At 71.4% G+C, this 56,269-nt stretch carries 56 protein-coding genes (2 of these 56 only partly in view); 42 read left to right on the top strand and 14 right to left on the bottom strand.

Annotated elements, in window-relative coordinates; genetic code table 11:
* Together DEJ33_RS13195 and DEJ33_RS13190 are read right to left on the bottom strand one after the other, a co-directional pair.
* Positions 1-636, bottom strand: the 5' portion of a protein-coding gene (locus DEJ33_RS13195) for a YihY/virulence factor BrkB family protein (RefSeq protein ID WP_111195201.1). The gene continues 441 nt to the left of window position 1, outside the view; the window shows 636 of its 1,077 coding nt (coding positions 1-636); the start codon lies at positions 634-636; its stop codon lies beyond the left edge, outside the window.
* Positions 637-657: 21 nt separating this feature from the next.
* Positions 658-1,989: an MFS transporter gene (locus DEJ33_RS13190; RefSeq protein WP_111195200.1), complete on the bottom strand. Its 1,332-nt coding sequence runs from the start codon at positions 1,987-1,989 to the stop codon at positions 658-660.
* 69 nt (positions 1,990-2,058) lie between these two features.
* On the opposite strand from DEJ33_RS13190, the gene DEJ33_RS13185 reads away from it, so the two are divergent.
* The 3 genes from DEJ33_RS13185 to DEJ33_RS13175 all read left to right on the top strand — a co-directional run bounded on the left by DEJ33_RS13185 (position 2,059) and on the right by DEJ33_RS13175 (position 5,621).
* On the top strand, positions 2,059-2,430 hold the full coding sequence (locus DEJ33_RS13185) for an FKBP-type peptidyl-prolyl cis-trans isomerase (RefSeq protein ID WP_111045050.1): 372 nt from the start codon (positions 2,059-2,061) through the stop codon (positions 2,428-2,430).
* On the top strand, positions 2,430-3,272 hold the full coding sequence (locus DEJ33_RS13180) for an aldo/keto reductase (RefSeq protein ID WP_111195199.1): 843 nt from the start codon (positions 2,430-2,432) through the stop codon (positions 3,270-3,272). Before DEJ33_RS13185 ends, DEJ33_RS13180 begins: the two co-directional genes overlap by 1 nt.
* Positions 3,273-3,362: 90 nt before the next feature.
* Positions 3,363-5,621 (top strand): ATP-binding domain-containing protein, encoded by a 2,259-nt coding sequence (locus DEJ33_RS13175; protein ID WP_111195198.1) that lies wholly within the window; start codon positions 3,363-3,365, stop codon positions 5,619-5,621.
* 64 nt (positions 5,622-5,685) lie between these two features.
* On the opposite strand, the gene DEJ33_RS13170 is transcribed toward DEJ33_RS13175, so the two are convergent.
* From DEJ33_RS13170 to DEJ33_RS13160, 3 genes are all read right to left on the bottom strand, one after another.
* The gene (locus DEJ33_RS13170; protein ID WP_111195197.1) at positions 5,686-5,970 is read right to left on the bottom strand and encodes a protealysin inhibitor emfourin; all 285 of its coding nucleotides are present in this window, start codon (positions 5,968-5,970) and stop codon (positions 5,686-5,688) included.
* 63 nt (positions 5,971-6,033) lie between these two features.
* The gene (locus DEJ33_RS13165; protein WP_111195196.1) at positions 6,034-7,086 is read right to left on the bottom strand and encodes a M4 family metallopeptidase; all 1,053 of its coding nucleotides are present in this window, start codon (positions 7,084-7,086) and stop codon (positions 6,034-6,036) included.
* Between the two features lie 67 nt (positions 7,087-7,153).
* Positions 7,154-8,176: a glycoside hydrolase family 6 protein gene (locus tag DEJ33_RS13160; RefSeq protein ID WP_111195195.1), complete on the bottom strand. Its 1,023-nt coding sequence runs from the start codon at positions 8,174-8,176 to the stop codon at positions 7,154-7,156.
* Between the two features lie 120 nt (positions 8,177-8,296).
* Here DEJ33_RS13160 and DEJ33_RS13155 point away from each other — a divergent pair, with 120 nt between their 5' ends.
* The 3 genes from DEJ33_RS13155 to DEJ33_RS13145 all read left to right on the top strand — a co-directional run bounded on the left by DEJ33_RS13155 (position 8,297) and on the right by DEJ33_RS13145 (position 9,964).
* A complete protein-coding gene (locus DEJ33_RS13155; RefSeq protein WP_111195194.1) occupies positions 8,297-8,749 on the top strand; it encodes a VanZ family protein in 453 nt (150 codons plus the stop codon).
* A gap of 146 nt (positions 8,750-8,895) precedes the next feature.
* Complete coding sequence (gene rpsO, locus DEJ33_RS13150; RefSeq protein WP_110904777.1) at positions 8,896-9,165, top strand: 30S ribosomal protein S15; 270 nt, start codon at positions 8,896-8,898, stop codon at positions 9,163-9,165.
* Positions 9,166-9,331: 166 nt separating this feature from the next.
* The gene (locus DEJ33_RS13145) at positions 9,332-9,964 is read left to right on the top strand and encodes a CE1759 family FMN reductase (RefSeq protein WP_181432963.1); all 633 of its coding nucleotides are present in this window, start codon (positions 9,332-9,334) and stop codon (positions 9,962-9,964) included.
* A 16-nt stretch (positions 9,965-9,980) separates the two neighbouring features.
* On the opposite strand, the gene DEJ33_RS13140 is transcribed toward DEJ33_RS13145, so the two are convergent.
* A complete protein-coding gene (locus tag DEJ33_RS13140; RefSeq protein ID WP_146242631.1) occupies positions 9,981-11,195 on the bottom strand; it encodes a hypothetical protein in 1,215 nt (404 codons plus the stop codon).
* 281 nt (positions 11,196-11,476) lie between these two features.
* Here DEJ33_RS13140 and DEJ33_RS13135 point away from each other — a divergent pair, with 281 nt between their 5' ends.
* Positions 11,477-13,765 carry a polyribonucleotide nucleotidyltransferase gene (locus DEJ33_RS13135; protein ID WP_110904775.1) on the top strand — a complete coding sequence of 763 codons (2,289 nt, stop codon included), beginning with the start codon at positions 11,477-11,479 and terminating at the stop codon, positions 13,763-13,765.
* Positions 13,766-13,875: 110 nt separating this feature from the next.
* Here the strand turns inward: DEJ33_RS13135 and DEJ33_RS13130 are convergent, their stop codons facing one another.
* Positions 13,876-14,403, bottom strand: a complete 528-nt coding sequence (locus DEJ33_RS13130) for a YbhB/YbcL family Raf kinase inhibitor-like protein (protein ID WP_111195192.1) — start codon at positions 14,401-14,403, stop codon at positions 13,876-13,878.
* A 57-nt stretch (positions 14,404-14,460) separates the two neighbouring features.
* Positions 14,461-15,132: a TetR/AcrR family transcriptional regulator gene (locus tag DEJ33_RS13125; protein WP_110904773.1), complete on the bottom strand. Its 672-nt coding sequence runs from the start codon at positions 15,130-15,132 to the stop codon at positions 14,461-14,463.
* A gap of 248 nt (positions 15,133-15,380) precedes the next feature.
* On the opposite strand from DEJ33_RS13125, the gene DEJ33_RS13120 reads away from it, so the two are divergent.
* Together DEJ33_RS13120 and DEJ33_RS13115 are read left to right on the top strand one after the other, a co-directional pair.
* Entirely contained in the window at positions 15,381-16,715 is a 1,335-nt protein-coding gene (locus tag DEJ33_RS13120; RefSeq protein ID WP_111078934.1) for a pitrilysin family protein, read from the top strand.
* An 8-nt stretch (positions 16,716-16,723) separates the two neighbouring features.
* On the top strand, positions 16,724-17,326 hold the full coding sequence (locus DEJ33_RS13115; RefSeq protein ID WP_111045055.1) for a histidine phosphatase family protein: 603 nt from the start codon (positions 16,724-16,726) through the stop codon (positions 17,324-17,326).
* Positions 17,327-17,396: 70 nt separating this feature from the next.
* Here the strand turns inward: DEJ33_RS13115 and DEJ33_RS13110 are convergent, their stop codons facing one another.
* A complete protein-coding gene (locus DEJ33_RS13110; RefSeq protein WP_111078868.1) occupies positions 17,397-17,888 on the bottom strand; it encodes a GNAT family N-acetyltransferase in 492 nt (163 codons plus the stop codon).
* 22 nt (positions 17,889-17,910) lie between these two features.
* On the opposite strand from DEJ33_RS13110, the gene DEJ33_RS13105 reads away from it, so the two are divergent.
* Complete coding sequence (locus DEJ33_RS13105; protein WP_111195191.1) at positions 17,911-18,657, top strand: 4-hydroxy-tetrahydrodipicolinate reductase; 747 nt, start codon at positions 17,911-17,913, stop codon at positions 18,655-18,657.
* 48 nt (positions 18,658-18,705) lie between these two features.
* Positions 18,706-19,113 carry a tetratricopeptide repeat protein gene (locus DEJ33_RS13100; protein ID WP_111078935.1) on the top strand — a complete coding sequence of 136 codons (408 nt, stop codon included), beginning with the start codon at positions 18,706-18,708 and terminating at the stop codon, positions 19,111-19,113.
* Between the two features lie 10 nt (positions 19,114-19,123).
* On the opposite strand, the gene DEJ33_RS13095 is transcribed toward DEJ33_RS13100, so the two are convergent.
* Positions 19,124-20,026 (bottom strand): TIGR01777 family oxidoreductase, encoded by a 903-nt coding sequence (locus DEJ33_RS13095; RefSeq protein ID WP_111195190.1) that lies wholly within the window; start codon positions 20,024-20,026, stop codon positions 19,124-19,126.
* A gap of 62 nt (positions 20,027-20,088) precedes the next feature.
* Between DEJ33_RS13095 and DEJ33_RS13090 the strand changes: the two genes are divergently transcribed.
* From DEJ33_RS13090 to dapF, 14 genes are all read left to right on the top strand, one after another.
* A complete protein-coding gene (locus DEJ33_RS13090) occupies positions 20,089-20,892 on the top strand; it encodes a thymidylate synthase (protein WP_111195189.1) in 804 nt (267 codons plus the stop codon).
* The gene (locus DEJ33_RS13085; RefSeq protein WP_111195188.1) at positions 20,892-21,392 is read left to right on the top strand and encodes a dihydrofolate reductase; all 501 of its coding nucleotides are present in this window, start codon (positions 20,892-20,894) and stop codon (positions 21,390-21,392) included. The genes DEJ33_RS13090 and DEJ33_RS13085 overlap by 1 nt, the downstream gene beginning before the upstream one ends.
* Before the next feature lie 104 nt (positions 21,393-21,496).
* Positions 21,497-22,474, top strand: a complete 978-nt coding sequence (gene dapA, locus DEJ33_RS13080) for a 4-hydroxy-tetrahydrodipicolinate synthase (RefSeq protein WP_111078873.1) — start codon at positions 21,497-21,499, stop codon at positions 22,472-22,474.
* 47 nt (positions 22,475-22,521) lie between these two features.
* Positions 22,522-24,198, top strand: coding sequence for a ribonuclease J (locus DEJ33_RS13075; protein WP_111195187.1), 1,677 nt, complete (start codon positions 22,522-22,524; stop codon positions 24,196-24,198).
* Between the two features lie 100 nt (positions 24,199-24,298).
* On the top strand, positions 24,299-27,277 hold the full coding sequence (locus DEJ33_RS13070) for a DNA translocase FtsK (RefSeq protein ID WP_111195186.1): 2,979 nt from the start codon (positions 24,299-24,301) through the stop codon (positions 27,275-27,277).
* A gap of 4 nt (positions 27,278-27,281) precedes the next feature.
* Positions 27,282-27,914 (top strand): CDP-diacylglycerol--glycerol-3-phosphate 3-phosphatidyltransferase, encoded by a 633-nt coding sequence (gene pgsA, locus DEJ33_RS13065; RefSeq protein WP_111195185.1) that lies wholly within the window; start codon positions 27,282-27,284, stop codon positions 27,912-27,914.
* A 38-nt stretch (positions 27,915-27,952) separates the two neighbouring features.
* Entirely contained in the window at positions 27,953-28,444 is a 492-nt protein-coding gene (locus DEJ33_RS13060; protein WP_111195204.1) for a CinA family protein, read from the top strand.
* A 154-nt stretch (positions 28,445-28,598) separates the two neighbouring features.
* Positions 28,599-28,907 carry a helix-turn-helix domain-containing protein gene (locus DEJ33_RS13055; RefSeq protein ID WP_110823882.1) on the top strand — a complete coding sequence of 103 codons (309 nt, stop codon included), beginning with the start codon at positions 28,599-28,601 and terminating at the stop codon, positions 28,905-28,907.
* 66 nt (positions 28,908-28,973) lie between these two features.
* Positions 28,974-29,198, top strand: a complete 225-nt coding sequence (locus DEJ33_RS13050; protein ID WP_111078877.1) for a DUF3046 domain-containing protein — start codon at positions 28,974-28,976, stop codon at positions 29,196-29,198.
* A gap of 266 nt (positions 29,199-29,464) precedes the next feature.
* A complete protein-coding gene (recA, locus tag DEJ33_RS13045) occupies positions 29,465-30,517 on the top strand; it encodes a recombinase RecA (RefSeq protein ID WP_110904761.1) in 1,053 nt (350 codons plus the stop codon).
* A gap of 176 nt (positions 30,518-30,693) precedes the next feature.
* Entirely contained in the window at positions 30,694-31,389 is a 696-nt protein-coding gene (locus tag DEJ33_RS13040) for a regulatory protein RecX (RefSeq protein WP_146242630.1), read from the top strand.
* Positions 31,390-31,555: 166 nt separating this feature from the next.
* Positions 31,556-33,064 (top strand): tRNA (N6-isopentenyl adenosine(37)-C2)-methylthiotransferase MiaB, encoded by a 1,509-nt coding sequence (gene miaB, locus DEJ33_RS13035; RefSeq protein ID WP_111195183.1) that lies wholly within the window; start codon positions 31,556-31,558, stop codon positions 33,062-33,064.
* On the top strand, positions 33,051-33,992 hold the full coding sequence (gene miaA, locus DEJ33_RS13030; RefSeq protein ID WP_111195182.1) for a tRNA (adenosine(37)-N6)-dimethylallyltransferase MiaA: 942 nt from the start codon (positions 33,051-33,053) through the stop codon (positions 33,990-33,992). Before miaB ends, miaA begins: the two co-directional genes overlap by 14 nt.
* Complete coding sequence (gene dapF, locus DEJ33_RS13025) at positions 33,989-34,879, top strand: diaminopimelate epimerase (protein ID WP_111195181.1); 891 nt, start codon at positions 33,989-33,991, stop codon at positions 34,877-34,879. The genes miaA and dapF overlap by 4 nt, the downstream gene beginning before the upstream one ends.
* A gap of 232 nt (positions 34,880-35,111) precedes the next feature.
* On the opposite strand, the gene DEJ33_RS13020 is transcribed toward dapF, so the two are convergent.
* Positions 35,112-35,723 (bottom strand): class I SAM-dependent methyltransferase, encoded by a 612-nt coding sequence (locus tag DEJ33_RS13020; protein WP_111195180.1) that lies wholly within the window; start codon positions 35,721-35,723, stop codon positions 35,112-35,114.
* Positions 35,724-35,784: 61 nt separating this feature from the next.
* On the opposite strand from DEJ33_RS13020, the gene hflX reads away from it, so the two are divergent.
* Entirely contained in the window at positions 35,785-37,329 is a 1,545-nt protein-coding gene (gene hflX, locus DEJ33_RS13015; protein WP_111195203.1) for a GTPase HflX, read from the top strand.
* Between the two features lie 152 nt (positions 37,330-37,481).
* On the opposite strand, the gene lexA is transcribed toward hflX, so the two are convergent.
* Positions 37,482-38,126 carry a transcriptional repressor LexA gene (gene lexA, locus DEJ33_RS13010; protein ID WP_110904756.1) on the bottom strand — a complete coding sequence of 215 codons (645 nt, stop codon included), beginning with the start codon at positions 38,124-38,126 and terminating at the stop codon, positions 37,482-37,484.
* Positions 38,127-38,381: 255 nt separating this feature from the next.
* Between lexA and DEJ33_RS13005 the strand changes: the two genes are divergently transcribed.
* The 15 genes from DEJ33_RS13005 to DEJ33_RS12935 all read left to right on the top strand — a co-directional run bounded on the left by DEJ33_RS13005 (position 38,382) and on the right by DEJ33_RS12935 (position 52,770).
* Positions 38,382-38,744 (top strand): LysM peptidoglycan-binding domain-containing protein, encoded by a 363-nt coding sequence (locus DEJ33_RS13005; protein ID WP_110904791.1) that lies wholly within the window; start codon positions 38,382-38,384, stop codon positions 38,742-38,744.
* A gap of 99 nt (positions 38,745-38,843) precedes the next feature.
* Positions 38,844-39,950, top strand: a complete 1,107-nt coding sequence (locus DEJ33_RS13000) for a histidinol-phosphate transaminase (protein ID WP_111078883.1) — start codon at positions 38,844-38,846, stop codon at positions 39,948-39,950.
* Positions 39,947-40,549, top strand: a complete 603-nt coding sequence (gene hisB, locus DEJ33_RS12995; protein WP_110904754.1) for an imidazoleglycerol-phosphate dehydratase HisB — start codon at positions 39,947-39,949, stop codon at positions 40,547-40,549. The genes DEJ33_RS13000 and hisB overlap by 4 nt, the downstream gene beginning before the upstream one ends.
* Positions 40,546-41,184: an imidazole glycerol phosphate synthase subunit HisH gene (hisH, locus tag DEJ33_RS12990; protein ID WP_111078884.1), complete on the top strand. Its 639-nt coding sequence runs from the start codon at positions 40,546-40,548 to the stop codon at positions 41,182-41,184. The genes hisB and hisH overlap by 4 nt, the downstream gene beginning before the upstream one ends.
* Positions 41,185-41,204: 20 nt before the next feature.
* Positions 41,205-41,951 carry a bifunctional 1-(5-phosphoribosyl)-5-((5-phosphoribosylamino)methylideneamino)imidazole-4-carboxamide isomerase/phosphoribosylanthranilate isomerase PriA gene (gene priA, locus DEJ33_RS12985; RefSeq protein WP_111078885.1) on the top strand — a complete coding sequence of 249 codons (747 nt, stop codon included), beginning with the start codon at positions 41,205-41,207 and terminating at the stop codon, positions 41,949-41,951.
* A 4-nt stretch (positions 41,952-41,955) separates the two neighbouring features.
* Positions 41,956-42,786: an SseB family protein gene (locus DEJ33_RS12980; protein ID WP_111078886.1), complete on the top strand. Its 831-nt coding sequence runs from the start codon at positions 41,956-41,958 to the stop codon at positions 42,784-42,786.
* Positions 42,787-42,890: 104 nt separating this feature from the next.
* Positions 42,891-43,769 carry a ParA family protein gene (locus tag DEJ33_RS12975; RefSeq protein ID WP_110904750.1) on the top strand — a complete coding sequence of 293 codons (879 nt, stop codon included), beginning with the start codon at positions 42,891-42,893 and terminating at the stop codon, positions 43,767-43,769.
* Complete coding sequence (locus DEJ33_RS12970; RefSeq protein ID WP_375342151.1) at positions 43,753-44,646, top strand: segregation and condensation protein A; 894 nt, start codon at positions 43,753-43,755, stop codon at positions 44,644-44,646. The genes DEJ33_RS12975 and DEJ33_RS12970 overlap by 17 nt, the downstream gene beginning before the upstream one ends.
* Positions 44,636-45,373, top strand: a complete 738-nt coding sequence (scpB, locus tag DEJ33_RS12965; RefSeq protein ID WP_111078888.1) for an SMC-Scp complex subunit ScpB — start codon at positions 44,636-44,638, stop codon at positions 45,371-45,373. Before DEJ33_RS12970 ends, scpB begins: the two co-directional genes overlap by 11 nt.
* 1,576 nt (positions 45,374-46,949) lie before the next feature.
* The gene (locus DEJ33_RS17630) at positions 46,950-47,702 is read left to right on the top strand and encodes a pseudouridine synthase (protein ID WP_258366311.1); all 753 of its coding nucleotides are present in this window, start codon (positions 46,950-46,952) and stop codon (positions 47,700-47,702) included.
* 124 nt (positions 47,703-47,826) lie between these two features.
* On the top strand, positions 47,827-48,963 hold the full coding sequence (locus tag DEJ33_RS12955) for a prephenate dehydrogenase (protein WP_111078939.1): 1,137 nt from the start codon (positions 47,827-47,829) through the stop codon (positions 48,961-48,963).
* Between the two features lie 164 nt (positions 48,964-49,127).
* On the top strand, positions 49,128-49,823 hold the full coding sequence (cmk, locus tag DEJ33_RS12950; protein WP_111078940.1) for a (d)CMP kinase: 696 nt from the start codon (positions 49,128-49,130) through the stop codon (positions 49,821-49,823).
* A 72-nt stretch (positions 49,824-49,895) separates the two neighbouring features.
* Positions 49,896-51,416 (top strand): ribosome biogenesis GTPase Der, encoded by a 1,521-nt coding sequence (gene der / locus DEJ33_RS12945; protein ID WP_111045071.1) that lies wholly within the window; start codon positions 49,896-49,898, stop codon positions 51,414-51,416.
* A gap of 57 nt (positions 51,417-51,473) precedes the next feature.
* Positions 51,474-52,103, top strand: a complete 630-nt coding sequence (locus DEJ33_RS12940; RefSeq protein ID WP_111078890.1) for a hypothetical protein — start codon at positions 51,474-51,476, stop codon at positions 52,101-52,103.
* A 136-nt stretch (positions 52,104-52,239) separates the two neighbouring features.
* On the top strand, positions 52,240-52,770 hold the full coding sequence (locus DEJ33_RS12935) for a hypothetical protein (protein ID WP_110904745.1): 531 nt from the start codon (positions 52,240-52,242) through the stop codon (positions 52,768-52,770).
* On the opposite strand, the gene DEJ33_RS12930 is transcribed toward DEJ33_RS12935, so the two are convergent.
* Positions 52,733-53,611, bottom strand: coding sequence for a helix-turn-helix domain-containing protein (locus DEJ33_RS12930; protein ID WP_258374808.1), 879 nt, complete (start codon positions 53,609-53,611; stop codon positions 52,733-52,735). The genes DEJ33_RS12935 and DEJ33_RS12930 overlap by 38 nt on opposite strands.
* Positions 53,612-53,715: 104 nt before the next feature.
* Here DEJ33_RS12930 and DEJ33_RS12925 point away from each other — a divergent pair, with 104 nt between their 5' ends.
* A complete protein-coding gene (locus tag DEJ33_RS12925; RefSeq protein ID WP_111195178.1) occupies positions 53,716-54,591 on the top strand; it encodes an oxidoreductase in 876 nt (291 codons plus the stop codon).
* Between the two features lie 90 nt (positions 54,592-54,681).
* Here DEJ33_RS12925 and DEJ33_RS12920 read toward each other — a convergent pair whose 3' ends face one another.
* Positions 54,682-56,269, bottom strand: partial view of an ATP-dependent DNA helicase RecQ gene (locus tag DEJ33_RS12920; RefSeq protein WP_258374809.1) — the 3' portion only. 566 nt of this gene lie beyond the right edge of the window; the window shows 1,588 of its 2,154 coding nt (coding positions 567-2,154); its start codon lies beyond the right edge, outside the window — the gene reads right to left on this strand; the stop codon is at positions 54,682-54,684.

Here is a 56,269-nt window from a genome sequence, read left to right as displayed (position 1 = left end):
CTTGACGTTGGGGGTGGCGGTGTAGAGCACGGCGACCATGACGACCAGGTCCGCGGCGAGCACCGGCCACTTCACCACGTTCCAGACGTCGTCGACCCAGGACGGCCAGCCGACCTGTTGCACGACGGCAGCGGAGATCATCGGGGTGCCGAGCAGGATCACGAGCGCGACGGCACCGCCGACCATGACCAGCAGCGTGACGAGGAGCATCATGCCGCGGAACTTCCAGATCCGCCGGCCCTCCTCGACCTCGTAGGCGGTGTTCATCGCTCGGCCGAACGCGGTCGCGTACCCGGACAGCGACCACAGCGTCAGGACGAGTCCGACGGTCGCGCCGAGCCACGGGTTGTCGAGCGTCAGCAGCTGCCGGAGCGGGGTCTCGAGGTGCTCGGCGGTCTCTGGTCGCAGCAGCACACTGAGGACGCCGACGATGTCCGCCACGCTGTCGCCGCCCTGGTCGACGACCGCGAGGATCGACACCACCGTCAGCGCCGTCGGGAACACGGTGAGCAGGGCGAAGAACGTCAGCGACGCGGCGGAGTCGACGACCCGGTGCCGGATGACCGAGTGGTACGTCCGACGCACCACCGCCCGGACCCCCGAGCGGCGCAGGTCGCGTTCTCGGCTCGGCGGCATGGGTCGACGGTACCGGCTCCGTCAGTTCGCGTTCGGGTGCAGGGCGTCGTACCGGCGGAAGGACGGCACCAGCCGGAGCAGCAGGGCGACCAGCGCGATGATGAGGACGCCGCCGATCACCGGCGGGTAGGCGAACCCGGCCGCGACGACGAGGCCGGCGTACAGGTCGCCGACGCGCGGGCCTCCCGTGACGACGACGATGAAGATCCCCTGCAGTCGTCCGCGCATGCCGTCCGGCGCGGCGGCCTGGAGGATCGTCCCGCGGAACACGCTGCTCACGTTGTCCGCACCGCCAGCCACCGCGAGGAACAGCGCGCACAGCACCAGCGCCGGGAGGATGCCGGTCGAGAAGGTCTCGGACGGCCGCCCGCCGAGGAGGTGGGCGCAGGCGACGACGACACCGAACGCCGCGATCGCCCCGCCGTAGACGGTGATCGCCCAGCCGACCGCCTCGCCCTGCCGTCGGACGTGGCCGAGCGGGCCGGAGAAGATGCCGGAGAGCAGCGCACCGATCGCGTAGGCCGCGGTGAGCGCACCGACGGTGATGGACCCGCCGCCGACGACCAGGGCGCCGATGGCGGGGAACAGCACGCGGGGCTGCCCGAACGTCATGGCGATGATGTCGAGCACGAACGTCATCGTGATGTTGCGGGAGCGTCGGAGGAACTTCGCCCCCTCGATCAGCGACGACAGCCCGGGGCGCAGCGCGTCGTGCTCGGGAGCCATCCGCGGCAGGGTGATGACCCCGAGGAACGCCGCACTGAACAGCACGACGTCGACCGTGTAGGTCGGCGCGAAGCCGAACGCGGCGACCAGCACGCCGCCGACCGCCGGTCCGACGGTGACCGAGAACCCGGCGCTGATGCTGTTCAGGGCGCTCGCCGCAGGCAGGAGCTCGATGCCGACCAGGCGCGGCACGATCGCCGCGCGGGACGCTCCGATCACGGTCCCGGCGACGGCGTTCACGGTGACCAGGACGTACAGCAGCACGACGCTGTCGAGTCCGAGCCAGGCGTGGGCGGCGATCATCGCGGTGGACACCCACGCCAGGACGGCCGAGACGAGGGCCACCGTGCGGCGGTCGAACGCGTCGGCGAGCATCCCGCCGTAGAGGCCGGCCAGGATCATCGGCACCAGGGAGATCACGCCGACGAGCGACACCATGAAGGTGGAGCGGGTGATCTCGTACACCTCGAGGCCCACGGTGACGCTCGTCATCATGGTGCCGATGCCGGCGATCGAACTGCCGATCCACAGGCGCGCGAACGCGGGTGAGCGGCGGAGGGGGGTGAGGTCGGCGAACAGGGAACGGTGGGGCTTCGTGGGGGCGTCCACGGGGGCATCTGGTGTCACGGTGGAACCATTCTGTGGCCTGGAGGCCGCCTGCGGGGCCGGGTTTCGTTCTCTGGTTGACTGACGAGCATGACTGACCTGAACAGCAAGCCCGAGTTCGACGCCCCCGAGGGCCCGGCCCCCACCGACCTCGTCATCACCGACATCGTCGAGGGCGACGGTGCCGTCGCCGAGTCCGGCTCGACCGTCAAGGTCCACTACGCCGGCGTCGAGTACGAGTCCGGCGAGGAATTTGACAGCTCCTGGGGTCGTGGCGAACCGATCGACTTCCCCCTCGCGGCCCTCGTCCGCGGCTGGCAGGAGGGCATCCCCGGCATGAAGGTCGGCGGCCGTCGCAAGCTCGTCGTCCCGCCGGAGCTCGCCTACGGCCCGGCCGGCGGCGGACACTTCCTGTCCGGCAAGACCCTGATCTTCGTCATCGACCTGCTCGGCGTCCGCTGATGGCGGGCGTCCCGGAGGTCCCGACCCTCGAGCTGAACGACGGGCACCGGATCCCGGCGCTCGGCCTCGGCACGTACTCGCTGGACGGCGACGAGGGGATCGCCGCGGTCGGTGCGGCGATCACGAGCGGGTACCGCCTGCTCGACACCGCGCTGAACTACGGCAACGAGGACGCCGTCGGTGCAGCGGTCCGCCGCGCCGAGGTCCCGCGCGACGAGTTCGTGGTGACGTCGAAGCTCCCGGGACGCCACCACGGGTACGACGAGGCGCACCGTTCGGTGGACGAGACCCTGGCGAACCTGGGGCTCGACCACCTGGACCTGTACCTGATCCACTGGCCGAACCCGTCGGTGGGCAAGTTCGTGGACACCTGGAAGGCGTTCGTCGACCTGCGGGACAGCGGCAAGGTCCGCTCGATCGGTGTCTCGAACTTCACGCCGGAGCACCTCGACCGCATCATCGACGCCACCGGGGTCGCACCGGCCGTCAACCAGGTCGAGCTGCACCCGTACTTCCCGCAGTCCGAGCTGCGTGCCGTGCACCAGCGGCTGGGCATCGTCACCGAGAGCTGGAGCCCGCTCGCGAAGCAGTCCGAGCTCCTCACCGAGGCACCGGTCACCGCCGCGGCCGACGCGCACGGGGTGTCGGCCGGCCAGGTCGTGCTCCGCTGGCACGTCCAGCTCGGTGCCGTCCCGGTGCCGAAGTCGGGCGACCCGGACCGGCAGCGCGAGAACCTCGACGTGTTCGGCTTCACGCTGAGTGACGACGAGGTCCAGGCCATCTCCGCGCTCGAGCGCGGTCGGCTCTGGGACGGCGACCCGGAAACGCACGAAGAGATGTAGTCGCGACCGGTCGCGGTCGCGGCCGCGATCGAGTCGAAGCCGACCGGGGCGGGGGGATACGATTGGTCCCCCTGTCCCGAAGGGTTGCGAGTGTCCGAAGCGCGTGTTTCCGAACCCACCGAGATCGACCGTGAACGCGGTTACGTCGACGGTCTGTTCCGCCGACTCGACGAGCTGACGGCCGAGGCCGCCCAGCGACTCGCCGAGACCCGTCGACAGACCGTCGGCGGCAACCACCAGAGCCGCAGCGAGCGCGACGCGTTCGCCCGGCTCTACGAGGACACCGTCGCCACGCTCGAACGCGTCGGCGACCGGCTCGTCTTCGGCCGGCTCGAGGTCCAGGACCCGCCGGCCGACGAGGACGCCTTCCGGTACATCGGTCGCGTGGGTCTCCGTGACGCCGACCACCGTCCGCTGCTGCTCGACTGGCGGGTGCCCGGTGCCAGTGCGTTCTACCAGGCCACCGCGGCCCATCCGATGGGCATGCGCGCCCGCCGACACCTGACGCTCGAGGGCCGCACGGTCGTCGGCGTCGAGGACGAGGTCTTCGACGCCACCCTGTACGACGACGAGCGCACCCACCTGCAGGGTGAGGGCGCGTTGCTCGCCGCGGTCACCGCCGAGCGCACCGGCCGGATGACCGACATCGTCGCCACGATCCAGGGCGAGCAGGACCGCATCATCCGCTCCCCGCTCGAGGGCGTGCTCATCGTCCAGGGTGGGCCCGGGACCGGGAAGACCGCGGTGGCGCTGCACCGCGCCGCCTACCTGCTCTACTCGTACCGCGAGCGGCTCCGGGGGTCCGGGGTGCTCGTGGTCGGGCCGTCCCCGGCGTTCCTCACCTACATCGAGCAGGTCCTGCCGTCCCTCGGCGAGACCGGCGTCGTGATGGCCTCCCTCGGCTCGCTCTACCCGGGGCTGCACACCACCGTGCACGACAGGCGCGACGTCGCCGCCGTGAAGGGCTCCGGCGAGATGGCCGACCTGCTGCGCCGGGCCGTGCGTTCGCGCCAGGTCGTCCCGACCGAGTCCGTCACGCTCGACGTCGAGGGTGAACGACTCGTCGTCCCGCCGCAGCTCGTCGCCGAGGCGATGCGTCGCGCCCAGGACCGCGGCAAGCCGCACAACGTCGCTCGGGTGTCGTTCAACAAGAACGCGCTCGACGCCATGACCCGTCTGCTCGCCGAGCAGCTCCGGCAGCGCGGCACGACGGTGGACGAGGCCGACGAGAAGGTCCTCCGTGAGGACATCCGCAGCTCGTACGACGCCCGCGTCCTGCTCAACACGGCGTGGCTGCCGCTGCCCGCCGAGAAGCTCGTCGAGGACCTCTTCGCCCGTCCGAACTGGCTGGCGTCGCTGACGCCCAACTGGTCCCCGGAGCGCCGGGAACTGCTCCGACGCGAGCGTGGTGCCGCGTTCACGGTGGAGGACGTCCCGCTCCTCGACGAGGCGGCCGAGCTTCTCGGGGAGTTCGACCCGACCGGTGGTGCGGCGAAGCGCCAGGCCAAGGCCAGCCGGAACCGCGACATCGAGAACGCCCGGCAGGCCATCGAGAACATGGGCGTCGAGGGCATCGTCAGCGCCGAACAGGTCGCCGGGGCCTTCGCGGAGAACGGCGACCCCCGCTCCACCGCCGAGCGCGCCGCCGAGGACCGCGAGTGGACCTACGGGCACATCGTGGTCGACGAGGCGCAGGAGCTCTCGCCGATGCAGTGGCGGATCCTCGCCCGACGGAACCCGCTGCGCTCCTTCACGATCGTCGGCGACATGGCGCAGGGCTCCTCGCCCGGTGCCGCCCGGACGTGGGACGACGTCCGCGGCGCGCTCTCCCGCCGTCGCCGGGGCCGTGCGCCGCAGGTGCCGCTGGACTCCCGGCTCGAGGAACTCACCGTCAACTACCGCACGCCGCGCTCCATCGTCGAGGCCGCCGGGGCGTTCGCCGCCTCGGCCGGGCTGACGGTGACCGCGAACGAGGCGGTCCGCGACGGTGACCCCGTCGAGCGGCTGCACGTCGACCGATCGGACCTGCTCGACACCGTCGCCCGTCGGGTCGACAGCGTGCGTGACCTGATCGGTTCGGGGACGATCGGCGTGATCGTGCCGGAGGCCGACGTCGCCGCCGTGCGTGCGCGGTTGGCCCGCACCGAGGCCGACGTCCGCGGGCTGGGTTCACCGCGCCCGGGCTCGGTGACGGTGCTCACCGGTGCCGATGCGAAGGGCCTGGAGTTCGACGGCGTGCTGCTCGTCGACCCGGACCGCGTCGGGTCCGACGCCGCCCGTGCGGCTGCGGCGGTCTACGTCGCGATGACCCGCCCCACGCGTCGCCTGACGGTCATCGACGTCGCCTGACGGTCGTCGACGTCACCTGAGGAGCAGGACGGGCGGCATGGCCGGGAGGCCCGGCCCGCGTCCGTCAGGCCGGCTCGCCCTGGTCCCGCACCTGCGCCACGAGCGTCGCCCAGGGCCCGTCCAGTCGACGACCCGGGATGGTGACCGTGGTCCGGGCGACGGTGACCGTCCAGACGAAGTCGTCCCGGACCGCGTCGCCCGCAGCCGGGTCCGTCGCCGGTACCTGGTCGCGGGGGAGCGCGCCGACGAGCTCGGCCCACCGATCGGCGTCCGGCCGGTCGTCGGTGTCGAGCCGCCAGGCCCGGGGCATGCCGGCGAACCCTCCGCTGCGGCGCACGACGATCTGCATGCCCCGCAACGTACGCCCTCCGTGCCCGCCCCCGCACCCCGCCGCAGCGCGTGCCGCCCCGCGTCAGGACAGGACGCCCACCGAGCGCCAGGCGTCGGTGACCGCGGCGTGTTCGCGCGAGTCCGCCCCGAAGCGGGTCACCGCCGCCCGCACCGTGACGGCCGCGAACCCGGCGAAGTCGATGGACGCCGACACCTCGGCCGACGTCAGGGCGTCCCACCACACCTGCCCGGCGCCGACCCAGGCCGGGCCGCCGATCGTGGTCGCGGCGAGGAAGAACGCGTGGTTCGGGATGCCGGAGTTCAGGTGCACGCCACCCTGGTCCTCGGTGGTCTCGACGTAGTCGGCCATGGTCGCCGGCTGCGGGTCCCCGCCGAGCACCGGGTCGTCGTAGGCGGTCCCCGGCGCACGCATCGAGCGCAGCGCGACCCCGTGCACGGCGTCGGTGAAGAGCCCCTCCCCGATCAACCAGGTCGCCTGCTCGGCGGTCTGCCCGGCCGCGTACTGGGCGACGAGGGAGCCGAAGACGTCGCTCATCGACTCGTTGAGCGCCCCGGACTGCCCCTGGTAGACCAGGTCGGCGGTGTACTGCGTGACACCGTGGGCGAGCTCGTGGCCGATCACGTCGACCGCGACGGTGAAGCGTCGGAAGACCTCGCCGTCCCCGTCCCCGAAGACCATCCGCTGCCCGTCCCAGTAGGCGTTGTCGTACTCCTGGCCGTAGTGCACGGTGGCCTCGAGGGGCAGCCCGGCACCGTCGATGGAGACCCGTCCGAAGACGTCGAGCCAGAACGCGTGCGTCGCACCGAGCCCCGCGTACGCCTCGTCGGTGGCGGCGTCCCCGGTGTCGTCGTCGCCCTCGCGTCGGACGACCGTGCCCGGCAGGGTGGTCGTGCCGGCGGCGGTGGAGATCGTCCGCTGCGGCGAGGCGTCGGGCGTGCCGGCGGTCCGGGGCGGGCGGAGGCCGGTGACCTGCTTCGGCTCCTGGACGCGGTCCATCGAGGCGAGCGCGGTCCGTGCCGCCGAGGCGGCGCGTGGGAAGCGGTCCGCCGGTGCGGCCGCGACGGCGCGCAGGAGGTACGGCGGGACGACGGAACGCAGGTGGCGGCTGGTCATGGCGACATGCAACCACCGGCGGCCGACAGCCGGGCCGGTGGCGGGCCTCCCGGCCGTCGTCCGCGCGTCAGCCGCGCTTGCGGTTCGCGACCAGGGCGAGCGCGTAGGACTCCCACCACTGCCCCGCGGCCGGTCCGCCGTTGCAGCTGCCGTCGCTCAGACCGGGTGTCTTCACCCAGAGCAGCGCGTCGAGCCTGGTCGTGCCGAGCGTGACGTGGGGGAGCTGCCCGAGGCCGGCGCCCTCGGGGTTGCACCAGTCGCCCCGCCAACCCCGGCCGTTCCGTGAGACGTCGATGACGAAGTGCGGGTCCCCGCCGATCGCGTCGGCGAGTTCGTCGGCGTAGGCGCGCTCCTGGTCGACCCGGTAGAAGTTCGACACGTTCGTCGCGAAGCCCTGCACACGGTCGACGCCCGCGCGCCGCAGCCAGTCGGCCATCGTCGCGACCGGCACCCGGTTCTCGTTGCCGCCGTCCAGGTACACCGTCAACCCGTGGCCGGTGAGCGCCGTCACCGCCTTGCGGAGGAGCGGCAGTCGCGTGTCCCGCAGCCGCTCGCAGACCGCGATCTGCGCGATCGAGTCCGGTTCGACCAAGACGACCGCGTGCGAGCCCGCGAGTGCCCGGACGACGGCACGGACCCACGGCAGGTAGGCGTCCTCCGCGGTACCGCCCCGCGACCAGTGCCCGCAGTCGCGGTCGGGGATGGCGTAGAGCACGAAGACCGGGGTCTTCCGCTGCTCACGCGCCGCCGCCAGGACGCTCCGCACGGTCGCGACCGTCTCGGGGACGGACGAGTTCGTCAGCCAGGTGGCGATCGGCTGGTCGGCGATCACGGCGAGACGGTCCGCGGTGGAGGCCCGACCCGCCTTCCGCGCGGCCGTCTCGTGCCAGCGCGCCTGGTTCGCGGTCGAGGGCTGGCGGGCGAGGCCGCCGGGCCACGCCTCGGCGACGCTCCGGCGGTGCGCGACCGGACGGTCTCCGGCATGCGGCAGCACCACGCTCACCGCCACGACGACGGCGACGACGAGCGCGCCGACGGCCCCGATCCAGACCCACTGGCGCGTGGACGAGGTCCGTTGCGGTCTCGGCATCGGCCGTTCCTCCCTGTCGCGCGTCGCCCCCGACCCGCATCCGCTGCTGCCGTCATGTTCCCATCCCATCGTCATGCGATGCCAGGGTGCTGCCCAGCAGTCGTGCCCCAGACTGACCGGATGTTGCGGAAACTCCTCCTCCTGGCCCTGACGGGCGGCTACGCCTGGGTGATCTGGCGGATGACGCTGACCCCGCACGTGTTCACCTCGGCCGAGAACTCCCTCGTCCTGCACGCCGTCGCCTGGGTGCAGCACCTGCCGCACGGTGCCTGGTTCACGTACGACCGCACCGAGTTCCTGGCGAACGTCGCGATGTTCGTGCCGGTCGGGCTCATCGCCGCGCTGTGGCTGCCCCGTCGCTGGTGGATCCTCGGCGCGCTGGTCGCCGTCGGGCTGTCGGTCGGGATCGAGTTCGCGCAGGCCGAGTACCTGCCGTACCGCGTGGCCGATCCCCGCGACGTCCTGTCGAACGGCATGGGCGGCCTGCTCGGGGCGACGCTCGTCGGGTTCGTGCGGAGTCTGCTCCCGGAACGTCGTCGGCGCCGCCGGCCCCTCCGGGCGCGGACCGTCTGAGCGGCCGGGTCCCGTCGACGCGTTCCTGCTCTGGTATGCTCGTGCGGTTGCCGTCGAACGGCCGCGGATCAAGAGCGCTCACGCATCAGGTGTGGGCACCGCGCAACGGACAGAGCTCTCACGCAGAGCAGGAAAGGGGATCCTCCATGGCACTTGACGCCAAGATCAAGCAGGAGATCATCGAAGAGTACGCGACCCACCCGGGCGACACCGGATCCCCCGAGGTCCAGGTCGCCGTTCTGACGCGTCGTATCAACGACCTGAACGAGCACCTCAAGGAGCACAAGCACGACCACCACTCGCGTCGTGGCCTGCTCCTCATGGTCGGTCAGCGCCGCCGTCTCCTCGGGTACCTCTCCGACGTCGACATCGCCCGCTACCGCACGCTCATCGAGCGTCTCGGCCTGCGCCGCTAGTCGTACCAGGAGCGCTGCCGTCGTGCAGCCCTGCTGATCGGAAGCCCCGTTCCTCTCCGTGAGGGACGGGGCTTCTGTCGTTCCGCGTGCGGCCACGGGAATGCACGTCGGCCTCCTCGGGTTCCTGCTATGGTTCATGCAAACGCATCGAAAGTCGGGAATCACCATGACCACCATCGCCGTCGTCTCCGCCGGTCTCTCCGAGCCCAGCTCGACCCGCCTGCTCGCCGACCGCCTCGGCGCCGCGACCGTCGGCGCGCTGTCGACCGCCGGCCGCTCCACCGGCGACCCGGTCGAGCTGCGGAACGTCGACCTCCGTCCGCTCGCGCACGAGATCACCGACGCCATGCTCACGCGCTTCGCCGCCCCGGCCCTGACCACCGCGATGGCGACGGTCGTCGAGGCGGATGCGGTCGTCTTCGTCACCCCGGTCTTCACCGCCGGCATGAGCGGCCTGGCGAAGTCCTTCCTCGACGTCCTCGACAAGGACGCCCTCGCCGACATGCCGGTGCTGCTCGGGGCCACCGGCGGCACCGCACGGCACTCGCTCGCCCTCGAACACGGCATCCGCCCGGTCTTCGCCTACCTCCGCGCCGCGGTCGTCCCCACCGGGGTCTTCGCGGCGACGGACGACTGGGGGAGCGACGACGCGGGCACGCTCGACGCGCGCATCCGCCGGGCCGGAGCCGACCTGGCGTGGATGATGCGGGCCTCCCGTCGTCAGCCGCAGCAGGCGGACGCCCTGCCCGAGGTCGTGGACTTCGCGTCGCTGCTCGGCGGGATGCAGCGCCAGCAGTAGCTGCTCTGCGTCGGGGTCAGTACCAGTGCGGGTCGACGCTCATCTCGTGGCCCCAGGCACCGCACGGCGTGCCGTAGCTGCTCTTGATGTACGCGAGGCCCCAGTTGACCTGCGTCTGCGCGTTCGTCCGCCAGTCCGCACCGGCGGCGGCGAGCTTCGACGCGGGGAGGGCCTGCGGGATCCCGTAGGCACCACTCGACGAGTTCAGGGCGTTCGCGCGCCAGCCGGACTCCTGCGTCCACAGTGACACCAGGCAGCCGAACTGGTCGTCGCCCCAGCCGTAGCTGCCGAGCACGCTCCGCGCGTAGGCCTGCGCGCCGGCCGGGTCGACCGTGACCCCCTCGGTGCTCGGGTAGGCGTTGCCGGCCGATGCCGAGCCCCCGGTCGAGGTGGGTGCCGCCGCGGCTGCCGCTGCTGCCCGGGCGGCGGCCCTCGCTGCCGCGGCCTGTGCTGCCGCCTGTGCGGCGACCGCCTGTCCGACCTCGTAGCGACGCTGCGTCTCAGCCGTCGAGTCCCGGAGTGTCGCGAGCTGCGCGTAGAGCTCGTCACTGTGCGACTCGGTCGACGCGACCGCCGCGTCCGCGCGCTGCTGCGCCGCCTTCGCCGTCGCGGCCTTCACCTCGGCGTCCGCGGCGAGCGAGGCGCGCTCGTCCTCGGCCCGGGCGGCCTGGTCGTGCAGCGAGGACGCCGTCTTCGCCGAGACGGCGGCGTCGTCCAGCACGCCGGCCCAGGTCGTGGACAGCTGGTCGAGCGCGCCCAGCTGGTAGAGCAGGGCGTCCGGGTTCCCCGCCGTCGCGATCCGGGTGGTCATCTGGTCGGTCGAGCCGTCGCGGTACAGGTCCGCGGCCAGCCGTCCCGCCCGTGTCTGCGCGCGCTCGGCGGTCGCTGCGGCCTGGTGGGCATGGGCCTGGAGGCTCGTGGCCGTCCGGGTGGCCTCGGCCAGGTCCGCCTCGGCCTGCGTCGCCTCCGCGGACCGGTCGAGGGCGACCTGCGACTTCGCGGCCGCCTCTGCCTGCACCGACTCCAGGGCTGCCCGGACCTTCGTGACCTCGGCCTGCTTGGCCTGCTCGTTCCCCTCCGCGCGCTGCACGTCCTGCCACGTCGGGTAGTCGGTGGCGGACGCCGGTGCGGAAGCGACCACCGGGACGACCAGGGCCCCCACGAGCACGGTCACGGCGAGGAGGACGTGCCGCCCGTGTGGCCGACGGACGAGGGCAGGGTTCCGACGCATCCCTGCAGGCTAGGTGAGGACACGCCCGTTCGCCTGGAGCACCGCCGCTCGTCCATCCCGGAATGCTAAGGTCGGCTGGTCTGGGGACCGTTCCCCGAGACGAATCACGACATCGCACGCAGACCGGCACGAAGCTGGTCATCGGTGGTGGCGTCCGGGCCGGTTGTCGTCCCGTGTGCTTCTACTGCTGGCCAGACATGCGTTCCGCGTCGTGGAGCGCACGTGCACGAGTGTGCCCGAGGCCTGGTCTGCTGCACCACACACGCAAGGAGGCATCCTCTATGGAGGGTCCCGAGATCAAGTTCGCGGAAGCGACCATCGACAACGGTCGCTTCGGCACCAGGACGGTCCGGTTCGAGACCGGTCGTCTCGCGCAGCAGGCACAGGGTGCCGTCGCCGCGTACCTCGACGAAGAGACCATGCTGCTCTCGGCCACCAGCGCCGGCAAGCACCCGCGTGAGGGCTTCGACTTCTTCCCGCTGACGGTCGACGTCGAAGAGCGCTCGTACGCAGCCGGCAAGATCCCCGGCTCGTTCTTCCGCCGCGAAGGCCGCCCCAGCACCGAGGCGATCCTCGTCTGCCGCCTCATCGACCGGCCGCTGCGCCCGTCGTTCGTCGACGGCCTCCGCAACGAGGTCCAGATCGTCATCACCGTCCTGAGCATCGCCCCGGACGAGTTCTACGACGCACTGGCCATCAACGCCGCGTCCGCGTCGACGCAGATCTCCGGTCTGCCGTTCTCCGGCCCGATCGCCGGTGTGCGTCTCGCACTGATCCCGGGCGCGAACGGCACCGACCAGTGGGTCGCGTTCCCGAAGGCCTCGCAGCTGGCCGAGGCCGTCTTCGACCTCACCGTCGCGGGCCGCGTCGTCACCGACGAAGCCGGCAACGAAGACGTCGCGATCATGATGGTCGAGGCCGAGGCCACCGAGCACAGCTGGGACCTCATCCAGGGCGGCGCCACCAAGCCCGACGAGTCCGTCGTCGCGCAGGGCCTCGAAGCGGCCAAGCCGTTCCTCAAGGCCCTCGTCGAGGCGCAGGCGAAGCTCGCCGCGCAGTCGGCCAAGGAGATCCAGGACTACCCGGTCTTCCCGCCGTACGCCGACGAGGTCTACGCGGCCGTCGAGTCCCTCGCGCTCTCCGAGCTCGGTGACGTCTACAAGATCGCCGGCAAGACCGAGCGGCAGGATGCCGACGACGCGCTCAAGTCGCGTGTCAAGGCCGCCATCGCCGAGCAGGTCTCCGCGGGCACGCTGCCCGAGGTCGCGAACAGCCAGGTCAGCGCCGCGTACAAGTCGGTCACGAAGAAGGTCGTCCGCGGCCGCATCCTGACCGAGCAGGTCCGCATGGACGGTCGTGGGCTCGCCGACATCCGTCCGCTCGACGCCGAGGTCGCCGTGATCCCGCGCGTCCACGGCTCCGCGGTGTTCCAGCGCGGCGAGACGCAGATCCTCGGCGTCACCACGCTGAACATGCTCAAGATGGAGCAGCAGATCGACTCGCTGTCGCCCATCACGAAGAAGCGTTACCTGCACCACTACAACTTCCCGCCGTACTCGACCGGTGAGACCGGCCGTGTCGGTTCGCCGAAGCGTCGCGAGATCGGGCACGGCTTCCTCGCCGAGCGCGCCCTCGTGCCGGTGCTGCCGTCGCGCGAGGAGTTCCCCTACGCGATCCGTCAGGTCTCCGAGGCGCTCAGCTCCAACGGTTCCACCTCGATGGGATCCGTCTGCGCCTCGACCCTGTCGCTGCTCAACGCCGGTGTGCCCCTCAAGGCCCCGGTCGCGGGCATCGCGATGGGCCTGGTCTCCGACACCGTCGACGGCCAGACCCGCTACGCGGCGCTGACCGACATCCTCGGTGCCGAGGACGCACTCGGTGACATGGACTTCAAGGTCGCCGGTACCTCTGAGTTCGTCACCGCCATCCAGCTCGACACCAAGCTCGACGGCATCCCGTCGTCGGTGCTCGACGCCGCGCTGAAGCAGGCCAAGGAGGCCCGTTCGGCCATCCTCGGTGTGCTCAACGAGGCCATCGACGGCCCGGACGAGATGGCCGACACCGCCCCGCGCGTGATCTCGGTCAACATCCCGGTCGACAAGATCGGCGAGCTGATCGGCCCGAAGGGCAAGACGATCAACGGCATCCAGGACACCACGGGCGCCGACATCTCGATCGAGGACGACGGCACGGTGTACATCGGTGCCGTCGACGGTCCGTCCGCCGAGGCCGCGCGTGCGCAGGTCAACGCGATCGCGAACCCGACGAACCCGGAGATCGGGGACCAGTTCCTCGGCACGGTCGTCAAGATCGCGACGTTCGGTGCCTTCGTGTCGCTGATGCCGGGCCGCGACGGTCTGCTGCACGTCTCCGAGGTCCGCAAGCTCGCCGGTGGCAAGCGCGTCGAGAACGTCGAGGACGTCCTGGGCGTCGGCCAGAAGATCCTGGTCGAGGTCACCAAGGTGGACGACCGCGGCAAGCTCTCGCTCGCCCCGGTCGTGGCCGACGAGGTCGACACCGAGGGTCGCGACGACCACGGCACCCACACCGAGGTCCCCGCCGAAGGCTGATCCCTGATCAGCTCGAGCGCCACAACGGCCGCCGTCCTGCTGGACGGCGGCCGTTGTCGTGTGGTGGGGCGGGCCTCCCGGCAGTGCCGACCGGACCGGACCCGCTCGGGTCAGGACGCCGGGGTCTCCTGGATGCCCACGAGCTGCGCGCGGCCGAGCAGGTGTTCGCGGAGCATGAAGCCGACGACGGCGGGGGTCGCCTCGGCGGGCACCTCGAGCGTCGGGACGTCGAGCGCGCTCAGCGTGAAGAAGTAGCGGTGCGGGCCGTGGCCAGCGGGCGGAGCGGCACCGAGGAAGGTGTCCGTACCGAACTCGTTCCGGCGACGGGTGGCACCCTCGGGCAGCAGTGCGTCATCGGTGCCGGCGCCCTGCGGAAGCGAGGTGACCGAGGCGGGGATGTCCGACAGGGACCAGTGCCAGAAGCCGGAGCCGGTCGGTGCGTCCGGGTCGTACACGGTGAGGACGAAGCTCCGGGTGCCCTCCGGTGCGCCGGACCATGCCAGCTCGGGGGAGCGGTCGGCACCGCCGGCGTCGCCGCCACGGGCCTCTTGCGGCAGGGCGCCGCCGTCGGTGAACTCGGGGCTTGTCAGTTCGAAGGTGGGGACGTCCGGCAGGTTCCAGTTGGGGTCGTTGGTCATGCTCGCAAGCCAACACCCGCTGACCCGACGGAACCGGGGAACGTCCGGTCGGACTGCTCAGGCGGCGAGCACGCGTTCCGCCACCCGACCGAGGGCGGCCGTCGCGGCGATCGCGTCCCCGGCGTAGGCACCGCTCATCGCGCCGTCGCGCGCGAGCATGAGTTCGTCGGCGCCGTCGCCGGGAAGCGGGTGACCGGCGTCCTGCAACAGGTCACCCAGTCGCTCCGTGTACCAGTCGCGGTGCATGGCGACGACCTGCCGGACCGGGTCGCGGGGGTCGTGGTACTCCGCAGCGGCGTTGAGGAACGCGCAGCCACGGAACTCGGCCTGGTTGACCTCGGTCGCGAGGGCGTCGACCCAGGCGCGGACGGCCGACTCCGGCGCGTCCGCACCGGCGACGATGCGGTCCATCACGGCCTGCTCGCGGGCGTGCTGCTCGTGCATGTAGGCGAGGATCAGGTTGTCCTTCGAGCCGTAGTGCTTGTAGAACGTCGCCTTCGTCACGCTCGCCTCGGAGATGAGCCGGTCGACGCCGACGCCGCGGATGCCCTCTTCGTAGAACAGTCGGAGGGCCGTCTCGAGGATGCGGACCTTCGCGCCGCCGGAACGGGGAGCCGGGGGGACGCTCGACCCGTCCGGCGACGGAAGGTTCTGTGTGCTCAGGGCCGGTCCTTGCAGACGCTGACCCAGGAGACGCTGGACGGTCGGTTGGGGGGAATCGACCGTCACAGCGTGGCTCTCCTTGGGTCATCGGCTCCGCGGCGGAGTGGGGGGACTCGTTGCCGCGCAGGACTGATGTCCCGAGCCACCGGATCGAGATCTAGGGGGGCTCTCGATCCGGTGACACCACAGTAGCACAAGGAGGACAGACAGACGAGTCGGTCTGTCCACATTTTTTGTCCCCCATCGGGTGCGCCGTGCCCCACCGGGCCGTCAAACTGGGCGACGGGTGTCCGCTCTTCAGTAGAGTCATGACGATGAACCGCCCAGTGCCGCTGCCGCTCGAGGCTCCGGAAACGTCCTTCGTGACGTCCGGTGGAGCCCTCGTCCGGCGCACCGTTCTCGCCTCGGGCGTCCGTGTGCTCACCGAATCCGTCCCGTCCGTCCACTCCACGAGCATCGGGTACTGGGTCGGTGTCGGCTCCCGGGACGAACGGGCCGGCCAGTTCGGTTCGACGCACTTCCTCGAACACCTGCTCTTCAAGGGCACGACCGAGCGCAGCGCGCTGGACATCGCCGTCGCGTTCGACTCCGTCGGTGGCGAGCACAACGCCGCGACCGCCAAGGAGTACACCTGCTACTACGCACGGGTGCGGGACACGGACGTCCCGATGGCCGTGGGGGTCATCGGCGACATGGTGTCGAACTCCACCCTCGAGTCCTCGGCGTTCGACATCGAGCGCGGGGTCATCCTCGAAGAACTCGCGATGGCCGCGGACGACCCGGCCGACGTCGCGGGCGAGGCCTTCTTCGCCGCCACCTTCGACGGGCATGCCCTGGGACGCCCGATCGGTGGCACCCCGGAGAGCATCCGTGAGGTCCAGCGTGACGAGGTGATGGCGCACTACGCCGAGCACTACGAGCCGAACGGCATCGTCGTCACCGCAGCTGGTGCCGTCGACCACGACCACTTCTGCGCCCTGGTCGAAGCCGTCTTCTCCGACGCGACCGCGGCCGGCCCGCTCGCCCGACGCGAAGCGCAGCCCGCCGCCGACCCCGTGGAGTCCTCGCTCCGGGTCGTGCACCGCCCGACCGAGCAGGTCAGCATGCTCCGTGGCTCGCAGGGGCTCGACCTGCGAGACGACCGTCGGCCGGTGCTGAGCGTGCTCAACGCCGTGCTCGGTGGCGGCATGAGCTCCCGGCTCTTCCAAGAGGTGCGCGAGCGCCGCGGTCTGGCGTACGCGGTGTCGTCCTTCGCTCCGGCGTACCTCGACAACGGCGCCTTCGGCGTCTACGCGGGGTGCGCGCCCGACAACGTCGCCGGTGTCATCGACATCATCGACGGTGAGTTCCGCCGGATGGCCGACGACGGCATCACGGACGAGGAGCTCCGCCGTGCCAAGGGCCAGATCGAGGGTGCGCTGACGCTCTCGCTCGAGGACTCCGACGCCCGGATGACCCGCCTCGGCCGGGCGGAGCTCGGCACGGGGGAGTTCACCGACCTCGCCACCGCCCTCGAGCGTGTGGACCGCGTGACCGCCGCGGACGTCCTCGACCTCTCCCGCGACCTCCTCACCCGACCGACCGTGACGGCCGTGGTCGGGGACGTCCAGCGCGAGCGCCTGGCAGCGGCGCTCGGGATCGACGGTTGACTTCCACGATGTCGCACTACCTCTACCTCGTCCGGCACGGCGAACACCAGGACGCCGAGCACGGTCTGCGCGACGGCAAGCTCTCGGAACGCGGCAAGCGGCAGGCCATGCTCATCGCCGACCGACTGGGCGGTGTGCCCTTCGACGGCGTCTGGCACTCCCCGCTCGACGCCCCGAGCGAGACCGCGTCGTTCCTGCAGCAGCGCCTCCCCGCGATCCAGCCCGAGCCGTCCACGCTGCTGTTCGACTGCATCCCCTCCGGCCCGACGCCCGACATGCCGCACGCCTACAAGGGCTGGTACGGCGGCGTCACGGAAGAGGAGATCGCTGCCGGGCAGGCACAGATGGAGGACGCCGTCGCGGAGTGGTTCACGCCCGCGATGGAGGACCGGCACGACCTCCTCATCACCCACAACGCCGTCATCGGCTGGTTCGTGCGCGAGGTCTTCCAGGCCCCCGAGTGGCGCTGGATGGGCACGAACGTCGCCCACAGCTCGCTGACGATCATCCGGATCCGGTCGGCGAAGCCCGCCGAGCTCGTCACACTGAACGACCTGGCGCACCTGCCCGTCGAACTCCGCACCGGCCTGCCGGTGCCGCAGCCTCTCTAGACGGAGCCCGTCCGTCGTCGCGACCCGCGCCGCGGACCGGCACCGTGCCTCCCGGGAGGCCCGTGGTGCGTCAGCGGACCGGCTTGCGGTACCAGGCGGTCGCGTTGGGGTTGTCGTTGAAGGCCGGCACGCGGTCGTAGCCACGGCTGCGGTACATCGCACCGGCGGCGACCAGCGCGTCGTTCGTGTCGAGGACGATGCTCGTCGCGCCGAACGCGGCCGCGGCCTGCTCGAGGACGTCCATCACGGCGGTCGCGACACCGTGCCCACGGCCCTCGGGCAGGACGAAGACGTGCTTGACCTCGAACCGGACCTCGTCGCCGTCGTCCGCGATGCGGCGGAGCCCGCCACAGCCGACTGCCGTGTCACCGTCGTACGCGACCACGAAGGTGCCGTTCGGGGGTGTGAGCTCGACGGTCGGTGTGCGCTTCCGCGTGTACGAGCCCTGCGCGCTCGGGAAGGTCGCCGCACGCTCGTCGAGGTACCGGTCGAGCAGGACGTCGACCTCCGGGGCGTCGGCGGGGACGGTGCGGACGGTGACCTGGCTGCGATCCTCGGGCATGCCCCGATCCTAGGATGGGGGCATGGTCACTCCCGTCGCCGTCGTCGGCGCCCCCGGTCGGCTCGGCGCCCTCGTGGCCGCCGTCGTCGAGGAACTGCCCGACTTCGAACTCGTCGCCCGACTGTCGTCGCGGGACCGCGCGCACGAGGCCGACGGCTCGGTGTTCGCCGGGGCGCGGATCGTCGTCGACGTCACCGTCCCCGCGCTCAGCCCGGCGATCGTCGAGAACGCCCTGGGCACCGGCGCGAACGTCCTGGTCGGCACCTCCGGCTGGTCGGGGGAGCGGCTCGGGAAGCTCCGCGCTTCGCTGGCGGAGCGGCCTGATCAGGGCGCCTTCGTCGTCCCGAACTTCTCGGTCGGCTCCGTGGTCGGCACCCACCTGGCCACGATCGCGGCGCCGTGGTTCCCCTCGGTCGAGATCGTCGAGAGCCACCACGCCGGCAAGATCGACTCCCCGTCCGGCACCGCGGTGCGCACCGCCGAGCTCATCGCCGACGCCCGACGTGACGTCGGCCCGGTGGATGCCCCGCACGTCGACCAGCGCGCTCGCGGACAGCAGGTCGCGAGCGTCCCGATCCACTCGCTGCGGCTCCCCGGCGTGAAGGCCGTGCAGGACGTCGTGCTGAGCGGCCCCGGCGAGACCCTGACCATCCGCCACGACACGGGCGACGACACCGCCTACCTGCCCGGCATCCGTGCGGCGCTGCAGGCGGTCGGGTCGATGCGCGGGCTGACGGTCGGGCTCGGCTCCGTCCTCGGCATCGGGTAGGGGGCGGCCGTGCGAGGCCTCCGGTCACCGCTCTGGGGCGTGCTGCTGATGACCGTCCTGCTCGTCGTGTACATCGTGCTCGTCGGGCAGCGTGCGGTCGCGTTCCTGTCGACGGGGATCCCGGTCGGGATCGGCATCGGCGTCGCCCTCGTCGTCATCGCCCTGGTCGGTGCGCTGCTCCTCGTGCTGGAACTCCGCTTCGGGCTGGGCATCACCCGGCTCGGGGCCCGGCTCGAGCGTGAGGGTGGTGCCCCGGACGACGTCGTCGACGTGCGGCCCTCGGGACGGCCCACCCGGTCGGCTGCGGACGCGGTGTTCCCGCGCTACCGCGCCGCGGTCGAGGCGGCACCGGACGACTGGCGCGCCTGGTACCGCCTCGGTGTGGTCTACGACGCGGCCGGCGACCGGAAGCGGGCCCGGGCCGCGATGCGGACGGCGCTCACGCACGCACGCTGACGGTCGTCGCTCAGAACGCGGCGTCGACCGCGTCCTCGGCCCGGGTGTACCGGAACGCGTAGCCGGACTCGAGCAGCTTCGTCGGTTCCATCCGCTGGTTCGACAGGAGCATCTCGTCGGCCGCGTCCTTGAGGACCGCGCGGAGCGCGAACGCCGGCACGCGGAACAGGTAGGGGCGGTGCAGGTCCTCGGCGACGCGCCTGGTGATCCGTTCGGCCACGGCGGGCTCGGGACCGGCGAGGTTCACCGGGCCGGAGACGTCGTCGGCGGTGGCGAGGTGCACGATCGCGCCGACCTCGTCCTCGAGCGCGATCCACGGCCAGTACTGCCCGCCGGTGCCGAGCCGACTGCCGACGCCGACCTTCGTCAGGGGGACCAGCGGCGCGAGGGCGCCACCGCCCTGGCCGACGACGATGCCGGTGCGGAGCAGGACGACGCGGACGCCCTCGGGTGCCCGCTCCGCCGCGGCCTCCCATGCACGACACACGTCGGCGAGGAACCCGGTGCCGACCGCCGCGTCGTCACCGAGCACGTCGACGGGACGGTCGCCGTACACGCCGGACGCGGAGCCGGAAAGGAAGACCTTCGGCGGGGTGTCCGCGGCACGCATCGCCTCGACGAGCGTCGTCGTCGAGTCGATCCGGGAGGCCCGGATCGCACGACGGTACGAGGCCGTCCACGGGAGCTTGCCGAGGCTCGCGCCGGCGAGGTTGACGACGACGTCGGCACCGTCCACGACCGCCGGGTCGAGCGGCCGTTCGCCGGGCGACCAGCGGAACTCGGTCGGGGTGCGCGGTTCCCTCCGGACCAGCGTCGAGACGTGGTGGCCGGCGTCACGGAAGGCACGGACCAGGGGCGTCCCGATGAAGCCGGATGCGCCGGCGACCAGGATCGAGAGCGGCTGTTGCGTCATGCCGCCACGGTACCCAGTCAGCTGACCGTGGGCCCGGCACGGTGTCGCTTAGGCTCGACGTCGTGACCGAGAACCCCACGCCGTACGAAGACCTGCTGCGCCGAGTGCTCGAGGAGGGTTCGCCCAAGGGCGACCGGACCGGCACCGGGACCCGCAGTCTGTTCGGCGCCCAGCTGCGCTACGACCTGTCACAGGGCTTCCCGCTCATCACGACGAAGCGCGTGCACATGAAGTCGATCGCGTACGAGCTGCTCTGGTTCCTCCGCGGCGACTCGAACGTGGGGTGGCTGCAGGAGCACGGCGTGCGGATCTGGAACGAGTGGGCGGGCGAGGACGGCGACCTCGGGCCGGTCTACGGCGTGCAGTGGCGTTCCTGGCCGACCCCGTCCGGCGAGCACGTCGACCAGATCGCCCAGGTGATCGAGCAGATCCGGACGAACCCGGACTCCCGCCGGCTCATCGTGTCTGCCTGGAACGTGGCGGACATCCCGAGCATGGCGCTCGCCCCCTGTCATGCCTTCTTCCAGTTCTACGTCAACGACGGCAAACTGTCGTGCCAGCTGTACCAGCGGAGCGCGGACATGTTCCTCGGCGTCCCGTTCAACATCGCCTCGTACGCGCTGCTCACCCACATGGTCGCGGCGCAGACCGGGCTCGAGGCCGGCGACTTCATCTGGACCGGCGGCGACTGCCACGTCTACGACAACCACGTCGAGCAGGTGCAGGAGCAGCTGTCCCGCACGGCGTTCGCGCTGCCGACGCTCGAGCTCGCCCCGCGCGACTCGATCGACGACTACGAGTACGAGGACATCACCGTCGTCGGCTACGAGCACCACCCGGCGATCTCGGGCAAGGTCGCGGTCTGATGGAGTCCCTCGGCACCGGTGTCGGCATGGTGTGGGCCCGCACGGCATCGGGAGTGATCGGTGCGGACGGGAGCATCCCCTGGCACGTGCCCGAGGACCTCGCGCACTTCCGGCAGGTCACGGGTGACGGCGTCGTGGTGATGGGCCGTCGCACGTGGGACTCGCTGCCCGAACGGTTCCGGCCGCTGCCGGGCCGGCGGAACGTGGTGCTGACCCGTGACGACACCTGGTCCGCGGCCGGTGCCGAGGTCGTCCACGACCTCGCGACCGCACTCGACACCGACGAGCCCGTCTGGGTGATCGGTGGCGGTGCGGTCTACGCCGACGCCGTGGCCTTCGCCGACCGCGTCTCCGAGACCGTCGTCGACGTCGAGGTCGACGGGGACACGGTCGCGCCGACCCTCGGCGACGACTGGACCCTCGTCGACGAGGGACCGTGGCAGGAGTCCCGCGTCGACGGCACCCGCTACCGCTTCCTCGAGTGGCGGCGCGGCGCCTGAACCCACGCTCCCGCACCGCCCGCCGGAGGTGATCCGAGCCTCCCGGCGGCCCACCGTCCGGGCGGACGGCGGTGCCCGCGCGCATCCCCGGTACGCTGGACCCCGTGTCCACGCGTGAGAATCCCTTCGGCCAGGTCCTCGTCGCGCTCGTGACCCCGTTCACCGCCGACGGCGAAGTGGACTGGCCGGGCGTCGAGCAGCACATCGACGACTGCATCACCGCGGGCGCCGACGGCATCGTCGTCACCGGCACCACCGGGGAGACGTCCACCCTCACCGACCCGGAGAAGCTCCGCCTGGTCGAGGTCGGCAAGTCCGTCGCCGCGGGCCGCGCGAAGATCATCACCGGCGGTGGCTCGAACGAGACCGCCCACGCGATCCACCTGTACAAGCAGAGCGAGCGTGCCGGCGCCGACGGCGTCATGATCGTCACGCCGTACTACAACAAGCCGACCCAGGCCGGTGTCCTCACGCACTTCCGGATGATCGCCGACGCGACCGACCTGCCGGTCATCCTGTACGACATCCCTGGCCGCACCGGCATCCCGATCACGTACGACACGATCCTCCGGGCGTCGAAGCACCCGAACATCCTCGCGGTGAAGGACGCCAAGGGCGACTTCGCCGAGGTGTCCCGGGTCCTCAACAACACCGACCTCATGTACTTCTCCGGCGACGACACGAACGTGCTCCCGCACCTGTCGATCGGCGCCACCGGACTCATCGGCGTCACCGCGAACATCACGAGCACGCCGTACCGCACCATCGTCGACGCCGTGAACCGCGGCGACCTGGCGACCGCGACGGCCGAGCACAAGCGCCTCGAGCCGCTCGTCCGCGCGATCATGACCCACGTGCCCGGCACCGTGGCGGCGAAGTACGTGCTGCACGGACTCGGCCGCATCGGCAGCCCGCGCGTCCGGCTGCCCCTCGTCGGCCCCGAGGACTCCGAGGCGTACGCCATCGAGACCTCGCTCGAAGCAGTCCACGACGTCCCGGGCGCCGACTTCTCCAACTTCCGCCCCGACCGCAACGCAGCGGCCGGCGGCGCGCTACCGAAGGTGCCAGGCACCACCCGTTGACGAACCGCGGCGTGCTCACGGCCCGCCGCCCGAATCCGTAGGACCGAATGCCCACACAGATCTCGACTCCCCAGCCGCTCGAACCCGGAACCCTCCGAGTCATCCCCGTCGGGGGACTCGGCGAGATCGGTCGCAACATGACCGTCTACGAGTTCGAGGGCAAGATCCTCATCGTCGACGCCGGCGTGCTCTTCCCCGAGGAGCACCAGCCCGGAGTCGACCTGATCCTGCCGGACTTCGCGCCGATCCGAGACCGCCTCGACGACGTCCTCGGTGTCGTGCTCACGCACGGTCACGAGGACCACATCGGCGCCGTCCCGTACCTGCTGAAGCTCCGCGGCGACATCCCGCTGATCGGTTCCACGCTGACCCTCGCGCTCGTCGAGGCGAAGCTCAAGGAACACCGGATCAAGCCGTACACGCTGAACGTGGCCGAGGACCAGACCGAGCAGATCGGTCCGTTCCACCTCGAGTTCGTCGCGGTGAACCACTCGATCCCGGACGCCCTCGCCGTCGCCATCACCACGCCGGCCGGCCGCGTGCTGCACACGGGCGACTTCAAGATGGACCAGCTGCCGCTGGACGACCGGATCACCGACCTCCGTGCCTTCGCCCGTCTGGGTGAGGCCGGCGTGGACCTGTTCCTGCCGGACTCGACGAACGCCGACGTGCCGGGCTTCACCGCCCCCGAGCGCGACATCGGCCCGGTGCTCGAGAACATCATCACGCGTGCCCGCAAGAAGGTCGTCGTCGCGAGCTTCTCGTCGCACGTGCACCGGGTTCAGCAGGTGCTCGACGCCGCCGCTGCCGCGAACCGCAAGGTCGCGTTCATGGGCCGGTCGATGATCCGCAACATGACGATCGCCGCCGAGCTCGGGTACCTCCGGGTGCCGGAGAACGTGCTCATCGACACCAAGAAGGCGAAGAACGTCCCCGACGACCAGATCGTCTACATGTCGACCGGGTCCCAGGGCGAGCCGATGGCGGTCCTGGCGCGGATGGCGAACCTCGAGCACCAGATCGAGATCGGCGAGGGCGACACCGTCATCCTCGCCTCGTCGCTCATCCCGGGCAACGAGAACGCCGTCTACCGGGTCATCGACGGGCTGACGAAGCTCGGCGCCAAGGTCGTGCACAAGGGCAACGCCAAGGTGCACGTCTCCGGCCATGCCTCCGCGGGCGAGCTGCTCTACTGCTACAACATCCTGCGTCCGCGCAACGTGATGCCCGTGCACGGCGAGCACCGCCACCTGTTCGCGAACGCCGACCTGGCGATCCAGACGGGTGTCCCGCCGCGCAACGTGATCCTGGGCGAGGACGGTACGGTCGTCGACCTCAAGGACGGCCAGGTCACGGTCGCCGGCCAGCTCGACATCGCGTACGTCTACGTCGACGGCTCCACGGTCGGCGAGATCACGGACGCCGACCTCAAGGACCGCCGCGTCCTGGCCGAGGAGGGCTTCATCACCGTCTTCTGCGCGGTCGACTTCACGACGGGCCAGTGCGTGATCGGCCCGGAGATCCAGTCGCGCGGGTTCGCCGAGGACGACTCCGTTTTCGACGAGGTCCGCCCCCAGATCGCGAAGGCCCTGGCCGAGGCCGCCGCCAACGGCACCCGGGACACCCACGCGTTCAGCCAGGTCGTCCGCCGCACCGTCGGCCGCTGGGTGAACACGAAGCACCGACGTCGTCCGATGATCGTGCCGGTGGTCATCGAGGCGTAGGCGCCGTCGCTGGCGTCCTGGAGGCCCGCCGTCACGTCCGCCACGGACGCTGCGGCGGGCCTTGCGTCCATCGTCGTCGGCTGGCGTTAGGGTCGACCCCATGGCCGGAGGCACCAAGTCGACCACGCGCACGCGCGCGTCGTCATCGTCGACCCGTGGAGGCGGGCCGCGCGGGACGTCGCGCACCCAGGCCACGACGAAGAAACTGCCGCAGGCGGCACCGACGCCGGTGTTCCGCGAGCAGAACCCGCTCGTGACCGCGTGGCTGGGCATGGCGCACGGCGTCGGTGCCGGCTTCCGGTTGCTCGGCAAGGAGTCGCTCGAGAAGGACCAGCGCCGCGACGGGTTCCCGTTCCTGCTGTTCGTCCTGGCGATCGCCGGTGCCGTGGTGGAGTGGCTCAACCCGACCAACGCGGTCTCCATCGCACTGGACGCGTACACGTTCGGCGGGCTGTTCGGCCGACTGGCGTTCGCACTCCCGGTGATCATGGTCGTCTTCGCCGGCTGGCTCTTCCGACACCCGGCGTCCGTGCACGACAACACCCGGATCGGCATCGGCCTCGGGCTGCTGCTCGTCTCGATCGCATCCCTCTGCCACGTCTTCGGTGGCCGACCGAGCGCGGTGGACGGCATGCCCGCCCTCGCTGCCGCCGGCGGCGTGCTCGGCTGGGTCGTCATCGGATGGCTCGTCGCGGTCGCCACGGCCTGGGTGGCCGTGCCCGTCGCGATCGTGCTGCTCGCACTGTCCCTCTTCATCATCACCAAGACGCCGCCGAACAAGCTCGGTCGCCGTCTGCACGAGCTCTACGCGTACCTGTTCGGCGCGCCCGGCCCCGCAGCCGAGACCGCCGAGGACGACGTCGACGCGGCTGCCGTCGCGACGAAGCCGAACCGGAAGCGCGGCGCGAAGGGGCAGTCGCAGGACTTCCCGCTGTTCGAGGACCTCGGGTTCGACGAGGGCGGCGCCCCCGTCGAGCCGGGTGCCGACGAGCACCTGCCCTGGTGGCGGCGCAACAAGTCCGGGCGTGAAGAGGACCCGGCGTACGACAGCCCGGTCATCCCGCCGGCCGGTGCCCCCGCAGCCGGGTCCCGCTCCCGTGCCGCCGGTGCCGCCGCCCTGCGCGACCTGACCCCGGCCGAGCCCGAGTCGGTCAACCTCAACGACTCGATCGAGCAGGACGTCGCCGACGACCTCGACCGGGCCGAGCAGGCGCTCCGCGACTTCGGCTCACCAGCGCCCGCCGCGCCGACCGAGGCGTTCCGTCCGGACCGTGACGTCGCGGCGGCCGTGGCCACGGGCCTCCCGTCCGGCGGCGCAGCCGTGGCCGCACCCGCCGTCGCACCGGTGCCCGTCGTCTCCGTGCCCGTGGTGTCCGGCGAGTCCGACCTCGGCGAGGTCGGTGTCGAGGACGAGCCCGAGGGACTGCCGCCCGTCGCCGGTGCCGAGGACCCGGCGCAGCCGTACCGCCTGCCGGCCGCGACCACGCTGAGCGCCGGCACGCCGTCGGTCGCCCGCAGCCAGGCGAACGACGAGATCGTGGCGGCCATCACGGGTGTCCTCACCGAGTTCAAGGTCGATGCGAAGGTCACCGGGTTCTCGCGCGGACCGACGGTCACGCGCTACGAGATCGAGCTCGGCCCGGGCGTGAAGGTCGAGCGCGTCACCGCGCTGTCGAAGAACCTGTCGTACGCGGTGGCCTCGAACGAGGTCCGCATCCTCTCGCCGATCCCCGGCAAGAGCGCGATCGGTGTCGAGATCCCGAACAGCGACCGCGAGATCGTGTCCCTCGGTGACGTGCTGCGCTCGAGTGCCGCCACCAAGTCGAAGCACCCGATGACCATCGGCGTCGGCAAGGACGTCGAGGGCGGCTTCGTCGTCGCGAACCTGGCGAAGATGCCGCACCTGTTGGTCGCGGGCTCCACCGGATCCGGCAAGTCGGTGTTCATCAACTCGATGATCACCTCGCTGCTCATGCGCGCGAAGCCGTCCGAGGTGCGGATGGTCCTCGTCGACCCGAAGCGCGTCGAGCTGTCCATCTACGCGGGGGTCCCGCACCTGATCACCCCGATCATCACGAACCCGAAGAAGGCGGCCGAAGCGCTGCAGTGGGTCGTGAAGGAGATGGACATGCGGTACGACGACCTGGCGTCCTTCGGGTTCCGCCACGTCGACGACTTCAACAAGGCCGTCCAGAACGAGGAGATCGTGCTGCCGGCCGGCAGTGAGCGGAAGCTCAAGCCGTACCCGTACCTGCTCGTCGTCGTCGACGAGCTCGCGGACCTCATGCTCGTCGCCCCGCGCGACGTCGAGGAGTCCATCGTCCGCATCACCCAGCTCGCCCGTGCCGCCGGCATCCACCTGGTGCTCGCCACGCAGCGCCCGTCGGTCGACGTCATCACCGGGCTCATCAAGGCGAACGTGCCCTCCCGGATCGCGTTCGCCGTGACCAGCGTCACCGACTCCCGCGTCATCCTCGACCAGCCGGGGGCCGACAAGCTCATCGGGCAGGGCGACGGGCTCTTCCTGCCGATGGGGTCGTCGAAGGCCGTCCGCGTGCAGGGCGCCTGGGTGCAGGAGGGCGAGGTCGCCGAGGTCGTCCAGCACGTCACCCGGCAGGCTCAGCCCGAGTACCGCCAGGACGTCGCTGCCGTGGTCGAGCGCAAGGAGATCGACGCTGACATCGGCGACGACCTCGAACTGCTGCTCGCGGCGGTCGAGCAGGTCGTCTCGACGCAGTTCGGCTCGACGTCGATGCTGCAGCGCAAGCTCCGCGTCGGCTTCGCGAAGGCCGGGCGCCTCATGGACCTGATGGAGTCCCGCGACATCGTCGGACCGTCCGAGGGGTCGAAGGCGCGCGACGTCCTCGTCACCGGGGACCAGCTGCCCTCGGTGCTCGCGAAGCTCCGGGGCGAAGAACCCCCCGCTGCGCCGACCGGCGCTCCGTCTGCCCCCGCCGGTGCGGCCGTCGAGTCAGACGACCGGTACGGCAACGACCCGGTCGCCGGCATGACGCGCGGGTACGATGAAGAGGAAGGCGACACCGACGAGGACGCCTGGGGCCTGACGGGCAGGGAGTGAGACCATGACCGCCTCCGACGGCACGACGAACCGGTTCCCGTGGCGTGGCCGGATCCTGCGCAAGGGTCCGGGCCCCGCGTCCACCGCGAACGTCGCCAACATCATCACCGTGGTGCGCATCCTCATGGCGCCCCTGTTCTTCGTCCTGCTCCTCGCCGACGCCGGCTCCGACGGACCGGTCCGCATCTGGGCCGCCGTGCTCTTCGTCGTGGCGATCGTCACGGACAGCGCCGACGGCATCATCGCCCGCCGGCAGAACCTGGTCACCGACTTCGGCAAGCTCGTCGACCCGATCGCCGACAAGGTCCTGATCGGCGGCGCGCTCGTCGCCCTGTCGATCCTCGGCGAGCTGCCCTGGTACGTGACCGTGCTGATCATGGTCCGGGAGATCGGGATCACCGTCTTCCGCTTCGCGGTGCTGTCCGACCGGGTGATCCCGGCCAGCCGCGGCGGGAAGATCAAGACCGTGCTGCAGGCCGTCGCGATCACGCTCGCGCTGTTCCCGTGGTGGGACCTCGTCGGCGACCTCGCGCACTGGGTGAACGGCATCCTCATGACCGCGGCGTTCGTCGCGACGGTCGCCAGCGGGGTGGACTACCTCGTGCAGGCCTGGAAGCACAACCGGACCGCAGCGTGAGCCTCCCGGTCGACGGAGGCCCCGCAGACGGCACCGACGTGGCTGATGTCGCCCGGGCGCTCGTCGCGGAGCTCACCGCCCGTGGCGAGACGGTCGCGGTGGCGGAGTCGCTGACCGGCGGGCTCGTGGTCGCGGAACTCGTCGGCGTCCCGGGGGCCAGTGCCGTCGTGCGTGGGGGAGTCGTGGCCTACGCGACCCCGGTGAAGGCCACGGTGCTCGGCGTCGACGCCGACCTGCTCGCCGAGCGCGGTGCGGTCGACGCGGAGGTCGCGCGCCAGATGGCCGCCGGTGTCCGGATCGCGCTGGCGGTCGACGGTGTCCCCGCCACCTGGGGGATCAGCACGACGGGTGTCGCCGGCCCGGACCCTCAGGACGGCAAGCCGGTCGGTACCGTGTTCATCGGCATCGCGGGCGGTTCCGGTGCGGAAGCGGTCGAACTGCACCTGGACGGGGAGCGCGGGGCAATCCGACGGGCCGTCGTCTCCGAACTCCTGGCACGACTGGGATCCAGAGTCCGGGGCGTGGAATAGGTGGCGTGACCGTCAGGTTACATCTCACGCAATCTCCAGCAGGACGGCAGCCGTACTGGCTACCATGCTGCAACCGGCAACGTCACGGTTGCTGGACCCGAGCTCGGTCATCCCGACCGAGCGGGCGCGGAGATGACAGGAAGGAGGAGTTCTCATGGTTCTCGTTCGTCAGGAAATCGGCGATGTGCTGCGGGACTTCCGCTTGCAGAAGGGCCGGACCCTCCGTCAGGTCGCGTCCAAGGCCAGCGTTGCCCTCGGGTACCTCAGCGAGGTCGAGCGTGGTCAGAAAGAGGCCAGCTCGGAGATCCTCGCTTCGGTTGCGGATGCTCTCGACACTCCCATCTCGACGATCATGCGCGAAGTGGGCGACCGCCTCGCGGTGGTCGAAGGACTCACCCGGGTGCCGGACACGCTTCCCGATGAACTCGTCGCCGAGTTCGACAACGACCTCGCGGTGCGCTGACGCCCACCGCACGAACGCCCTCGCCGGTCCGCCGGCGGGGGCGTTCGCCGTTGTTAAGGTGGTCCGATGCGCGTGAGTGAGTTCTGGCGAGCCGTCGACCAGGTGTTCGGGGATGCGTACGGGGCGGTCGTCGCGCGGGACGTCGTGCTCGAGCAACTCGGGGGGCGCTCGGCGGCTGACGCGCTCGATGCCGGGATCGACGCCCGGACGGTCTGGGAAGCGCTGTGCGACTCGCAGGACGTCCCCGAGGAGCGTCGGCACGGGCGAGGACTGCAGGAGCCGCGGGGCTGACGGACTCCAGCGCGCGGTACGAACGTGTGTTCGGCGTGTCGCTCGAACACGTGTTCGGTCGGTGCTACGTTCCTGCACAGCGACGTTGACCGGATGCTCCATCCACAACCCATGCTCGCCCCGGCAGTGATGTCGGTGGGCGGCCGTAGGTTCATGGACATCGGAACACGTCCGAAGCCTTGTCGCAGAACGAGTGGCCTTGCACCATCGGCCGGTCCGGACGCGACAGCCTACAGGCGGCCGTCACCAGCACGAAGGAGCATCCCATGCCATCAGCAGTAGACCGCGAGAAGGCCCTCGAGACCGCACTCGCCCAGATCGACCGTCAGTTCGGCAAGGGTGCCGTGATGCGCCTCGGGACCGACGAGCGCGCTCCGGTCGCCGTCATCCCCACCGGCTCCGTCGCGCTGGACGTCGCGCTCGGCATCGGTGGACTTCCCCGTGGCCGCATCATCGAGATCTACGGTCCGGAGTCCTCCGGCAAGACGACGCTGACGATCCACGCCATCGCCAACGCCCAGCGGAACGGCGGCATCGCGGCGTTCATCGACGCCGAGCACGCGCTCGACCCGGAGTACGCCAAGAAGCTCGGTGTGGACATCGACGCGCTCCTGGTGTCGCAGCCCGACACGGCTGAGCAGGCCCTCGAGATCGCCGACATGCTCGTCCGTTCGGGCTCCATCGACCTCATCGTCATCGACTCCGTCGCAGCCCTCGTGCCGCGCGCCGAGATCGAGGGTGAGATGGGTGACTCGCACGTCGGTCTGCAGGCGCGCCTCATGTCGCAGGCCCTGCGCAAGCTGGCCGGTGGTCTGAACCAGACGCAGACCACGATGATCTTCATCAACCAGCTGCGCGAGAAGATCGGCGTGTTCTTCGGTTCGCCGGAGACCACGTCCGGCGGTAAGGCGCTGAAGTTCTACGCCTCCGTCCGCCTCGACATCCGCCGCATCGAGACGTTGAAGACCGGTACCGAAGCAGTCGGCAACCGCACCCGCGTCAAGGTCGTCAAGAACAAGATGGCGCCGCCCTTCAAGCAGGCCGAATTCGACATCCTGTACGGCGTCGGCATCTCGCGCGAAGGCTCGCTGCTCGATTTCGGTGTCGACCACAACATCGTCAAGAAGTCCGGTGCCTGGTACACGTACGACGGTGACCAGCTCGGGCAGGGCAAGGAGAACTCCCGTGCCTTCCTGATCCAGAACCCCGAGATCGCGGCCGAGATCGAGGGCAAGATCCTCGCCAAGCTCGGTGTCGGTGGGGCCAAGGAAGCGGCACCGGTCGAGTCGATCGCGCCGAAGGTCGCGAAGGGCGCGTGACGGCCGGACAGGACGACGCGGACCTCGCACCCGTCACCGACCTCTTCGGTGCGCGGTCCCGTCGGGGCCCGTCCGCTGCGGCGCCGCGGACGGCTCCTCCACAGTCGGATGCCCCTGAGGGCACCCCAGAGCCCGACAGCAGCGCCAGCGCCGACCGTCCCGACGCAGACACCCCGGTGCCATTGCCGATCCGTGGCGCGCAGTCCGAGTGGCTGTCGCCCGTGGTGGGGGACGGCTCCGGACGCACGACCCGTGCCGAGCAGAGCGGGTACGACGGGGAGGAAGCCGATGCCCCCACCGCGTCGGTCTTCTCGATCACCGGCGGGGAGATCGATCCCGCCGACGCACCGCGGCCGCTCGACGAGCAGCGTGCTGACGCCGAGCGCATCAGCATGCGAGCGCTGAGCCGTCGTGGCGTCAGCACGTCCGAACTCCGGACGATGCTCGTCAAGCAGGACGAGTTCGACCCGGACGTCATCGAGCACGAGATCGAGCGGCTGACGCGGGTCGGGCTGCTCGACGACATCGCGTTGGCCACCGACCTGGTCGACCGGATGCACTCGCGGAAGGGGCTCGGGCGGCAGGCGATCGTCGCCGACCTCCGTCGTCGGGGGATCGACCAGGCCGCCATTGACGCCGCCCTCGAAGCGGCCGCCGACGACGAGGACGACGAGTTCGTCCGGGCCCTCGAGTTGGCTGCGAAGCGTGCCGGACAGATGCGCGGCCTCGACCGTGCGACCGCCGAACGCCGGCTGTCCGGGTTCCTGATGCGCAAGGGCTACAACGGTGGTGTCGTCCGCGTCGCCGTCGAGCGTGCCCTGGACGGACCGCGACGTCCGACGACCGGGGGCGGGACCGTCCGCTTCGAGTGACGGACGAGTGTCGTCTGCCGCGTGATGTGTCAGGAACGGGCCGGAGCGGACGCGCTCCGGCCCGTTCTCACGTTCCCGCGCTGCCGAGCGGACATCCCGGCGCTGCCGCGCGGACGTCCCGGCGCCGCCGCCGCGGACCCCGAGCCCGGACCTACACTGGACGATCATGGACACCGTCGCCTCGCGCCCGCGTACCTACGAAGTCCGCACGTACGGGTGCCAGATGAACGTGCACGACTCCGAACGGCTCAGCGGTTCGCTCCGCGCCGCCGGGTACGTGGCCGCCGGGTCCCAGGGGGCCGAGGACGAGCAGGCCGACGTCGTCGTGATCAACACCTGCGCGGTCCGCGAGAACGCCGACAAGCGTCTCTACGGCAACCTCGGGCGCCTCGCGTCGATCAAGCGCGACCACCCGGGCATGCAGATCGCGGTGGGCGGCTGCCTGGCGCAGAAGGACAAGGACGTCATCCTCGAGAAGGCACCCTGGGTGGACGTCGTCTTCGGTACGCACAACATGGGGTCGTTGCCGACCCTGCTCGAACGAGCGCGGCACAACGGCGAGGCGCAGCTCGAGATCCTCGAGTCGCTCGAGGTCTTCCCGTCGACGCTGCCCACCAAGCGGGAGTCGACCTCCAGCGGCTGGGTGTCGATCTCCGTCGGCTGCAACAACACCTGCACGTTCTGCATCGTGCCCGCCCTGCGCGGCAAGGAGAAGGACCGCCGTCCCGGCGACGTCCTCGCCGAGATCCAGGCGCTCGTCGACGACGGGGCGATCGAGGTCACCCTGCTCGGCCAGAACGTGAACTCCTACGGCGTCGAGTTCGGCGACCGCCAGGCGTTCGGCAAGCTCCTCCGCGCCACCGGGCAGATCGCCGGTCTGGAACGCGTCCGCTTCACGAGCCCGCACCCCGCCGCGTTCACGGACGACGTCATCGCCGCGATGGCCGAGACGCCGAACGTGATGCCGCAGCTGCACATGCCGCTGCAGTCCGGGTCCGACCGGGTGCTCAAGGCCATGCGTCGCAGCTACCGCAGCGAGCGGTTCCTCGGGATCCTCGACCGGGTGCGCGCCGCCATCCCGCACGCGGCGATCTCCACGGACGTCATCGTCGGTTTCCCCGGCGAGACCGAAGCCGACTTCCAGGACACGCTCCGGGTCGTCGAACAGGCCCGCTTCGCGACGGCGTTCACGTTCCAGTACTCGATCCGACCCGGCACCCCCGCCGCGACGATGGACGAGCAACTGCCGAAGCAGGTCGTGCAGGAACGGTACGAGCGACTCATCGCCCTGCAGGAGCGCATCACGGCCGAGGAGAACGCCGCGCAGGTGGGCCGCACGGTCGAGGTCCTGGTCGCCACGGGTGAGGGCAAGAAGGACGACGCCACGCACCGGCTCTCCGGCCGCGCCGAGGACTCCCGCCTGGTGCACTTCGCCGTCCCGAAGGGCTCTGAGGTCCCGCGGCCCGGCGACGTGGTCTCGGTGGAGATCACCCGGTCGGCACCCCACTTCCTCCTCGCGGACTCCGACGCTCCGTTGCGCATCCGTCGCACCCGGGCCGGCGACGCCTGGGACACCGCGCAGGCCGAGTCCTGCGGCGTCCCGACCCCGACCGTGCCCGGCGAGGGTGCCCGCCCGGTGTCGCTCGGCCTCCCCACGCTCCGTGTCGGCCGCTGACCTGATCGCCGTCGTCGGGGCGACCGGCACCGGCAAGTCCGAACTCGCCCTCGACATCGCCGAGCGGCACCGGGAGCAGGGCCGACGGGCGGAGATCGTCAACGCGGACGCCATGCAGCTCTACCGTGGCATGGACATCGGGACGGCGAAGGTGCCGGAGTCCGAACGGCGTGGCATCCCGCACCACCTGTTCGACGTCCTGGGGGTGACCGACGAAGCGAGCGTCGCCGCGTACCAGCGCGACGCCCGCGCCGTCATCGCGGACATCACGGCGGACGGCGGGATCGCGGTCCTCGTCGGCGGCAGCGGGCTGTACGTCTCGGCGGTGCTGTTCGACCTCGTGTTCCCGGGCACCGACCCGGTCCTCCGCGAGGAACTGGAGCGCGAGCACCGCGAACTCGGCCCGAACGTCCTGCTCGAGCGGCTCCGCGCGCTCGACCCCGAGGCCGCCGCCGTCATCGACGCGCGGAACCCGCGTCGTCTGATCCGGGCCGTCGAGATCGCGAGCCGGTCGGACCGTGTCACGCCGAGCCTCCCGTCCGCCCCGCGGTCCTGGCGACCCGCCCAGGTCCTGCACCTGCGTCGCGACCGTGAGCAGCTCGTCGACGCCCTGCGCGTGCGGGCCGAGCGGATGTTCGCCGACGGGCTCGTCGACGAGGTCGCGCGCCTCCGCGACGAGGGGCTCGAGCAGGGCCCGACGGCCCGTGCCGCGATCGGCTACGCGCAGGCGCTGCAGGTCCTCCGCGGCGAGGCGAGCACCGAGGAGGCCGTCGAGGCCACCAGCATCGCCACGCGCAAGTACGCCCGTCGGCAGGTCTCCTGGTTCAAGCGCTACACCGACGGCGACACGACGCACGTCAGCACCCTCGACGTCACCGGGGCCGGCACGGTAGAGCTGTCCGAGCTGGCCCGTAAGATCGTCCCGTGACCGAGCTGCACTTCACCAAGGGCCACGGGACCGGCAACGACTTCGTCCTGTTCGCCGACCCCGACGCCGCGGTCGACCTGACCCCCGACCGGATCCGCGCGATCGCCGACCGTCGGTTCGGGGTCGGCGCCGACGGCGTCATCCGTGCCGTGCGCTCCGACGCGATCCCGGAAGGACGGGCCATCCTCGACGAGGACCCCGACGCGACCTGGTTCATGGACTACCACAACGCCGACGGCTCGGTCGCGGAGATGTGCGGCAACGGCATCCGCGTCTTCGCCCGGTACCTGACCGAGGCGGGGCTCGTCGAGCTCGAGCCGGGCCGCACGCTGACGGTCGGTAGCCGGAAGGGCGTCGTCGACATCCAGCGCTCCTCGAACGGGTTCGCCGCGGACCTCGGGCGCTGGGGACTCGGCATCGACGGCGGCGGAGCGGACGACGTCCTCGTCCGGGCGAAGGACCTCGACAACGCTCGTCCCGGTCTGGGCATCGACGTCGGCAACCCGCACGTCGTCGTCGCGGTGGCCAGCGAAGCGGAGCTCGCAGGCATCGACCTCACCTACATCCCGGTCCTCGACCCGGCACCGACCACCGGTGCGAACGTCGAGTTCGTCCTGCCCGGCGACCCGCTCGTCACCGACGGCGTCGGCGAGATCACGATGCGCGTGCACGAGCGAGGCAGCGGCGAGACGCTCTCCTGCGGCACCGGCGCGGTGGCCGCGGCCCTCGCCACTCGGTACTGGGCTGGTGCCTCGGCACCGGACACCTGGCGCGTCCGCGTGCCGGGTGGCGTGCTCACCGTGCGCATGACGGCGACCGAGGACGGCGAACACGTCTCGCTCGCCGGTCCGGCCGAACTCGTGTTCTCCGGGGACCTGACGGTCTGAACGGGCACGCCGTTCGCGCTGCGGGTGGCGGTGCCGTCGGACGGGAGGCCCGGATCACCGGGCGGACGTCGCTGCGGCGATCCGTGCCTCCCGGCCGAGCGTCCCGCGTCTCCATGCCCTCACCGGTCCGGCCTGACCGCGCACTCCGGCCTGACCGCGCACTCCGCCCCGACCGCGCACTCCGCCCCGACCGCGCAGCCCGGCCGTGACCGCGCGAGCGCGTGCGCGTGCGTCAGGCTGTGCGGTGCACCCGGATGACGCGGAAGCCCTTGTCGGTCGTCGCCCGCGCGACACTGAAGCCGTCCCCCAGCATCTGCTGCAACCAGCGTTGCAGCGAGTCGCCACCGAGGTCCTTCGAGACGACCAGCCAGGCGTCCCCGCCGACCGCGAGCCGGGGGATCCAGGTGCGGAGGATGTCGTGCAGTTCGTCCTTGCCGACCCGGATCGGTGGGTTGGACCAGATCGTGGCGAACGTCGTGTCAGTGGGGATCTCCCCGGGCAGTCCGACGGTGACGTTCTCCGCACCGGCGGCGGCCGCGTTCGTCCGCGCCAGGTCGAGCACGCGCTCGTTGACGTCGACTCCCCACACGTGGGCGTCCGGGGACTGCAGCGCCATCGTGATCGCCAGCGGCCCCCAGCCGCAGCCGACGTCGAGCAGGTCCCCGTCCGGCGCGGGAGCGGGGACGTTCTGCAGCAGCACGCTCGTGCCGCGATCGACGCCGTCGGGGCTGAAGACACCCGCCGCGGTGGTGAGCTCGAGCGTCCGACCGGCGAGGGTCACCCGGATCTGCCGCGGTCGCGCCGCGCTCTCCGGGGTGGCCGAGAAGTAGTGGTCGTTCGCCATGGAAGAACCGTACCGGGAACCCCGTGTGTCCTGAGGCGTCCGGAGGTAGCCTGTGGACAGCATGACGGAAACCCATCAGCAGGACGAACAGACCATCCACGACGACAGCGCAGACGGTGTCGTCGAGCGAGTGCTGCGCAACGCCGACAGGCGCGCCGCCTCCTCCATCTTCGCGCCGGCACAGGCGATCCAGACCCGCTCGGTCGACGAGCAGGGCTGGGACGGCGACGGCGAACAGTACGACCGTGACGACCGCGCGGCGCTCCGCCGGGTCGGCGGTCTCTCCACCGAGCTCGAGGACGTCACAGAGGTCGAGTACCGGCAGCTCCGGCTCGAGCGGGTCGTCCTCATCGGCGTGTACGCGCAGGGCGACGCCTCGGACGCCGAGAACTCCCTCCGCGAGCTGTCGGCCCTCGCCGAGACCGCCGGCGCCGTGGTGCTCGACGGGCTCCTGCAGCGCCGTCCGAACCCGGACCCCGCGACCTACCTCGGCAAGGGCAAGGCCCAGGAGCTGGCGATGGTCGTCAAGGCCACCGGGGCGGACACGGTGATCGCCGACACCGAGCTCGCGCCCTCACAGCGCCGTGCACTCGAGGACGTCGTCAAGGTCAAGGTCATCGACCGCACCGCGGTGATCCTCGACATCTTCAGCCAGCACGCCTCCACGCGGGAGGGCAAGGCGCAGGTCGAGCTCGCGCAGCTCCAGTACCTGCTGCCGCGTCTGCGTGGTTGGGGTGAGTCGATGTCCCGACAGGCCGGTGGTCAGGTCTCCGGCGGTGCGGGCATGGGTTCCCGCGGCCCAGGTGAGACGAAGATGGAGCTCGACCGCCGCAAGATCCACACCCGGATGGCGAAGCTCCGTCGGCAGATCGCCGGCTTCACCCCCGCCCGCGAGGCCAAGCGTGCCGAGCGCAACCGCAACGAGGTCCCCAGCGTCGCGATCGCCGGCTACACGAACGCCGGCAAGTCGTCGCTGCTCAACCGCCTGACGAGCGCCGGCGTGCTGGTGCAGAACCAGCTGTTCGCGACGCTGGACTCGACGGTCCGCAGAACGAGTACCGCGAAGGGTCGTGAGTTCACGTTCACCGACACCGTCGGGTTCGTCCGCAACCTGCCGCACCAGCTGGTCGAGGCGTTCCGCTCCACCCTCGAAGAGGTCGGCGACGCCGACGTCATCGTGCACGTGGTCGACGGCTCGCACCCGGACCCGGCGGCACAGCTGGCCACGGTCCGCGAGGTCATCGGCGACGTCGGCGCCCGCGACGTCCCCGAGGTCGTCGTCTTCAACAAGTCCGACCTGGTCGACGACACGCAGCGGATGCTGCTCCTCGGGCTCGCGCCGGACGCCGTGTTCGTCTCCGCCCGCACGGGCGAGGGCATCCCGGAGCTCCTCGACGCCATCGAGGAACGGCTGCCGGAACCCGACGTCGAACTGACCGTGGTCCTGCCGTTCTCGCGCGGAGACCTGGTGTCGCAGCTGCACGACTCCGGCGCGGTCGAGTCGCTCGACTACGTGGAGGAGGGCACGCGCCTCCGGGTGCGTGTGTTCCAGCGGGAGGTCGCGGAGCTCGACCCGTACGTGGTCGCGCCGGGCGCCTCCGCCTGAAACTGGCTGACGGACGGGAGGCGCGGTGCCAGCTGGCACCGCGCCTCCCGTCTGTCCGTCCCCGGTCCGAGCAGGATCGCGAAACGCAACGAGGGCGGCTCCTCGCAACGTGATCCCGTTGCGAGGAGCCGCCCTCGTTGCGTGTTGCGGGGTCAGAGGGAGCGGAGGACCGCCACCACCTTGCCGAGGACCGTCGCCGCGTCGCCGAGGATCGGCTCGAACGCGGTGTTGCGGGGGAGCAGCCAGGTGTGGCCGTCGCGCTGCCGGAAGACCTTGACCGTGGCTTCCTCGTCGAGCATCGCGGCGACGACGTCGCCGTTCTCGGCCGTCTGCTGCGACCGGACGACGACCCAGTCGCCGTCGCAGATCGCCGCGTCGATCATCGACTCGCCGACGACCTTGAGCATGAAGAGGTCACCCGTACCGACCAGCTGACGGGGGAGCGGGATGATCTCGTCGACGTGCTGCTCGGCGGTGATCGGGACACCGGCGGCGATGCGTCCGACCAGGGGGACGAGCGTCGTGGCGTCGACGTCGGGGCCGTCGGAGTCGGGGGTCGGCTCGTCGACCAGGACCTCGAGCGCGCGGGGACGGTTGGGATCTCGGCGGATCCAGCCGCCGAGTTCGAGCTGCCCGAGCTGGTGGGACACGCTCGACAGTGAGGACAGGCCGGCTGCGTCGCCGATCTCGCGCATGCTCGGCGGGTAGCCGCGGCTCGCGATCGACGCTCGGATCGCGTCGAGGATCGACTGCTGCTTCGCCGTCAACGGTTTCTGTCCGCGCAGTTCGTCCGCCACGTCTCGCCCTTCGTCCGGAGTGGAACCGTGCCTCGCGGGAATGTCAGTGGTCCCGGCGAGACTTGCTCCAGTCGATCGAAACAGTATCCGACCGTGACATGTCGGACAAACACCTGTTCGAGCGTGTCGCAAGAAAAACCCCCACGAATCCCTCCCGAGGGGTTGTGCATCCTCCGAGTCGAACGTATGTTCGGTACACGGCTTCGGACGGCCACGACGGTCGACCGACACCAAGGCAAGCAGGAAGGCAACGACATGAGCACCAACGCCATCGCGGACATGCAGCACACCGCAGCACCCGTCGCGCACACGCGCCTCCGTCTCACCCGTCGCGGGCGAGTGGTCTTCACCACCCTCGCGGCTGTCCCCGTCCTGCTCTGCGTGGGCATCGCGATGTTGAACGGTGGCCAGGCCTCGGCCGGTGACCGTGCGGCGAACGTGCACTTCGACACCGTGACGATCCAGCCCGGCGAGACGCTGTGGCAGGTCGCCGAGGACACCGCGCCGAACTCCGACCCCCGTGACTTCATCCAGGACGTCGTGAGCCTCAACGCCCTGAACGGGTCTGCCGTGCAGGCCGGGCAAGAGATCTCGATCCCCACGCAGTACGAGCACTGACCCGGTACTGAGGGGTCGGGCATTCCGCGGGCGTTCGCCCCTGGCGTGACCGTCCGGACGGCCGGTCAGCATGCGGGCAGTGCGGCCTACGATGGATCGGTGGCAACCACGCTCGAAGACCTCCCCATCCGAGACGACCTCCGCGGGCAGAGCCCCTACGGCGCCCCGCAGAAGCACGTCCGCGTGCAACTCAACGTCAACGAGAACACGCATCCGGTGCCGCAGGACGTGGCCGACGACATCGTCGCCTCGATCCGTCAGGCGCTGGCGACCGTCAACCGCTACCCGGACCGCGAGTTCACCGAGTTGCGGGAGTCCCTCGCCGGGTACCTCGGACAAGGCCTGGGTGCCGAGTCGATCTGGGCGGCGAACGGCTCGAACGAGGTCATCCAACAGCTGCTCCAGGCGTTCGGCGGTCCGGGGCGCAGCGTGCTCGGGTTCCCGCCCACCTACTCGATGCACTCGATCATCGCCTCGAGCACGGGCAGTCGGTGGATCGCGGCCGAGCGGGACGCCGAGTTCCGCATCTCTCCCGAGACCGCGGTCGCCGCGGTGCGTGCGCACCAGCCCGACCTCGTGTTCCTCTGCGGGCCGAACAACCCGACGGGCACGCCCCTCGACCTCGCGACCATCGAAGCCGTCTACGAGGCCACCGACGGCATCGTGATGGTCGACGAGGCCTACGCCGAGTTCATGCCCGCCGGCCAGCCGACGGCCCTCACGCTGCTGCCCGGACGCCCGCGCCTGGTCGTCTCGCGGACCATGAGCAAGGCCTTCGCGTTCGCGGGCGCCCGGGTCGGGTACCTCGCCGCCGACCCGGCCGTGATCGACGCCCTGCGCCTGGTCCGCCTGCCGTACCACCTGTCCGCACTGACACAGGCCGCCGCGGTCGCCGCCCTCCGTCACGCCCCGGAGATGCTCCGCATGGTGGACGACATCCGCGGGCAGCGCGATCGGATGGTGACGGAGCTGCGGGCCATGGGGTACCAGCCGCACGAGACGTGGTCGAACTTCGTCCTGTTCGGCGGCGTCGCCGACCCGCGTACTGCGTTCGAGTCCCTGCTGGAGCGGGACGTGATCGTGCGTGACCTCGGCATCCCGAACCACCTGCGTGTCAGCGCCGGCACGGCTGAGGAGACCACCGCGTTCCTCGACGCCATGCGCGAGGTCGCCGTCGAGCAGCCGCCCGTTAGGGTTGCAGCATGACCGCGCGCACCGCCGAGATCACCCGCTCGACGAGTGAGTCGACCGTCTCCCTGTCGCTCGACCTCGACGGCACCGGCACGTCCGAGATCTCGACGAGCGTGCCGTTCTTCGACCACATGCTCACCGCCTTCAGCAAGCACTCGCTGATCGACCTGCGCGTGCAGAGTTCGGGCGACACCGACATCGACGTGCACCACACGGTGGAGGACACCGGCATCGTCCTGGGTCAGGCGCTCCGTCAGGCCCTCGGTGACCGCGCGGGCATCGGCCGCTACGGCGACGCCCTCGTGCCGCTCGACGAGGCACTCGCCCAGGCGGTCGTCGACGTCTCCGGTCGTCCGTACCTCGTGCACACCGGAGAGCCCGCCGGCTTCGAGTTCCACCGGATCGGCGGGCACTTCACCGGGTCCATGGTCCGGCACGTGTTCGAGGCGATCACGATGAACGCCGGCATCACGGTCCACGTCCGCGTCCTCGACGGCCGCGACCCCCACCACATCGCGGAGGCCGAGTTCAAGGCCTTCGCCCGTGCGATGCGCCGCGCTGTCGAACTCGACCCGCGCGTCGACGGCATCCCGTCCACGAAGGGCACGCTGTGAGCACCACCCGCCCGAACGTCGTCGTCCTCGACTACGGCTCCGGCAACGTCCACTCGGCGGCGAAGGCTCTCGAACGTGCCGGGGCCGACGTCACCCTGTCGAACGACAAGCAGACGGCCCTGGCGGCCGACGGTCTGCTCGTTCCCGGGGTCGGCGCGTTCGCCGCGGTGGTCGACCAGCTCGACGGGGTCCGCGGCGGCGAGATCGTCGACCACCGCCTGGCCGGTGGCCGTCCCGTGCTCGGCATCTGCGTGGGCATGCAGGTGCTCTTCGCCCGTGGCGTCGAGCGCGGTGCCGATGTCGAGGGCCTCGGACAGTGGCCGGGTGTCGTCGAGCCGATCAAGGCCGACGTCCTGCCGCACATGGGATGGAACACGGTCCAGGCGCCCGAGGACTCGGTGCTCTTCGACGGCCTCCACGACGAGCGGTTCTACTTCGTGCACTCCTACGGGGTCACCGACTTCCCGCTCGACGCCTACGGTCCGTTCCGCGCGCCGAAGCTGACGTGGGCCGAGCACGGCGAGCGCTTCGTCGCCGCCGTCGAGAACGGCCCGTTGAGCGCCACGCAGTTCCACCCGGAGAAGTCCGGCGAGCCGGGCATCCGCCTCCTCCGCAACTGGGTCTCGTCGCTGTGACCCCCGATCCCGACGGGACCATGACCGAGCTCTCCACCACCCAGCCCCTCGTCCTCCTGCCCGCGGTCGACGTCGTCGACGGCCAGGCGGTGCGCCTCACCCAGGGCGAAGCCGGCAGTGAGACGGGGTACGGCGACCCGGTCGCTGCCGCGCGCACCTGGCGGGACCAGGGTGCCGAGTGGATCCACCTCGTGGATCTCGACGCCGCGTTCGGCCGGGGTGACAACCGACGGGTCATCGCCCACGCCATCCGGGAGGTCGAGGGCGTGTCCGTCGAGCTCTCCGGCGGCATCCGCGACGACGCCTCGCTCGAAGCCGCTCTGGCGACCGGTGCGGCTCGGGTCAACCTCGGTACCGCCGCGCTGGAGAACCCGGAGTGGGCGGCCCGTGTGATCGGGCAGTACGGCGAGCAGATCGCCGTCGGGCTCGACGTCCGCGGGACCACCCTGGCCGCCCGCGGGTGGACCGAGGACGGCGGGGACCTCTGGGAGGTGCTCGACCGGCTCGAGGACGCCGGATGCGCCCGGTACGTGGTCACCGACGTGACGAAGGACGGCACCCTGCAGGGTCCGAACGTCGACCTGCTCCGCCAGGTCTGCGACCGCACCGACCAGCCCGTGGTGGCCTCGGGTGGCATCTCGACGCTCGACGACCTCCGCGCGCTCCGTACGCTCGTGCCGCACGGGCTCGAGGGCGCGATCATCGGCAAGGCCCTGTACACGGGCGCGTTCACGCTGCCGGCCGCACTCGACATCGCGTCGGAGTAGTCCCGTGGCGGGCATCTCGAACGGTCGGGGTGCCGGCCCTGACCCAGACGAGCAGGCAGCAGACCAGCAGGCGGCGCACGACCACGCCGGCGACTCCGCCGGCAACCCGTGGGCCGGCCGCACGTTCGACGCGCACGACACGACCTTCACCGAGGACGACGGCCTGGCCGATCCCGCCGTCGTCGCCGCGATCACCGCGGTCGCGTCCGGAGGCCCGCACGGCGCGGTCGTCGACGCTCTCCGCACCGCACGGCTGCTCATCCCGCTCGTCGCCGAGGCCGGTGACGTCGGCGAGACGCCGGACGGCCGCATCGTCGACAAGACCCAGGAGCTCTCGATCGTCACGGTCGCGGGCCCCGACGGTCGTGCGGTGATGCCCGCGTTCACCTCGGTCGAGGCGATGCGCGCCTGGGACGCGGACGCCCGACCCATCCCGGTCGAGTCGCGCCGGGTCGCGATGGCCGCCGCGAGCGAGGACACGCAGCTCGTCGTGCTCGACCCGACGGCAGCGACGGAGTTCGTGCTCCGCCGCCCCGCCGTGTGGGCGCTCGGACAGGACCTCCCGTGGACGCCGTGCTCCGAGGACCCGGAGGTCGCGCAGGCCTTCGCCGGCACGATCGAGACCGAGCCGGCCGTGGTCCGCGTCGAGCTGTCGCCGGGGGACCCGCTGTCGCGGTTCGCCGGGCCCGAGTTGACGGTCGGCCTCCGACTCATCGCCGGCCTCGACCGCGAGCAGATCGCCGACCTCGTCGGGCGCCTGCAGCAGCGGTGGGCCACCGATCCGGTCATCGCGGAACGCGTCGACAGCATGCGCGTCGCCCTCCGCGCCGCCTGATCCCGGCTCTCCGACGGCCGGGAGGCCCGTGGCCCGTCCGCCTCGTCGGCCACCGCCCGGCGGTGCGGCCCGGTCCGGCGCGACTGCGCCGGTACGATGGCCCGGTGAGCAGCATCCCGACGACAGCCTCCGGTACCGGCGACATCGTCACGGGTCCGACCGGTCGGCCCGTGCGGTCGTTCCCCGTGCCGGAAGAGCTGGACGGCCACGGTCCCGCCCGCATCATCTCCCTGTGCAACCAGAAGGGCGGGGTCGGCAAGACCACCACCGCCATCAACCTCGGTGCCGCGCTCGCCGAGTACGGCCGCCGTGTCCTGGCGGTCGACTTCGACCCGCAGGGCGCCCTGTCCGCCGGTCTCGGTGTCCGGACGCACGACATCCCGACGGTCTACGACCTGCTGATGGGTGCCGTGAAGGACCCGAACCAGGTCATCCAGCCGACGAACGTGCCGCTGCTCGACGTCATCCCGGCGAACATCGACCTGTCCGCGGCCGAGGTGCACCTGGTCAACGAGGTCGCCCGCGAGCAGATCCTGGCGAGCGTCCTGCGGAAGGTGTCGAACGACTACGACGTCATCCTCATCGACTGCCAGCCGTCCCTCGGGCTGCTCACCGTGAACGCGCTCACCGCGGCGCACGGCGTGCTCATCCCGCTCGAGTGCGAGTTCTTCGCGCTGCGCGGTGTCGCGCTGCTCATCGAGACGATCGACAAGGTGCGCGACCGGCTGAACCCGGCGCTGGTGCTCGACGGCATCCTCCCGACGATGTACGACTCGCGGACGCTGCACTCGCGCGAGGTCATGGAGCGTGTCGTCGAGACGTTCGGCGACAGCGTCCTCGACACCGTCATCGGGCGCACCGTGAAGTTCCCGGACGCGACCGTCTCGGCGCGACCGATCACGCAGACGGCTCCGGACCACGCTGCGGCCCATGCCTACCGGCAGCTGGCCCGAGAGCTCGTCCAGCGTGGCGCCGTCGCCTGAGGACCCGGCCACGAGCCTCCCGTCCGACGCAGCCGGACACGCCGACGGCGCGACCGACGCGCCGGTCGGCACCACGACCGCACCCGGGTTCCGGGTGCGCCTCAGCAACTTCGACGGGCCGTTCGACCTGCTGCTGTCGCTCATCACGAAGCACGAGCTCGACATCACCGAGGTCGCCCTGAGTGCCGTCACGGGCGAGTTCATCGCGTACGTCCGGCTCGCCTCGTCGAGCGACGAACTCGACGAGGCGAGCGAGTTCCTGGTCGTCGCCGCGACGCTGCTCGACCTGAAGATCGTCGGGCTGCTGCCGCAGGGCGAACTCGTCGACGCCGAGGACGTGGCCCTGCTCGAAGCCCGCGACCTGCTGTTCGCCCGACTGCTGCAGTACCGGGCGTTCAAGCAGGCCGCGGACTGGTTCGGTGACCGCTGGGGCGCCGAGTCGCGACGACACGTGCGGAGCGTCCGGCTCGAGGAACGGTTCCGTGCTCGGACGCCCGAGCTGGTCTGGACCCTGTCCGTGCAGGACTTCGCGGCGATGGCGGCGCTGGCCTTCGCACCGCGCGAGATCCCGACCGTCGGCCTCGACCACCTGCACGCCCCCGCGGTGAGCATCCGGGAACAGGCCGCCATCGTGGTGTCGGTCCTCCGTACCCGCACCGACGAGGGGTCGCCGGACGTCACGTTCCGCGAACTCATCGCCGGGGTCGACCAGGCGGGTATCGTGGTGGCTCGTTTCCTCGCGATCCTGGAGCTGTACCGGAACGCCTCCATCTCGTTCGAACAACTCGAACCGCTCGGGGAACTCGTCCTCCGGTGGACCGCGCTCGACTGGACGGACGAGAGCCTCGCGAACCTGGGAGCCGACTATGACGGATGACGTGCACGCGCACGGCGCTCGGTCGCGCGCCGGAGGATCAGCCGAGCCGGGCGGTGCGGACGAGATCGAGGACGCCCGCGCCCTCGAGTCGGAACTCCGTGCCGCGGCCGCGGGGCGCTCACCTGACACATCCCCCGTCGACGTACCGCCCGTCGCGGCGCCGGTCGACCGGCAGCTCGAAGCCATCCTGATGATCGCCGACCAGCCGCAGTCCCTCGTCGCGCTCGCCGCCGCCGTCGGCGCGCCGGTGCCCGTCGTCCGACAGGCTGTCGACCGCCTCGTCGCGGACTTCGACGGCGTCGAGGGGACGGTCCGCCGCGGCTTCGAGCTCCGCGAGGTCGGCGGTGGTTGGCGGTTCTACGTCCGTGCCGAACTCGACGCCGTCGTCGAGCAGTTCGTCGAGGCCGAGCGCCCCGCCCGGTTGTCCCAGGCGGCGCTCGAGACCCTCGCCGTGGTCGCCTACAAGCAGCCGATCACCCGCTCCCAGATCGCCGCGATCCGGGCCGTCAACGTCGACGGCGTGGTCCGGACGCTCGTCGCGCGCGGCCTCATCGAGGAGTCGTTCACCGACTCCGAGACCGGCGCCATCAACTACGTCACCTCCGAGCTGCTGCTCCAGCAACTCGGCATCAACTCGCTCGACGAGCTTCCGCTCATCTCGCCCCTCCTGGAGGACGGCGCGGACGGTTTCGGGCAGACCGAAGGGATCCCCGATGGCCGGGTTTGACCAGAACGACCGTGCACGACGAGACGACGACCGCCGCGGCGGGGGTCGCCCGGGCGGTGACCGGCCGGGAGGCTCCGGTCGCCGCGAAGACGCACCCCGCGGACGCGACGGGGCCGGCTCCGGCGGGTACCGCGGACGCGACGACCGGGCCGCGGGCGGCGACCGCGGCGGGTACCGCGGCGGGGACGACCGTTCGTCCGGCGGGTACCGCGGGCGCGATGACCGGGCCGGCGGCGGCGACCGTGGGGGGTACCGCGGGCGTGACGAGCGTGGTGGGGACCGTCCGACGGGCGGGTTCCGCGGGCGTGACGAGCGTGGTGGGGACCGTCCGACGGGCGGGTTCCGTGGGCGTGACGAGCGTGGTGGGGACCGTCCGACGGGCGGGTTCCGCGGGCGTGACGAGCGTGGCGGGGACCGTCCGACGGGCGGGTTCCGTGGCGGCGACGACCGGAGCGGTGGCGGGTACCGCGGTCGGGACGACCGTTCCTCCGGCGGGTTCCGCGGCCGCGACGAACGTGGTGGGGACCGTCCGACGGGCGGGTTCCGCGGCCGCGACGAACGTGGTGGAGACCGTCCGACCGGAGGGTTCCGTGGCGGCGACGACCGGAGCAGTGGCGGGTACCGCGGTCGTGACGACCGTTCCTCCGGCGGGTTCCGCGGTCGGGACGACCGTGGTGGTGACCGGCCGACGGGCGGGTTCCGCGGCCGCGACGAACGTGGCGCAGATCGGCCGACCGGTGGCTACCGTGGCCGCGACGAGCGCAGCACGGGTGACCGTGGTGGGTACCGCGGTGGTGACGACCGCGTCAGCGGTGGGTACCGCGGGCGGGACGACCGTTCCTCCGGCGGGTACCGCGGTGGTGACGACCGCACCAGCGGTGGGTACCGCGGACGTCCGGACCGGGACACGCGCGGTGCCGACCGACGCAGCGACGACCGTGGCGGCTTCGTGAGCCGTGACGACGACCGCGGCCGCTTCGTGCGCCGCGACGACTCCGGCGACCGCCGCACCGGCGGACGGGACGAGCGTGGCGGGTACCAGGGACGCGACTCCCGTGGTGGCCGTGACGAGCAGCGCGGTGGGTACCAGGGACGCGACTCGCGCGGTGGCCGTGACGAGCAGCGCGGTGGGTACCAGGGACGCGACTCGCGCGGTGGCCGTGACGAGCAGCGCGGTGGGTACCAGGGACGCGACTCGCGCGGTGGCCGTGACGACCGTGGTGGCCGTGACGAGCAGCGCGGCGGGTACCGCGGGCGTGACGACCGCGGGGCCTCCCGCCGTCCGGACGACCGTGGAGCCGAGCGTGGCAGCGACCCCCGCCGCGAGGACCGCCGGAGCCCGGACGGCGCCCCGAGCAGCGTGTGGCACAACGGGCGCCGCTACGTCGGTGGCACGACGAGCCCCCGCAACGACCCGGCACGCAAGAGGACCACGCCGCTCCCGGCCGGGGAGCGCGACGACGCCGGTCGCCCCGTCGAGGGCACGCCCGAACGCCCGATCATCCCCGACTGGGACCCGGCGGACGGGACGGCGACCGACGGGGGCGAGCCGGACCTCCAGGAAGGCGGTGAGCGCCTGCAGAAGGTGATCGCCGCTGCGGGTGTGGCGAGCCGACGGGTCGCCGAGAACCTGATCTCGGAGGGCCGCGTCACGGTGAACGGCGAGGTCGCGGACATGCTCGGACGCCGCGTCGACCCGGACACCGACGAGGTCGCGGTCGACGGTGTGCCGGTGCAGACCGACACCTCTCGGCGGTACGTCGTGCTCAACAAGCCGACCGGTGTGGTGTCGAGCATGCAGGACGAGCACGACCGTCCCGACCTGTCACAGTTCGTCGACCAGTTCGAGGAGCGGCTGTTCAACGTCGGCCGTCTCGACTTCGACACCGCCGGGCTCCTCATCCTGACCAACGACGGCGGGCTCGCCCACGTCCTGGCACACCCGTCCTTCGGCGTGACGAAGACCTACGTCGCGAAGGTCGACGGCAACATGGTCCCCTCCACGCTGCAGCTGCTGCTCGACGGCATCGAGCTGGAGGACGGCCAGATCGCCGCCGACAAGGCACGGCTGCTCGAGTCCTCGCGCGGGGAGTCGCTCGTCGAGATCACGCTGCACTCCGGCCGCAACCGCATCGTCCGCCGCATGCTCGAAGCCGTCGGACACCCGGTGCTCGAGCTCGTCCGCCGGTCGTTCGGACCGCTGCAGCTCGGCAGCCTGGCGCCGGGTGAGGTGCGCGAGCTGACCACGGTCGAACTCGGCAAGCTGCTCGGCATCGCCCGGACCGCGGACACCCGCACCGGGGACGACGACGCGGAGAGCACGGACTGACCGTCGGAGACTGACCGTTGCGGGCCGACCGCGACACGGACGGCGCCGGGACCGGTGGGGACTTCTCCACAGGCCCGGTGCCGTCCTGCTGCCCGGCACCCGCGCTCGATAGGCTTGCCCAGTGATCGACGCCAGCACGACCGCGACCGACAGCCGCCTGTCGCGCGCCGAGACCGACCGCCGCGTCCGCGGGCCGGTGCGGATCGTCGGGGCCGGACTGCTCGGCGCCTCCATCGGACTGGCGCTGCGCGACAAGGGCGTGGACGTCGTCCTCGACGACGTCTCCCCGGCCGCGCTGGCGCTCGCCGTCGACTACGGCGCCGGACGACTCCCGGCAGCGGATGACGACCCCGAACTCATCGTGGTCGCCGTGCCGCCGGACGTCACCGCGACCGTCGTGGAACGCGAACTCCGCGCGCACCCGGACGCCGTCGTCACCGACGTCGCGAGCGTCAAGTCCGGGCCGCTCGACCGACTCCGCGCCGCCGGAGCGGACGTCTCGCGGTACATCGGCTCGCACCCGATGGCGGGCCGCGAACGCAGCGGTCCGACCGCCGCCCGCGCCGACCTGTTCATCGGTCGTCCCTGGGTCATCGCCGGACACGACGACATCAGCCACCAGCGCGCCGCCGTGGTCGAGCACCTGGCACTCGACCTCGGCGCGACCGTCGTCCCGATGGACCCCGAGTCGCACGACCGGGCCGTCGCCGTGGTGTCGCACGCGCCCCAGCTGGTCGCGACGCTGATGGCCTCGCGCCTGCGGGACGCCCCCGGCGAAGCGCTCGGTCTGGCGGGCGGCGGCGTCCGAGACGTCACGCGCATCGCCGCGAGCGACCCCGGGCTGTGGGTGCAGATCATCGGAGCCAACGCCGAGCACATCCGGCCGGTGCTCGCCGACCTCCGCGACGAACTCGACCGGGTGCTCACCGCACTCGCCGACCCCGCCGCAGCCGGGTCGCCTCGGGCGATCGCCGAGACCATGGCCTCGGGCAACCGCGGGGTCGAACGGCTGCCCGGCAAGCACGGGTCCACCGCACGGTTCGCCCAGGTCGTCGTCCTCATCGACGACCGACCCGGGCAGTTCGCCGAACTCCTCACCACCATCGGGGAACTCGGCATCAACCTCGAGGACCTGCGCCTCGAGCACTCGCCCCGGGCGCAGATCGGCATCGTCGAGGTGTCGGTCGTCCCGGAGCACGAACAGCGACTCGTCGAGGAACTCGAGGGTCGCGGATGGAGGATCGCAGCAGCATGGGCCTGAACGACAACGACACCACGCTCGAGTCCGGCGTCACCGGCGGCCCGGACGCCCCCGACTCCGGACTGCCGAGCCCGAAGGACCAGCCCGGGCCCCTCGGCGGCGGCGACGTCACCGGCGGTCCTGACGGGCAGGGTGCGGGCGAGCTCGGTTCGACCCGCGACCCGATGCCCGCCGGCCTGCCCGCCGGAGCGTTCGTGGCGAAGTTCGTCATCGCCGTGGACGGCCCTGCCGGCAGCGGCAAGTCCAGCGTCTCCCGCGCGGCGGCCCGTGCGCTCGGCTTCGGCTACCAGGACACCGGCGCCGCCTACCGCGCGCTCGCCTGGCACGCGCTGCAGCAGGGCGTCGACCTGGACGACCCGGTCGCGGTGGTCGCGGCCTTCGACTCCTTCGACTACGCGATCGGCACCGACCCCGACGAGTACTTCGTCCGCGTCGGCGGTGTCGACGTCACCGATGCCATCCGGACGCCGGAGGTCACCGCGGCCGTGGCGCACATCGCGAAGCTGCCGGAGGTCCGCGCGAAGCTCGTGTCGCTCTTCCGCAAGGTGATGCGGATGGCCGACGGACAGGGCATCATCACCGAAGGACGCGACATCACGACAGTGGTCGCTCCGGACGCCGAAGTCCGGATCCTGTTGACCGCCGACGAATCCGTTAGGATGGCACGTCGGTCGGCAGAGGTCACGACGCAGTCGGCCGAAGAGACCTCGGCCGCCCTGGCCCGTCGGGACGCTGCCGACGCGAAGGTCGTCGACTTCATGAACGCCGCCGACGGTGTCACCACCCTCGACTCCACCGACCTCGACTTCGACCAGACCGTGCAGGCGGTGGTCGACCTGGCCCGCTCGGCCACGAACTGACGACAACCCGGCCACACGGCCGCATCTGAACCACGAACACGCGGCCCACCGGCCGCCGGCAAGGAAACCACCATGGCGCAGCTGGACGACCGAAGCGACGACGACTTCCCCGAGTACGACGACTCGCTCGGAGAGCGGCTCGCCGGCATCGACGACGCCGAAGCGGACCAGCGTGCAAGCGCGCTCCGCGCCGGCCTCGAGGACTACGACCTGGACGACGAGGACCTGGCACTCCTCGAAGCCGGCAAGCTCGGCGTCGACGGCGTCGCGTACCTGCCGGCGCTGCCGGTGCTCGCGATCGTCGGCCGTCCGAACGTCGGCAAGTCGCAGCTCGTGAACCGCATCCTCGGCCGCCGCGAAGCCGTCGTGCAGGACACCCCCGGTGTCACCCGCGACCGCGTCAGCTACAAGGCCGAGTGGAACGACAAGCGCTTCACCATCGTCGACACCGGCGGGTGGGAGCCCGACGCGAAGGGCATCAACGCATCGGTCGCCGCCCAGGCCGAGGTCGCGATCGACCTCGCCGACGCGGTCCTGTTCGTCGTCGACGTCACGGTCGGCATCACCGCCACCGACGAGCACGTCGTCAAGATGCTCCGCGGCACCGACCGCCCGGTCATCGTCGCCGCGAACAAGTCCGACGACGAGCGTCGTGACCTCGAGGCCTACGCACTCTGGAACCTGGGTCTCGGCGAGCCGCACCCCGTCTCGGCACTGCACGGCCGTGGCGTCGCGGACCTCCTCGACCTCATCATCACGACGCTGCCCGACGTGTCCGCGGTCGCCAAGCAGGAGATCGGCGGCCCGCGTCGCGTCGCCATCCTCGGCCGTCCGAACGTCGGCAAGAGCTCGCTGCTCAACAAGGCCGCCGGTGAAGAGCGCGTCGTCGTCAACGAGCTCGCGGGCACGACCCGTGACCCGGTGGACGAGCAGATCGAGCTCGGTGGCAAGACCTGGCGCTTCGTCGACACCGCCGGCATCCGGAAGCGCGTCCACCTGCAGCAGGGCGCCGACTTCTACGCATCGCTCCGCACCACCGCCGCGCTCGAGAAGGCCGAGGTCGCGGTCGTCGTCCTCGACGTGACCGAGCCGGTGTCCGTGCAGGACCTCCGCATCATCGACCTGGTCCTCGAGTCCGGTCGTGCCCTGGTCCTGGCGTACAACAAGTGGGACCTGCTGGACGACGAGCGCCGCCGCTACCTGGAGCGCGAGATCGAGCAGGACCTGGCGCACGTCGCCTGGGCCCCGCGCGTGAACATCTCCGCCCGCACCGGCCGTCACCTCGAGAAGCTCGTGCCGGCCCTCGAAACCGCGCTCGAGTCGTGGGACACCCGTATCCCGACGGGCAAGGTCAACGCCTTCGTCGCCGAACTGGTCCAGGAGCACCCGCACCCGGTCCGCGGCGGCAAGCAGCCCCGCATCCTGTTCGCCACGCAGGCGTCGAGCCAGCCGCCGACGTTCGTGCTGTTCACCTCGGCGTTCCTCGACCCGCAGTACCGCCGGTTCATCACCCGCCGTCTGCGCGAGGTCTGGGGCTTCGACGGCACGCCGATCGTCGTCAACATGCGAGTGCGCGAGCGCCGGAAGCGCTGAGCCGCCATGTCCGTGCCACGAGGGGAGCGATCGACGTCTCGACGTCGATGGCCTCTCGTGGCCGGGCTGGTGCTGCTCGTCGTGGTCGCCGCCGGCGCGGTCGTGCAGTGGTCGGCTGCGGACGGTGGGACGACGTCGGCGTCGGTTCCTGACCCGTCCCCGAGTGCGGACGACGCCGGGATCTCGATCGGCCACGGGTTCATCCCGGACGAGCCGACCACGGACGCCACCGGCGACGCTCCGATGATCGATGCCGCGACCGGGCTCCCCGTCGACGACGCGCAGGCGTCCGGTCCGTGGTGGCGACGGGCACTGCCGATCGCCGGCGACCTCGTCCCCATCCGTGGCGAGGTCCGCGGGAACGTCCGCCTCGAGGTCGTCGGCGAACAAGTCGTCCAGATCACCCTGACCGGCGTGCGGGTGACGGCAGGGTCCGGTACGACCGGGTCGCACGTCGGCGCGGTGCGGGTCCAGCTGTCCTCGGGCGACGTCCTGGGGAGCGAACGGGCGCAGTGGACCGGCGACGACGTCCCCGCCGACTTCGGCTCGTTCACACCGGACGGCGAACACCCCGTACTGGTCATCGTCGACCCGCAGGACCTGCCGCCGGTGGTGCACTCCGTCCTGTTGGTCGATGCCGACACCGGGGACCTGCTCGGCGGCGCCGAGTTGCTCCCCGTCTTCTGACCGAGACAGCGCGGCGGGGGAGGGCGTGCCTCCCGGCAGACTGCACTCCGGTAGACCGCACTCCGGCAGACCGGACTCTCAGCCGCGTCGGCGGCCCGAGGCAGCAGGGAGCCGTCGAGTACGGCACGATGGGACGGTGACGCAGCGACCATCCGGCCTGGCAGCGACCGCTGACCGGGCGTGGAGCCGGCTCCGCCTGGACCGCCTGGCCGGCGGTCGGCAGGGCGGCTACGTCATCCGCGAGGACATGCTCGCCCACCCGGACACGGTCCGCTCGTTCCGGTGGATCCGGTGGCTGCTCGTCGCCGAGACGGTCGTCGGGCTGACCGCGATCGTCGTCGCCGTGCTGCTGACCCGTGCCGGGGAGGTCGTCCCGTGGGCGGTGTGGTTCCGAGCGACGGTCGTGCTGCTCATCACCCTGACGCTCTACGTGTTCGCGTGGCGCGCACAGCTCGGCTACTACTGGGCGTACCAGCGACTACGGCTCTTCAGCCGGGTCTTCCCGATCGTGACGCTGGTGATCGCGGCGATCCCGGGCCTCTACCCGTTCTGGATGGTCATCGAGCAGATCCTGTTCTCGGTGCTCATGGTCGGGATCGGCGACGTCCTGACGAGCGACCACATGCGACTCACGTTCCCGAAGCCGGTACGTCGGACTGTTCGGTAGCGGAGTGCGCTGCCGCCGTCCGTGTCGCGGCGAGCGAACCGAGCAGCGCGAGCCCCCGTGCCGACGGTGAGCCCGGCTCCGCGTGGTGCACGACGAGCAGCTGCCCGTCGGTGCCGCCGACGGCCAACTTCTCGCGGCGGAGTTCCAGGTCGCCGACCTCCGGATGCCACATCCGCACCGCGCCGCCACCGAGGGGCCGCACGTCGTGGCGGGCCCAGAGTTGCCGGAACTCCTCGCTGCCGAGGGACAGCTCGCCGACCAGCTGGACGACGTCCGGGTCGTCGACGTCCGGTCCGATCGACGTCCGGAACGCGGCGACCATCCCCGCCCGCTGCTGTGGCCACTCCGGGTACCGTTCGACCTCGTCGTGGTCGAGGAACATGGTCCGCAGTCGGTTCTCGCCTGCTCGGAGGCCCGGGGCGAGTTCGGTCGCCAGGCTGTTCGCGGCGAGGACGTCGAACGCCCGGTTCTCGACGAAGGCCGGTAGCCCGATCACGTCGAGGAGCTGGCGGGTGCCGGCCGGCACCACCTGGCGGTGGGGGCGGGAGCGTCTGGCGGGAGTGGTCGGGCGGATGCCGGCCAGGCCGAGCAGGTACTCGGTGGCGGTCGTGTCGAGCCCCAGGACCCGGGCGAGCGCCTCCAGGACCTGCGGTGACGGGTTGCGGTCCCGCCCCTGCTCCAGGCGCAGGTAGTAGTCGGCGCTGATCCCGGCAAGCATCGCGACCTCCTCCCGGCGGAGGCCCGGGGTGCGTCGGACGCCCGTCACGCGGATGCCGACGTCCGCCGGCTGCACCAGCTCGCGGCGGGCGCGCAGGTGGTCGCCGAGGGGGTTGTCGCTCACGGTGCCGATCGTAGGCGCAGTGCCGGGGTCCGGTCCTGGTCCCCGTGGTCCCAGGATCGTCGGGGATCTGGGCAGGACGGGTGACGGGGAGCATCGTGGAGGCCATGACCACGACATCGCTCCCCGGCGGCACGTTCCGCCTCGCCGACGACCTCGAACTCACCCGCGTCGGGTACGGCGCCATGCAGCTCGCCGGACCGCACGTGTTCGGTCCTCCGGCCGACCGCGACGAGGCCGTCCGGGTGCTCCGGACCGTCGTCGAGCTCGGCATCACGCACATCGACACCGCTGAGTTCTACGGCCCGCACGTCACGAACGAACTCATCCGCGAAGCGCTCTCGCCCTACGGGGACGACGTACACATCGTGACGAAGGTCGGATCGGTGCGGGACGCCGAGGGCAACTGGGTGCCGACCCGGCAGCCCGACGACCTGGTGGCGCAGGTGCACGAGAACCTCCGCACCCTCGGTCTCGAGCAGCTCGAGGTCGTGAACATCCGGATGGGCGGCTTCGACGCTCCGGAACCGGGCTCGATCGCCCCGCAGGTCGAGGCACTCGCGCGCCTGCAGGAGGACGGGCTCGTCCGCCACATCGGCCTGTCGACCGTCAGCGCCGAGCAGCTCGCGGAGGCGCAGAGCTACGCGCCGATCGTCTGCGTGCAGAACATGTACAACGTGGCGCGCCGCGAAGACGACGCGCTCGTCGACCTCACCGCGTCGCAGGGCATCGCCTACGTGCCGTACTTCCCGCTCGGTGGGTTCTCGCCGCTGCAGTCCGGGGCACTCGACCGGGTCGCGGAGCGCCTGGAGGTCTCGCGCCTGACCGTCGCGCTGTCGTGGTTGCTCCAGCGGTCGCCGAACATGCTGCTGATCCCGGGGACGTCGTCGGTCGACCACCTGCGGGACAACGTGGCGTCCGCGGGCTTCGCGCTGCCGGACGACGCCGTCGCCGAACTCGACGCGATCGGTTCGGCCGGGTAGTCCGACCGGGGTCGGCCCGGCCTCGGTCCCGCCGGCCCGGTCACGCCGGCTCGGTGCCGCGCGGCCGAGCGGGCTGGGCCGGGCGAACTGTCAGGCCACGGTGGCGAGCGCGAACGGCAGCACGGCCGATGCCCCGGCCCGTCGGAGTTCCCGCCCGGCGACCGTCATCGTCCACCGGCTGTCGACCAGGTCGTCGACGAGCAGGACCGGCCCCTCGTGCGCCTGCAGCGCCGCCGCGAGCTCCGGTCCGACGACGAACGTGTCCCACACGCCGGACAACCGGTAGGCGCTGTTCGTCGCACCGTCACCACGCGGCACCCCGCCCTCCCGGTCGAGGGTGCCGAGGTGCTGCAGCCGACCGATCGAGGACAGCGCCTGGGCGAGCGAGGCGACGAGTTGCGGGCGGGAGCGCGAGGACATCGCGACAACACCGGTCGGTCGGGTCTCCCACGGCCAGTCCTTGAGCGCACGGACACAGCCGTCGACGAGTTCGCGGGACACCGGTGCGTCCGGGGTCCCGTTCGCGAACAGGGCTCGCAGCGGACCACCCCATCCGAGGTCGGTGAGCCGGGCGACGGCCCGACCCGGAGCGACGAGTTCGCCGACCGGGATCTTGCCCTTGACCGCGACGCCCAGCGACGACATGCCCGAGGGCCACTGTGCACGGGGGGCGATCTCGACGCCGACCTGGTCGAGGGCGTTCGCGGCACCCGTGCGGTCCGCGTCCGAGACGTCCGTCGGGTACCAGGCGCCGGCGCAGTTGTCGCACCGGCCACAGGGTTCCGCGGTGGGGTCGTCGAGGTCCTGCTGGAGCAGCTGCATCCGGCACGCGCTCGTGGACTCGTAGATGAGCATCGACGCGGCCTCGGCGGCACGGGCGGCGGCGACCCGCTCGTAGCGGGCGGCGTCGTACTCCCACGGCCGACCGGTGGCGACCCAGCCGCCGCCGACCCGACGGACGGCGCCGTCGACGTCGAGCACCTTGAGGAGCAGTTCCAGCGTCGATCGCTTGATGTCGACGAGCCCTTCGAGGGCCACGGTCGACATAGCGGTGTCGACGGAGAGCGCGCCGAGCACCGCCGAGGCCCGGGACTCGGTCGGCATCGAGGCGCTGGCGAAGTACTGCCAGATCTCCTGGTCCTCACGCCCGGGCAGCAGCAGGACGTCGGCGTTGTCGGTGGCGCGGCCGGCACGACCGATCTGCTGGTAGTACGCCACGGGGGAGGACGGCGCCCCGATGTGCACGACGAAGCCCAGGTCGGGCTTGTCGAACCCCATGCCGAGCGCGCTGGTGGCGACCAGGGCCTTGAGCTGGTTGTCCTTCAGCTGCCCTTCGAGCTGCTCGCGTTCGTCGTTGTCGGTCCGGCCGGTGTAGGCGCGGACGGCGTACCCGGATTCCCGGAGGAGCCGGGCGATGTCCTCGGCCGCCGAGACGGTGAGCGTGTAGATGATGCCGCTGCCGGGCAGGTCGCCGAGGTGGGCGAGCAGCCAGCCGAGGCGAGCACGGGCGTCCGGCAGGGTGAGCACACCGAGCCGCAGCGAAGCGCGGGCGAGCGACCCGCGGATGGTGAACACAGGGTCGTCGGGTCCGGCGGTCAGCTGTTCGGCGACGTCCTCCACCACGCGCTCGTTCGCGGTAGCCGTCGTCGCGAGGACCGGCACGCCGTGCGGCAGGGAC

Origin of the sequence: Curtobacterium sp. MCPF17_047 (genome assembly GCF_003234045.1) — a bacterium.
In the GTDB taxonomy this organism is placed as follows: Bacteria; Actinomycetota; Actinomycetes; order Actinomycetales; family Microbacteriaceae; genus Curtobacterium.
This window is presented reverse-complemented; position numbering and strand designations above follow the sequence as displayed.

Excerpts from the sequence above, each read along its gene's own strand:
- DEJ33_RS13185 (WP_111045050.1), top strand. The coding sequence starts at position 2,059 with ATGACTGACCTGAACAGCAAGCCCGAGTTCGACGCCCCCGAGGGCCCG.
- DEJ33_RS13180 (WP_111195199.1), top strand. The coding sequence starts at position 2,430 with ATGGCGGGCGTCCCGGAGGTCCCGACCCTCGAGCTGAACGACGGGCAC.
- DEJ33_RS13170 (WP_111195197.1), bottom strand. The coding sequence starts at position 5,970 with ATGCAGATCGTCGTGCGCCGCAGCGGAGGGTTCGCCGGCATGCCCCGG.
- DEJ33_RS13165 (WP_111195196.1), bottom strand. The coding sequence starts at position 7,086 with ATGACCAGCCGCCACCTGCGTTCCGTCGTCCCGCCGTACCTCCTGCGC.
- DEJ33_RS13160 (WP_111195195.1), bottom strand. The coding sequence starts at position 8,176 with ATGCCGAGACCGCAACGGACCTCGTCCACGCGCCAGTGGGTCTGGATC.
- DEJ33_RS13155 (WP_111195194.1), top strand. The coding sequence starts at position 8,297 with ATGTTGCGGAAACTCCTCCTCCTGGCCCTGACGGGCGGCTACGCCTGG.
- rpsO (WP_110904777.1), top strand. The coding sequence starts at position 8,896 with ATGGCACTTGACGCCAAGATCAAGCAGGAGATCATCGAAGAGTACGCG.
- DEJ33_RS13145 (WP_181432963.1), top strand. The coding sequence starts at position 9,332 with ATGACCACCATCGCCGTCGTCTCCGCCGGTCTCTCCGAGCCCAGCTCG.
- DEJ33_RS13140 (WP_146242631.1), bottom strand. The coding sequence starts at position 11,195 with ATGCGTCGGAACCCTGCCCTCGTCCGTCGGCCACACGGGCGGCACGTC.
- DEJ33_RS13135 (WP_110904775.1), top strand. The coding sequence starts at position 11,477 with ATGGAGGGTCCCGAGATCAAGTTCGCGGAAGCGACCATCGACAACGGT.
- DEJ33_RS13130 (WP_111195192.1), bottom strand. The coding sequence starts at position 14,403 with ATGACCAACGACCCCAACTGGAACCTGCCGGACGTCCCCACCTTCGAA.
- DEJ33_RS13120 (WP_111078934.1), top strand. The coding sequence starts at position 15,381 with ATGAACCGCCCAGTGCCGCTGCCGCTCGAGGCTCCGGAAACGTCCTTC.
- DEJ33_RS13115 (WP_111045055.1), top strand. The coding sequence starts at position 16,724 with ATGTCGCACTACCTCTACCTCGTCCGGCACGGCGAACACCAGGACGCC.
- DEJ33_RS13110 (WP_111078868.1), bottom strand. The coding sequence starts at position 17,888 with ATGCCCGAGGATCGCAGCCAGGTCACCGTCCGCACCGTCCCCGCCGAC.
- DEJ33_RS13105 (WP_111195191.1), top strand. The coding sequence starts at position 17,911 with ATGGTCACTCCCGTCGCCGTCGTCGGCGCCCCCGGTCGGCTCGGCGCC.
- DEJ33_RS13100 (WP_111078935.1), top strand. The coding sequence starts at position 18,706 with ATGACCGTCCTGCTCGTCGTGTACATCGTGCTCGTCGGGCAGCGTGCG.
- DEJ33_RS13095 (WP_111195190.1), bottom strand. The coding sequence starts at position 20,026 with ATGACGCAACAGCCGCTCTCGATCCTGGTCGCCGGCGCATCCGGCTTC.
- DEJ33_RS13085 (WP_111195188.1), top strand. The coding sequence starts at position 20,892 with ATGGAGTCCCTCGGCACCGGTGTCGGCATGGTGTGGGCCCGCACGGCA.
- DEJ33_RS13075 (WP_111195187.1), top strand. The coding sequence starts at position 22,522 with ATGCCCACACAGATCTCGACTCCCCAGCCGCTCGAACCCGGAACCCTC.
- DEJ33_RS13070 (WP_111195186.1), top strand. The coding sequence starts at position 24,299 with ATGGCCGGAGGCACCAAGTCGACCACGCGCACGCGCGCGTCGTCATCG.
- pgsA (WP_111195185.1), top strand. The coding sequence starts at position 27,282 with ATGACCGCCTCCGACGGCACGACGAACCGGTTCCCGTGGCGTGGCCGG.
- DEJ33_RS13055 (WP_110823882.1), top strand. The coding sequence starts at position 28,599 with ATGGTTCTCGTTCGTCAGGAAATCGGCGATGTGCTGCGGGACTTCCGC.
- DEJ33_RS13050 (WP_111078877.1), top strand. The coding sequence starts at position 28,974 with ATGCGCGTGAGTGAGTTCTGGCGAGCCGTCGACCAGGTGTTCGGGGAT.
- recA (WP_110904761.1), top strand. The coding sequence starts at position 29,465 with ATGCCATCAGCAGTAGACCGCGAGAAGGCCCTCGAGACCGCACTCGCC.
- miaB (WP_111195183.1), top strand. The coding sequence starts at position 31,556 with ATGGACACCGTCGCCTCGCGCCCGCGTACCTACGAAGTCCGCACGTAC.
- DEJ33_RS13020 (WP_111195180.1), bottom strand. The coding sequence starts at position 35,723 with ATGGCGAACGACCACTACTTCTCGGCCACCCCGGAGAGCGCGGCGCGA.
- hflX (WP_111195203.1), top strand. The coding sequence starts at position 35,785 with ATGACGGAAACCCATCAGCAGGACGAACAGACCATCCACGACGACAGC.
- DEJ33_RS13005 (WP_110904791.1), top strand. The coding sequence starts at position 38,382 with ATGAGCACCAACGCCATCGCGGACATGCAGCACACCGCAGCACCCGTC.
- hisB (WP_110904754.1), top strand. The coding sequence starts at position 39,947 with ATGACCGCGCGCACCGCCGAGATCACCCGCTCGACGAGTGAGTCGACC.
- priA (WP_111078885.1), top strand. The coding sequence starts at position 41,205 with ATGACCGAGCTCTCCACCACCCAGCCCCTCGTCCTCCTGCCCGCGGTC.
- scpB (WP_111078888.1), top strand. The coding sequence starts at position 44,636 with ATGACGGATGACGTGCACGCGCACGGCGCTCGGTCGCGCGCCGGAGGA.
- cmk (WP_111078940.1), top strand. The coding sequence starts at position 49,128 with ATGCCCGCCGGCCTGCCCGCCGGAGCGTTCGTGGCGAAGTTCGTCATC.
- der (WP_111045071.1), top strand. The coding sequence starts at position 49,896 with ATGGCGCAGCTGGACGACCGAAGCGACGACGACTTCCCCGAGTACGAC.
- DEJ33_RS12925 (WP_111195178.1), top strand. The coding sequence starts at position 53,716 with ATGACCACGACATCGCTCCCCGGCGGCACGTTCCGCCTCGCCGACGAC.